Here is a 56,422-nt window from a genome sequence, read left to right as displayed (position 1 = left end):
CCCTCAGCGCCAGGTCGAGCGCGGGCGGCAGGCCGAGTTCCACGGCTGCACCGTGGAGGGAGCGGTTGAACGGGGCCAGCTCGGTCCGGTTGCCGCCCGCCAGCAGCGGTAGGACGCCGGTGAAGAACGTGGCGCGGTCCGGCACCGTCAGCAACCCGACCGCGGTGAGCACTCCTCCGCTGACGGCGGCTGCGAGCAGGGCCCGCCCCCGCCCCAGGAGGACGAGGGCCAGCACCACCGGGGCCAGGGTGGGCTTGACCGCGCACGCGGCGCCGAGGAGCGCCCCGGCTGCGAGGTCCCGGCGCGCCAGGAGCAGGGCGATGATGCCGGACTCGGCGAGCAGCAGGACGGTGTCGACGTTGCCCTGGTCCAACAACCCGATCAGCGGCCGGCTGTGGGCGAGCACCAGCAGCACCCCCGGCAGGACGGGCGACGTCGCACGGACGCCGACCAACCGCAGCAGCAGCACCGTCGCGGCGACCGTGGCGGCCAGGCCGACGACCACGACGACGAGGACCGCGCCGCGGAACGGCAACAGGCCCAGCGGCGCGACGAGCCAGCCGGCCAGCGGCGGGTAGATGAACTCCAGGCCGGGGTCGTACAGCGGTCCGCCGGCGGCCAGGCTGGCGCCGCTGCGCCACAGGATCGCCAGGTCCGAGGCGGTCCCGGTGGCCGAGCGCACCGCCAGGTGCAGCAGGGAGCCGACGGCCAGCGGCCACAGCACCGCACGGGCCGCCCGCGTCCACGCCACCCGCTGCAGGCCCCGGGAGTGGTCAGGCACGGGACGTGGTCCTCCGGTGTCCACGACGGCACCGGGGCCGCGTCACGTGCGCAGCGCGCTCGACGGTGCGGACCCGGGACACCGATCCGCCGCCGGGTCGGTGGCACGGCGGCAGGCTCGCTCCTCGCTCCCGCACCTCTCCGGCGGAGGCCGACACCGACGTACAGGCCGCCGCAGCCCGGGTGGTCCGCCTCATCGCTGCCTCCCCCCAGCCCGAACAGCAGGCCCAGCACCAGCGCGGGCCAGGACGGGGGTTGCCCAGAAGCTCCTCGGTGAACCCGCTCCGGAACGCCCGAGGTCTCCAAGCGGACCGGGCGGCTGCTACCAGCGGTCCGTCGCGACGGGGAAGACCCACCGGCGCCCGGGCCACTCGGAGACACCCCAGAGCTCCTCGCCGGGACGTGACCAGTCGAGGTCCTCCGGACCGGGCGGCAGCACCCCGCGGTGGCGGCGCCATGCGCCCGGCGCGCCGCTGTACAGGTCCCCGGCCGACCCCTCGCCCGTGCTCGCCGTGGCGAACCACGTGGACCCGTGCACGGCCACTCCCTGCATGCGGCGCGGCTGGTCCCCGTAGACCTCGAGGGGGACGCACCACCCCTGGTCGTCCACCTCCGGGAGGCCGGTTCGGGGGTCCAGGGGATAGCGCGCGAGCCGGGGCGGCCGGTCGTCCTTCCGGCGGTACTCCCCGACGACGAGGTTCCCTCGACCCTCCACCTCCCCGACGGACAGGAACGAGTGACGCAGCCGACGGCGACCCGCGGACAGCGGGACACGGAACGCCATGAGCTGGGGGAGCACGTGATCACACCCCCGAGCACCGAAGCCGCCGAGGGCGGAGCGCCACGGCACGCCGGCCCTGCCGCGCGACGCGTCGCCTCCCGCGCCGGTGGGGCGCCGAGGAACGGCCATGACGTCCCCGAGGCGGAAGACCCGGACCCCGAAGAGCGTGTCGGCGACCAGGAGGAGGTCACCGTGGACGGCGATGCCCCCGGCGTGGACGGGGACGGTGCCCATGACCACGGTCCCGAGGGCCCGGCGCGGCACGACCAGCAGGACGTGCCGGTACCGGGGACCCTCCGGGTGCGTCCGGTCGACGACCGAGATCCGCGAGCCCGGGGTGCGGAGCAGGCGGTCCCGTCTGGCGTACCAGCTCACCAGCAGCACGGCGCCGGACCGGGTGCTCGCCACTCCCTGCGGCCACCACCTGGGGTCGTCCCGGTCGACGTCGTCCCAGGTGAAGCCCCCACCTGCGGCCCTGCCCGGGACGGGGCACCACTCGCCGGCGCGGTCGAGGTCGGCGAGGACGCCGTCGAGCGCGACCCTCCGCAGCCGCACGCCGAGGCGCTCGACGAGGTCGGCCCGGAGCCGTGTCGTCGTCAGTGCGAACGGCGGTGCGGCACCCATGCGGTCCATTCTCGACCGGCTGACCTGGACCGACACCAGTACCATCGCCCGGTGGCCTGGGTTCGAGCGCAGCCGGTGGTGCAGCCCTCTCCGCCCCACCCCTCACCTGCGTCCGTCAGGACGCGGACGCGCGGGCACTCGCCGACGGCGCCGCTGCGGACGACCCCCGAGGCGGTCCCGGCGTCCGTGGTGGCCGGACCGGACCGGCCGGCGGAGTGAGCCCGCGGACGGTGGCGCTGCGAGAGCGCGGTCGAGCCCTCGGGCGGGAGGCCTCGGGCTTCCTGGCGGCGGGCGCGATCGGCCTGGTCGTCGACGTCGGGGCCTACAACGTGCTCGTGCACCTGGGTGGGGACGGCCTGCTGGACGACCAGCCCCTCGTCGCCAAGACGCTCTCCACCGTCGCGGGTACCACCGTCGCCTACGTCGGCAACCGGTTCTGGACCTACCGGGACCGCCCCCGTGGCCGGCTCGCCCGGGAGTACACGCTGTACATGGGGCTCAGCGCCGTCGCCCTGCTGATCTCGCTCGTCTGTCTCGCGGTCTCCCGCTACGTGCTCGACCTCAGGAGCCCGGTCGCCGACAACGTCGCGGCCAACATCGTCGGCCTGGTGCTCGGCAGCCTCTTCCGCTTCCTGACCTACCGGCGTTACGTGTTCTGAGCCACCGGCTCACGTGCTCTCAGAACAGCCCGCGACCTGACCCCGGCGCGCGGGGTCGGGGGCGACCGCCACCGGCGTCAGGACGTGGACGGGGACGTCTGCGGACGACGCCGGGAGCGACGCCGCGGTCCGACCGTCCCGGGCGCCTCGGCGCTGCCCTGTGGCACGGGCGCCGGCTGCCGCCGTCCCCGCAGCTGGCCGGTGCTCCACGCGGCGAGCAGGACCGAGATCGCGCCGATCGCCAGTCCGGCGACGTCGTCGAGGAGGTAGTGCCAGCCGAAGTAGATCGTCGCCGTCACGGTCAGGAGGAAGAAGACCCACAGGCCCGCGCGCACCACGACCGACCGGAGCGTCAGCTGGGCGATGAGCGCAGCGGTGAAGATGATCGACACGTGCAGTGACGCGAAGGCGGCGATGCTGTTGAGCCGCTCGGTGCCCTGGGGGTCGCCGAGGACGATCAGCCGCGACAGCAGCAGGCTGTCCTGGAGCTGCGACGTGCCGGTCTCGGGGAGGTCCCAGAACAGCTCCGGCTGCGCGTAGATGGGGCCCCTCGACGGCAGGACGTAGTAGCTGGCGGTACCGAGCGCCCAGTTGAGGCACAGCGCCGTGACGTACCAGCTGGCCTCCCCGGCCCGCCCCCTCCGGACGAGGGCGAGCCCCAGGGAAGCCGGCACGAACACCAGGAACGCCAGGTACACCCACGACAGGACGTGCGCGGCGACACCGGTGCCGAGCAGGTCGTGCAGCACCTCGGCGGGCGCGACGCCTCCCGTGAGCGCCAGGTCGGTCTCCGCCAGCTCGTCGTCGACGAGGCCGGGCCGGAGCAGCGGCAGGTAGTGCTTGAGGTTCCGGTAGGCCACGTACGTGACGTAGAAGGCCGCGAGCCCGATCAGGACCGGACGGAGCCGGCGCCAGGGCCACCGCTCGCGGGCGACACGGACGGTCTCCCCGGCCAGCCTCCTCGGGGACCGCGCGCCGAGCACGGCGCGGGGGAGCACGTCGAGCGCGAGCAGCAGCGCAGCGATCAACGGCAGGCGCACGTAGGTCGGGCCGAGGAACCCGTCCGGGTCGCGCAGCGGCAGGCCGAGCAGCACGGCGCAGACGGCGGCCACGGCACCCGTGACGAGGGCGACGCCCACGGCCATCCCGTAGGAGTGCTGGTCGCGAGGCCTACGGGCGGCGGGTTCATCCATGGGCGGCTATCTTCTCTGGGTCGTCGGCCAGCACACGTCGTCGTCCGAATCCGCCGTCCAGGCCACCCGGAACGGAGCGCTGTGGGGACGATCAGCCTACCGGTCGAGACGCCGTCGTCTCGTCACGGGCGTCGCCGCTGGGCGTGGCCGGGCTCCGGGTGGGTCGTGGTGGGCCTGTCCGCGGTCGTCCACCTCGCGCTCTGCTGGCTGTTCCGCGGGTTCCTCACCGACGACGCCTGGATCTCGGTGCGCTACGCGGAGAACCTCGCGGCCGGCGAGGGGTTCGTCTGGAACCCGGGCGGCCCGCGGGTCGAGGGCTTCAGCAACCCGCTCCTCGTCGCCGTCGAAGCGCTCGTCTCCTGGGCCGGCGGGTCCGCTCCCGCGGCGGCCCGCGTGCTCGGCGTGGTCGGCGGCCTCGCCTGCGTGGTGGCCGTCTACGTCGCCGGACGCCCGGTCGTGGGGGAGTCCGCGGCCCGGATCGCCTCGGTGCTCACCGCCTGCAGCGCGCCCTTCGCCCTGTGGGCCGTCGGCGGTCTCGAGACGCTCCTGGTGGCCTTCGCCGTCACCGTGGGCACGCTCGAGGTCGCCCGGCGGGACGGCGGGAGGGTCCTCCGTGCCGCCGCGGCGTTCGCCGTGCTGCCCTGGCTGCGCCCGGAGGGACTCGCCGTGGCGGCGGCCGTGGTGGCGGTCGGCGAGGTCCCGGGCCTGTTCCGGGCGGCGACCCGCCGGCGTGCGCTGCGGCGGGTCCTGGTGCTGGGCGGCGTCCCGGTCTGCTCGCAGGTCGTGCTCGAGGTCGCCCGGCTGGGCATCTACGGGCACCTGCTCCCCAACTCCGTCGTCTACAAGTCCGGCGCGGGCGACGCGCTCACGGTCCTGGAGAAGTTCCTCCAGCAGGCGCTTCTGCCCACGCTGCTGGCCGTGGTGGGTGCCGTCGTCCTCAGGGGCCGGGCGCGGCTGCTCGCGGTCCCGCCCGTCCTCTACGGGCTGGGGTCGATCGGCACGCTGGACAGCGCGAACGCCTACAGCCGCTTCTTCATGCCGGTGTGGCCGCTCGTCGCGCTGCTGGCGGCGGTCGCGATCGGTGCCGGACTCCAGGCACTCGCCGGGCATCGCGGCCGGGGCCTGGTGCCGGTCCTCGGGGCCGCCGTCGCAGGACTCCTCGTCCTGGCGCTGCCCCCGGGCGACGTCCGGAGCGTGGCCGCCTGGCAGGAGCGCTACACGGACTGCCGGGTCGGTGCCCGGGAGTCGGCGCTCGACTGGCTGCGGACGACCCCGCCGGACACCTCCTTCGCCATCTCCGACGCGGGCCTCGTGCCGGCCCGTGCCGAGGGGCGGTCCGTGGTCGACAACTTCTTCCTCAACGAGTCGCTGATCCAGGAGACGGGCCGGCTGCCGTTCCGGGAGCGCGCGGACCTCGTGCACGACCGCGCTCCCGACGTCCTGGTGCTCGCCAGCCGGGACAGCGAGCGGTTCGTCGGCTACTACCCGACCGAGCAGGCGATCCACGAACACCCGGCCACGTCGGCGTACCGCCTCGCGCACGTGGCCACCGGACCCCGCGCCTCCTGCGGGTACCACCTCATGGTCTTCCAGCGGTGACCCGCGGGATGTGGACGCTCCCCAACGCCCTCACCGGACTGCGCCTGCTCGCGGTTCCCTTCCTCGGCGCGGTCCTCGCCGTCGCGGGGGACACGCCCGGGGGCCGGTGGGTCGCCCTCGCCCTGTTCGCGGCCGCGTCGCTCACCGACCTCGCGGACGGCTGGCTGGCACGCCGGTGGGGCCAGTGCACGGACTTCGGCGCCCTGGTCGACCCGATCGCCGACAAGGCGCTGGTCGCCACGGCGCTGGTCTGCCTGTCCGCTCGCGACCTCGTCCCCTGGTGGGCGACCGTGGTGGTCCTCGCGCGCGAGGTGGCGGTCACGGTCCTCCGGCTCACCGTGCTGCAGCACGGCGTCATCCCGGCGAGCCGCGGCGGCAAGCTGAAGACGGCAGCACAGACGACGATGATCGTGCTGGCGCTCGCGGCGCCGGAGTGGACGGCGGTGCTGACCGCCGTGGTCGTGCTGACCGTCGCCTGGACGGTGCTCACCGGGCTGGACTACGGCGCCAAGGCGGCGGCGCTGACGCGGGCCCGGCGGCCGGCCCTGCAGCCGCCGGCCGTCTCCCCGCCGCACGCGCCCGGCTGACCGTCGGCACGGTGGTGGGCGGCCTCCGGGTCGTCAGCAGGGCGGGGGTGGCGCGAGTTCCCGGGTCAGGTCCTGGCGCAGCCACACCGGGTGGCCGCAGACCTCGGCGACGACCCGGTAGCGCTGGTGCAGCAGGTCCCGCAGCCGCGAGTCCTCGTCGATGCCCCACGCGTTCAGGCCGTTGACCTGGACGACCCACGACGGCGCACCGGGCCCGGCCAGGGTGGCCCGCAGGCGGGTCTGGTCGGGGTCGAGCGTGCGCATCGCCGCGCTCCACAGGTGGGGGTAGGGCGACGGCACGTCCGCGGTCTCCAGGACGGAGGGGAGCCCGTACGCCACGAACCCCGTGTCGCCCACCGCCTTCGAGTCGGCCAGCCACTCGCCGGTCCGCTGGCTGGACCAGGCCGACGGGACGGTGGCGTAGACCGCGCCCGAGACCAGGGTGCCGACGACGGCAGCGGCGGCCACCAGCCGGCAGCAGCCCCGCATCCAGGCGCCGGGGCGGGAGGTCGACGGAGCCAGCGCACCCGCGGCGAGGACGGCCGCCGGCGCGAGCTGCAGCAGGTAGGGAGGCCAGTAGGCGCCACCCGACGCGATGCCCACGACCCCGCACACGAGGAGCAGGGTGAGGACCCTCCCCTCGGCCGACCCCTGCCGCGGGCCGCGGCGCGCGGTGAGCAGCCAGGTGGCCACGATCGGCAGGAGGCCCGTGACCGTGCCCAGGACCAGCAGCAGCCCCACCCTGCGGAGCGAGTCGTCGGGACCGGTCGACCAGAGGACGTCGAACGCGACACCACGCGAACCGACGAGGTCGTGCCACGCGTCGGCCGGTTCGATCCGGGCGGCCCTCAGCCACAGCCAGGACAGCGCACAGGGGAACAGCGCGCCCAGGAGGCTCCCCCCTCCGACGAGGAGGGCGCGGCGGCGGTCCGCGCCCCGACCCCACCACCCGGACACCACCAGGCCGGCGAGCAGGAGCAGGCCCTCCAGCAGGTTCTGCTTGACCAGCGGTGCGGCCGCGGCGACCGCGCCGGCGGCGACGGCCCACCCGAACCGGTGGGGGGCGGAGTCGGCGTGCCACGCGGACAGGGCCAGCGCGAGTGCCACCATCACCAGTGCGGCCCCGAACAGCTCGCCGTCCGCCTGCTCCGCCGCCAGCGCCGGGGAGCACGTGATCCCGGCGGCCACCACGGCGGCCCACCGCCCGCCGGCCGGGCCGGCCAGCAGCGTGCCGGCACGCCAGCCGGCGAGGACGAACAGGAGGACGAACGGGATGGCGAGGACGCGGATCGCCTGGTCCCACTCGGTGAGCGCGGCGATCCTGAAGACCAGCATGAGCAGCGGCGGGCGGTCGACGAAGTAGTCGCCGTACAGGAACTCGCCGCCGGTGTGCCACTGCCGGGCCGCCAGCAGGTAGCCGCCCTCGTCGTTCCGCAGCGGCCTGAGCACGTACGTCGCGCGGGCGAGCACCACGGCCAGGCACAGCGGGACGAGGAACCGCCGGGTGGAGCGCCGGGGGGAGGGGGCGGGCTCGACGTCCCGGACCGCAGGCGAGGCCACGGCCCCATCCAACCGCGGACCGCCGCGCCGCACCGCCCCGCCCACCGCCCGGTCGCGGCAGTCCCGGTGCGGCAGGTCGCCCGAGTCCTATGCTCGCCACGTGGCGAGCGGGCTGGCTGTGGTGGCCGCGGTGCTGGTCGCCGTGGGGCACCTGGGCTTCCTGGCCTACATCGTGTTCGGCGGGTTCCTGGCGCTGCGCAGACTTGCCTGGCTGTGGCCGAGCATCGCGACGACCCTCTACTCGGCCTACGTGACGCTGGCCGGCTTCACCTGCCCCCTCACCACCCTGGAGAAGTGGCTGCTCGAGGTCGGCGGCCGGGTGCCGTACGAGGGGAGCTTCATCGCGCACTACCTGCACGACGTCCTCTACCCGGCCGAGTACGAGAGGGCGGCCTGGCTGGTCGCGACGGGCATCGCCCTCCTGTCCTACGCCGTCGTGCTGACGCGCTGGCGGCGGCGGTCCCCCGTCCCCTGACCGGCGGGTCCCCGCCGTCTCACTACGCTGTCCTGGTGACGGCGCTCGCGGGGTGGGGACGGACCGCGCCCTCCGTGGCCGTCGTCCGGGCCGCGGGCGAGGACGACCAGCTGGCCGAGGCAGTGGCCGGCGCTCCGGTCCGCGGGGTCATCGCGCGCGGCCTCGGCCGTTCCTACGGCGACCCCGCCCAGAACGGCGGCGGGGCCGTGCTCGACATGACGTCGCGCTCCCGGGTCCTGTCGGTCGACGTCCCCAGCGGACGGGTGCTCGTCGAGGCCGGCGCCTCGCTGGACCACCTGATGCAGCACCTGCTCCCCCTGGGCCTGATGGTCCCGGTGTCACCCGGTACGCGTCAGGTCACCGTGGGTGGGGCCGTCGCCGCCGACATCCACGGCAAGAACCACCACGCCGCGGGGAGCTTCTGCGACCACGTCGAGTCGCTCGACCTGCTGACCGCCGATGGCGTGGTCCGCTCCGTCTCACGGGAGTCGGACCCGCAGCTGTTCTGGGCGACGGCCGGGGGCATGGGCCTCACGGGGCTCGTCCTGCGCGTGCTGCTCCGGATGTCCCACGTGGAGAGCGCTCACTACGTCGTCGACACCGAGCGGGCACGCGACCTGGACGACCTCATGGCCCGCCTGGAGGCCGACGACCACCGCTATCCGCACTCGGTGGCGTGGATCGACTGCCTCGCGCGCGGGAGCGCGCTGGGCCGGTCGGTCATCACCCGTGGACGCTCGGCGCGCGTGGCGGAGCTCCCGCGGTCCCTGCAGCGAGCACCGCTGGTGTTCCGGCCCAGCACCCGGTTGACCGTCCCCGACGTCTGCCCGCCCCGCCTGCTCAACGGCCTGACGGTGCGCGCCTTCAACGAGCTGTGGTTCCGCAAGGCGCCGCGCCGGGTCCGCCGGGACGTCCAGGGCCTCGGCCAGTTCTTCCACCCGCTGGACGCTGTCGAGGACTGGAACAGGATCTACGGGCCGCGTGGCTTCCTGCAGTACCAGTTCGTGGTGCCCTTCGGCGAGGAACAGGCGTTGCGGGACGTCGTGCGGCGGCTGTCGGACGCCGGCACCGCCTCCTTCCTCGCCGTCCTCAAGCGCTTCGGCACGGGCAACCCGGGACCGCTGTCCTTCCCCGCGCCGGGCTGGACGCTCGCCCTCGACATCCCCGTGGGCGGTGGCCTCGGGGAGCTGCTGGACGACCTGGACCGCAGCGTCCTGGACGCCGGCGGGCGGCTCTACCTCGCCAAGGACTCGCGGGCCACGGCCCGGACGGTGCACGCCATGTACCCGCGGGTGGCGGAGTTCCGGGCCGTGCGTGACAGGGTGGACCCGCACCGCCACTTCCGTTCCGACCTGGCCAGGAGGCTGGACCTGTGATCGACGCGGTGGGGAACGTCCAGCGGGTCCTGCTGCTCGGTGGCACGTCGGAGATCGGGCTCGCGGTGCTGCGCGAGCTGGCCGGGGGGCGCCCGGTCCACGCCGTGCTCGCCGGGCGGCCGGGCCCGCGGCTCGACGCCGCCGGAAGCGGGTTGCGCGCCGCCGGCCACGACGTCACCGTGCTGCCGTTCGACGCGGAGGACCCCGCGTCCCACCCGCAGGTGCTCGAGCGGGCCTTCGCCGACGGGGACGTCGACGTCGCCGTCGTGGCCTTCGGGGTGCTCGGGGACCAGGAACGGGCGTGGCAGGACCACGAGGCGGCGGTACGCCTGACACAGGTGAACTTCACGGCTTCGGTCTCGGTCGGGGTCGAGCTGGCCCGGCACCTGTCCGCCCAGGGACGAGGGGGGATCATCGCGCTGAGCAGCGTCGCGGGGCAGCGTCCGCGACGGTCCAACTTCGTCTACGGGGCGACCAAGGCCGGCATGGACGACTTCTACACCGGCCTGCGGGAGGCGCTCCGGCCGGCGGGGGTCTCGGTGCTCGTCGCCCGGCCCGGGTTCGTGCGGACCAGGATGACCGAGGGGTTGCCGGCCGCCCCGCTCGCCGTCGACCAGGACGCCGTCGCCCGGGTGGTCGTCAGGGCCTGGCGGGCGCACCGGGACGTGGTCTACGCACCCGCCGTGCTGCGGCTGGTGATGGTCGTGTTGCGGTCGTTGCCGTCCCCGCTGTTCCGGCGGCTCCCCGTCTGACGCCTCGTCAGCCGGCTGACGAGGCCGCTCAGGTGTAGACGGCCGCCGCCAGGGTCGCGACCCAGACCCCGCCGAGCAGGAACAGGACGCGGTCCCGGACCACCATCCGGTCCGGCGCCTCGGCGACACCCGCGTCGACGTCGATGGCGAACCGCAGGATCGCCAGCACGAACGGGACGAGGGAGGCCACGGGCCACGTCGAGTTCGTGCGCTGACCGACCTCGAACGCCCACAGTGAGTAGGTCACCACCACGGCGGTGCCCGACAGCGTCCACACGAACCGCAGGTAACTGGAGGTGTACCGCTCGACCACCCGGCGCACGGGCATCCCCGTGCGCTCGCCGAGCCGGCTCTCGGCGTAGCGTTTGCCGGCCGCCATGAACAGCGACCCGAAGGCCGCGGTCATGAGGAACCACTGCGACAGCGGGATGCCCCCGGCCACGCCACCCGCCAGCGCGCGGAGCAGGAACCCGCTGGCGACACTCGCCAGCTCGAGCACCGGCTCGTGCTTCATCCCCAGGCAGTAGGCGACCTGGATGGCCTCGTAGACGGCGACGACGAGGACCAGTTCGGGCCGCGCGGCCACCGCCATGAGCAGGGCCGCCACCAGGAAGAGCACCGCGGAGGCGACTGCCGTGCGCGGCGAGAGGTCACCGGACGCGACCGGCCGTCCCCGCTTGACGGGATGCGCGCGGTCGGCCTCGGCGTCGAGGACGTCGTTGAGGACGTAGACGCCCGATGCGGCGAGGCAGAAGGAGACGAAGGCGATCCCCGCTCCGGCCACGGCCGACCAGCTCAGCAACTGGCCGCCGGGGAGCAGCGGCGCGAGGACGAGGACGTTCTTGGTCCACTGGTGCGGCCGCGCCGTCCGTCCCAGGGCAGCGAGCGGGCTCACCGTGCGTCCGTCCGGCGGCTGATCCGTGTCGGGGCGGCCACGGCACCGCCGAGCGCCGTGCCCGACAGGACGTCGGAGGGGAGGTGCACGCCCAGGACCGCCTCGCCCCGCCGGCGCCGGCGCCGGGCGTCCAGTGCCGCACCGACGAGGCCGATCACGACCCAGGCGGCGGCGTGCTCTCCCGCTCGGCTGAGCAGCGTGGCTGCCGGGCGGGTCCTGGGGCCGATGGTCCGTCGCTGCACGGCGAGCACCCTCCGCCTCTCCCGGGACGTGCGACGGTCGCCTCCCGAGCCGTCCGCGGACCTCACGTCCGCACCGGCAGGGCCCGGTCGACGCGGGGGGCGCCCCACGGGTGGACGCTGACGTCCCGGAGGGCGACACCGGCGGCCGCCGTTGCCAGCGCGGCGACGATCGCCGTTCGGGACACCGGCTCGGCAGGTCGTGGTGGGTCCAGGAGGACGAGGGTGGCGAGCAGACCCGTGAGCGCCAGCCCCCACCAGCGGCGGAAGTCGACCCCCGCCGTGGACAGGACGGTGGCGACGAGGGCGTGGACGGTGGCCGCCCGGCGGTGCCGGCCGTCGGCCCCCGCGCCGAGCAGCCTCCCGAGCACGCCCGCGGTGAGGAGGTGGCACCCGGCCCACAGTCCCCACGACAGCCCCACCGCGGCGGGCCGGAACAGCCGGAAGAAGGCGAGGTTCTCGACGTAGCCGCGCTCCAGCGCGCTCAGCGCGTCCCCCAGGGCCCCGGGCGGTCCCACCCCGGCCCGGGCCGCCTGCGCCCGCGCGGCGGCGACGGCCCCCCGTGGCGCCGGCACGAGGAGACTGGCGCCGGCCACGAGGGCGCCGGGCGCGAGGACGCCCCCGAGGAGCCACCGCCGCGCGGTCCGGCTCGCCTGCCGCTCGCGGGCGAGACGGCTGACGGCGGCGACGGCCGTCGGCGCCAGCACGGCGAGCAGGAACTCCTCACTGGCCACGGCACCGGCGACGGTCCCGGCGAGCAGGGCGGCGCTCACCGGCAGCGGCAGCCGGAGCCAGACCACCCGGCCGGTCGACAGCAGGGCCAGCGCCAGCACACCGACGGCGTCGTACCGACCCACGTCGCCCAGGGCGAGGCTGCACGTCAGCGGGGAGGAGACGAGGAGCCCGGCCGCCACCGCGCGCGGGAGCCTCTCCGGCGCGCGGAGGGCCACCTCCACCGCCACGGGCACGATCGACAGGGCCGACGCGCGCGCCAGGGCGGCCGCCGCCCGCTCCACGTCGTGGTGGGTGGGTGGTCCCCCGGCGACTCGTCTCAGGACCTCGCCCGGCAGCCCGCGGCGCACGAACCCGCAGCGGTAGTCGAGCCAGTAGCAGGGTGCCTTGTACTCGCTCACCGGCCGGGTGGGGGCACCCCGGGCGACCGGCGGGAGCAGCGCGGCGACGAGTCGCACCCGGCGTCTGACGGTGGCTCCGGCCCGTGCCACGCCCGCCGGTAGCCGCACCTCCACCGTGCGAGCGAGCCGGGTGACGGTCACCATCCGTCGGCCCGCCCGCCGGACGTCGGTACCCGGGCCGTCGCTCCGGGAGCGCGGCGTGCACCGGTGCGGGCACGGAGGCCTGACACGAGGTGACTCCTTCGGCGTCTGCAGGGGTGGATCCGGGCAGGCGCAGCGTATGGCGGGGCCACCGTGGCGGCCCGTCGGCGGGTGACGACCGGTGGCGCACGGAGTCCTCCGCCCGGTCGCCTGGCGCGGGGCGCCGGCCCCGGCGGGACGGGCGCGCCGGTGGGAGCGGGGCCCGCGCGAGCTGCTCGCGGCACGCCGTCGCGGCGCGGGTCGTTCCAGGTCAGCAGCACTCCTCGGCACACCTCCACGCTCGGACCGGGTCGAACTGGTCGACATGTGGGTGTTTCCGGAGGCGGGTCAGCGGCCCGGCGGAGCGGCTGCACAACGATACGAACACGTGCCGTACCAGCGTGTGCCGGGACGCGTCCCCCGGCCCCCGCCGGACCCCACACTTCCCTCACTCGCGCCGCCCTCACCGGCGGTGGCGGGCGCCGCCGCACTTCCCCTGCGGCGGCCCCAAGGACGGGATGAACGGTGGATCACGTGGCACTCCGCAGCAGTGGACTGCGCCTCGACAACGAGGTGCGCCTGGGCTGGTGGCTGGTGGTCGAGGGCCAGGAGGGCCCCGACCGCCTCGTCGCCGGCCCCTTCCCCGACCGCTCCGGCGCCGGCTGGGCCGCCGCCGTGCGCGGCGACGACGACGAGCCGGTGCGGCCGGTGTACGGCGTGCGCCGCGCCGACGGCGGCCTGCACCGCCGGCCCTCGCCGGAGGACCTGGCGTGGCTGGCGCACCTCGGCGACCAGCTCGACCGGCTGCCCGAGGACCGGGCCGGCGTCCTGGCCGAGGACGACCCCCTGACGACGCTCCTGGTCGAGGTGACCGCGGCACTCGCCGAGTCCGGCCTGCCGCTGTGGGACGCGTCCGGCGCCGGGGCCGCCCTGGGCGGGGCCTGCCCGGCCGTGGAGCCCGCGCTGGACGGCGTCGTGGTGAGCTGGCGCCAGCACGACCGGATGAGCGTCGACCAGGTGCACGGCGCCGAGACCGACGCCGTCGTGCAGCGGGTCATGAACTGCGCGCTGGGCGACGTCCTGCTGGTGCGGGGCTTCGACGTCGAGACCCTGGGCGGCGTGGCCGGCGGCTGCGTCGTCCGCTGCGGGGCGTGACCGCCGTGGGCGCCACCCCCTCCCTCCTGGCGCGTCGCCCGGCCGCCCCGGCCGAGGACGGCCTGGGCCTGGCCGACCTGCTCGACCTGCTCGGCCTCGACCCCGCCGGTGACCCGCCGGCACCCGACCGCCGCCCCGCCGACCCGCTCGGCCGGGTGCGGACCTGGGTGCACCGGGCCGCCGACTGGGGTGCCGGCCCGCAGCGCTCCTGGTGCGCGTGGTGACCCCGGTGGTGCCGGTGGGCCTCGTCGAGCTGGTCGTGTGGCCGGTGGTCGCCGTCGCCGGCTTCCTGCTCATGGCCGGGCTCGTCGTCGTCCTGGGCCGCAGCTCGACGGCCCGCTACGAGTTCGAGCGCAACGCCGTGCGGCCGGCCGCGGTCGCCCGGCCCGCCTCCGGTCCGGGCCCCGTGGGCGACGCGGGTCTGCCGGCCCCCGCCGGCCCGGCGGCTCCCGGCGGCACGGGCGCCGGGCCGGCCGGCGGTGGCGAGCTGCGGGCCGACCTCGGTGCCGAGGTGCGTCCCGCGGGCCGGACCGCCGTGGGCGTGGCCGCCCACCCGGCCGGCCGGCGCGTCGCCGGCGCCGAGGGCGCGACGGCGTGGTGGCTGGTCGACGGGTCGGAGGACCGGCCGGGGCACCACGCGGTCGCCGGGCCGTTCGACGCCCGCACCGACGCCCTGTGCACCGCGCTGGTCGCCGGGCTCGACGGGTCCGCCCGCGCCGTCCACGGCACCCTGCGCGCCGACGGCACGGTGGTCCGGCGGGTCTCCGCACAGGACTCCGCGTGGCTGACCCACCTGGGCGAGCAGCTCGACCGGCTGCCCGAGGAGTGGGACGCCGACGTCGACGACGACGACCCGCTGGTCACCCTGCTGGTCGAGGTCACCGCCGCGCTCGCCGAGACCGGCCTGCCGCTGTGGGACGCCACCGGCCCGCGCGGCGCCCACGGCGGGGTCTGCGTCTCGGTCGAGCCGGGCCTGGGCGGTGTGGTGGTCGGCTGGCGGCAGCACGACCGGATGAGCGTCGAGCAGGTGCACGGCGCCGACGCCGACGTCGACGTCCAGCAGGTCGTCAACGCGGCCCTCGCCGACGTGCTGCGGGTGCGCGGGTTCGCCGTCGACGCCCTCGGCGGGGCGGCCAGCGGCTGCGTCGTCCACGCCGGGGCGTGACGCCGGCCCGCGCGGCCTGAGCGGGGCCGCCGGACGCGTCCCCGTTGACCGGGCGGGCGGCGCCGGGGCAGCCTCCGGTCCTCCGAACCGGACGCCGACCGGGCCGTCCACGCGAACCGAGGGGGCACCGTGCGCGTCCGTCCCCCCGCCGTCGCGGCGCTGCTCGCCCTGGCGCTGGCCGCCACCGGCTGCAGCACCGTGGTCGCCGGCGTGGCCAGCCCACCACCCGGGGGCCTGCGCACCGACGCCACCGACGCCACCGACGCCGACCTGACCGTCCACCTGGCCGAGGCGGGCGACGAGACCGACCGCATCGCGCGCAACGCCCTCGCCGACGTCCTCACCTACTGGGACCGCACCTACCCGGAGGTGTTCGGCGGCGGGTTCGGCCCGGTCGACGGCGGCTTCTGGTCCATCGACCCCGACGAGACCGACCCCGCCGACCTGCCGGACGGCCCGTGCTTCCCCGACGACGTCGAGGACCTGGCCGACAACGCCTACTACTGCCCCGACGAGGACCTGGTCGTCTACGACCGCGCGTGGATGGCGGAGCTGGCGGGGGACTACGGGCCGTTCGTGGTCGCCGAGATCATGGCGCACGAGATCGCCCACGCCGTCCAGGCGCACGCCGGCCTCGACGACCCGTCGATCGTCGCCGAGACGCAGGCCGAGTGCTTCGCCGGCGCGTGGACGCGGTGGGTGGTACGGGGCAACGCGGCGCACTTCTCCGTCCGCCCCAAGGAGCTCGACCCCTACCTGCTGGGCTACCTGTACTTCGGCGACGAGGTGGGCTCCTCGCCCGACGCCGAGGACGCGCACGGCTCGGTCTTCGACCAGCTCTCCGCGTTCCAGGAGGGCTACGCCGACGGCCCGGTGGCGTGCGCGGCCTTCGACTCCTCGCGGCTGTTCACCGAGGAGGAGTTCGACGGCGACGAGGCGGCCACCGGCGGCGACCTGTCCTACGAGGCGGTCGTCGCGGGCACCGGCGACCTGCTCACCGCGTTCTGGGACCAGGCGCTCACCCGCGGCTTCCCCGGCACCGACCCGCTCGGCGGCCTGCTCGACGCCCCCGACCTGCGCGCCGCCGACGGCACCGGCACGGTCTGCGGCGGCGGGGGCGAGCTGGACCTGCAGTACTGCCCGGTGGACGACTCGGTGCGCTACGACGGCGCCGACCTGCTCGAGCCGGCCTACGCCGAGGTCGGGGACTTCGCCGTCCCCACGCTGCTCGGGCTGCCCTACGCGATGGCCGTGCGCGAGCAGCGCGGCCTGTCGGTCGACGACGCCGCGGCCGTGACCGGCTCGGTGTGCGCCACGGGCTGGCTGGTCCGCGAGGTGCACCGGGGATCGGTCGACGGGCTGGACCTCGCCCTGTCCCCGGGCGACGTCGACGAGGCCGCCGTCGTGCTGCTGCGCTACGCCACCGAGGAGACCGTCGTCCCGGTGCCGGGGCTGTCGGGCTTCGAGCTGGTCGACGACTTCCGGCGGGGCTTCGTCGACGGCGGGGCCGCCTGCGGCTTCTAGGCCGGCCCGTCGAGGAAGTCCTCGACCACCGGCGCGAGCTCCCGCGCCTCGGTGACCAGCGCCAGGTGCCCGCCGTGGTGCAGGTGCAGCCGGGCCCGCGGGATGCCGCGGGCCAGGATGCGCGCGTTGACCGTCGGGATGATCGGGTCGTCGTCACCGGCGACCACCAGCGTGGGCTGCCGGATCAGCGACAGGAACGGCAGGCTGCTCCAGCCCGCGCTCGCGGCCAGCTGGTAGTAGTAGCCGCGCCGCGGGCCCAGCCGGCTGGCCGAGTGCAGCACGCGGGCGGCCATCCCCGGGTCGCTGCGCACCGTGCCGCCGTAGAGCATCGCGGCGACCTCCTCGGCGTACCGGGGGTCGCGGTGCCGCCGCGGCGTGAGCATGTGGGCCAGCACCCGCGGGTGCGCGGGCACCATCAGGCTGCCGGTGCCGGTGGCCGCCAGCACCAGCCGGCGGCAGCGGCGGCGGTGCTGCACGGCGAAGTGCTGCGCCAGCCCGCCGCCCCAGGACAGGCCGAGCACGTCGACCGGCTCGTCGTGGCCGAGCTCGTGGAGCAGGCCGGCCACCACCGGAGTCAGCGTCGCGAGCACGTAGGGGACGACGGGCCTGGGGGAGCCGCCGACGCCGGGGACGTCGAAGCGGATCACCGTCCGCCGCGGGTGGACGGCGTCGACGAAGGGCTGCAGCACCTCGAGGCTGGCGCCGATGCCGTTCATCAGCAGCAGCGGCGGGACCGACCCGTCCCCTCGGCGCACCGCCACCCGCAGCGTGCGGCCCCCGACGGTCAGCGAGCGGACCGACTCGGCGCCGGCCCGCGTCCGATCGCCCGCCGGGTCGCCCGCCGGGTCACTTGTCGAAGACATACGTCCCCGGCGCGTCCCCCAGGACCGGGTGCGCGGCGCTGCCCAGCTCCTCCGGTGCCGGCTTCTCCTCACCGGCCCGCTCGGCCAGCCAGTCGGTGAAGTCCGGCCACCACGAGCCCTTCTCCTTGTGCGCCGAGGCCAGCCAGCGCTCCGGGTCCTCCGGCGTCTCCGGCGCCACCTGGAAGGACGCCTTCGGGTTGGCGGGCGGGTTGACCAGCGAGGCGATGTGCCCGGCGGTGGACAGCACGAACCGGCTGCGCCCGCCGAGCATCTGGGTCGTGCGGTAGCAGGACTGCCACGGGCACAGGTGGTCGGCGATGCCGGCGGTGACGTAGGTGTCGACGGTGACGGTGGAGAGGTCCACCGGCGTCCCGAGCATGCTGGCCGCCCCGGGCGTGCTGAGCTGGTTGCCGACGGCGAGCTCGATGAAGTCGCGGTGCAGGCCGGCGCTCATCCGCGTGGTGTCGGCGTTCCAGTAGAGGATGTCGAAGGCCGGCGGCGGGTTGCCCTGCAGGTAGTTGTTGACCCAGTAGTTCCACACCAGGTCGTTGGGCCGCAGCCACGCGAAGACCTCGGCCAGCATCGCGCCGTCGAGGTAGCCCTTCTTGCGCGACTTCTCGGTGGCCTCGCGGACCGCCTCCTCGTCCATGAGCGCGCCGATGGTGCCGGCGCGGGCCCAGTCCAGGACGGTGACGGCGAAGCTGGCCGCCGCGACCCGGTCGAGCCGGCCGGTGGCGGCCAGGTGGGCCAGCACCATGGCGGCGATGATCCCGCCGGAGCAGAAGCCCTGGAGGGCCACCTGGTCGCTGCCGGTGATCTCCTGGGCGGCGTCGGCGGCGTCGAGCACCGCCTGGCCGTAGGCGTCCAGGCCCCAGTCGGCGTGCCGCTCGTCGGGGTTGCGCCAGCTGATCATGAAGACCTGGTGTCCGGCGGAGACGTAGTGCTCGACGATGCTGCGGCCCGGCGCCAGGTCGGTGACGTAGAACTTGTTGATCGTCGGCGGCACGATCACCAGCGGGACGCTGCGCACGGTCCCGGTCGTCGGCCGGTACTGCAGCAGCTCGAACACCGGCGTCCGCAGCACCACCGCGCCCGGGGTGACGGCGAGGTCCTCGCCCACGGTGAAGGCGTCGGGCTCCACCATCGAGGGCACCCGCGGCGCCGAGGCCAGGTCGGACACCAGCCGGCGCACGCCCGTGACGGCGTTGCGGCCGCCGGTGTCGACGACCGCCTTGAGGGCCAGCGGGTTGAGGAACGGCACGTTGCTGGGCGCGAGCGCGTCGACGACGTTGGTCAGCGCGAAGCGGATCCGCTCGTCGTCCTGCCAGTCGAGGTCGACGTCGTCGATCAGCCGCGCCGCGGCCTGGGCGGCGGCCATGTGGGCCTGCATCGTGCGCCGGAGGAGCCAGTTGTCCTTCCAGGCGCGGTCGGAGAAGCGCCGGTCCTTGGGCGAGGGCGCGATCTCCGAGCGGCCGGCCACGATCCGGCCCAGCTCGCTGACCAGCTCACCGCCGTGGCGGGTGACGGCCTGGGGCCGGCGGACCAGCGCGCCGCCCAGGTGGGCGAGGGTGCGGGCCGGGGGCACCATCCGGCGCAGTGGGCCGCGGGCGGCGTCGACGAGGACCATGTCCAGGCCGAGGACGGCGTCGCCGGCCTGCTCGGTGGCCTCGTCGGTCGACCCGGCGACGGCGGAGGGCCGGCTGTTCGGCTGGTCCGGCGTCGGACGGCTGGCGGTGGTGGTCATCCCGGGACTCCTCGGGGACGGATGCCTGACCTGAGCAACTCAAGCACAGGTCCCCGGACCCGGCAGGGGGACGGCCGGGCCCGCGTCCGGGAGCCGCCGTCCTCAGGGGGAGGGGCGGGCCGCCCGCCCACGGCGGTCGCGCAGCGCCGTCACCACCGCCGGCCAGCCCAGCGCCAGGCCCGCGCCGAGCAGCGCGCCGGCCACGGTGTCCGACAGCCAGTGCGCGCGCAGGTAGACCCGCGACAGCGCCATGACCGCGGCGAAGACCACGGCCCGCACCTCCCAGCGCCAGCGCGCCGGGCCCGGCGGCACGAGCACCAGCACCAGCCCGACCGCGGTCACCGCGCCGGCGATGGCGTGCCCGGACGGGAAGGCCGCCGCCGAGGTCTCGATGAGCGCGCCCGGCGGCCGCGGCCGGTCGAACGCGGCCTTCACCGGGCCGATCGCCGCCTCGCTGGTGACCACCGCCAGTACGAAGGCGAGCAGGCGGGCCCAGTGCCGCCGCCCGGCCAGCAGCAGCACCGCCAGCGCCCGCAGCGGCCAGTTCACCCAGACGCTGCCCAGCCACGACAGCGCGACCGCGGCCCACGTCGCCGGCTCGTTGCGCACCGCGCCGGCCCACTCCCACACCGCGTCGTCGACCGCCTGCACCGCCGGTCGGGTCGCCGGCAGGGCGACCAGCAGGCCGATGCCGACGGCACCGCCGAGCAGGACGGCGCTCACCCGCAGGCCGCGGCGGGCGTCGACGAGCATCAGGCCGGCCGCCCGACGGCGAGCCGCACCAGCACCCCGACCAGCAGGCCGAGCCCCACCCCGCCGACCACGTCCAGCGGCAGGTGCGCCGCCACGTGCACCCGCGCCAGGCACACGGCGGCGGCCAGCAGCACCCCGGCGACGCGGGCGGGACGCCGCAGCCACGGCCAGGCCACGGTGAGCACGGTGACCACGACGGCGGCGTGCCCGGAGAGGAAGCCGCGCCCGCGGGCGGCGGTGCCGCGGACCACCACGCCGTCCAGGAGCCCGTCGGGGCGGCCGCGCACCACCACGTCCTTGATCCCCTTGGCGGCCAGGTAGGTGCCGACGCCGGCCAGGAGCAGCCCCGCCGCCAGGCGCCAGTGCCGCAGCGCGGCGGCGACCAGCGCGCTCGCCGGCACCACCAGCACGTTGCCCAGCTGCATGACCGGCCAGACCAGCACGAACGGCAGCACGTCGACGCCGTTCACCGCGCGGAACACGGCCGCCTCGGTGGCGGGCACCCGCGCCGGCTCGACCGGGAGCGCCGCGAGCACCAGCACGAGGGCACCGCAGCCGGCCAGCACCGCCTCGGCGCCCCACGGCCGCACGACCGGGCGCGGGCGGGTGCCCGCGCGGCCGCTCACGCCGTCTCCGGCACCAGCTCCGTGCGCGGAGCGGAGTTCGGCTCCCGCCGCCACGAGCGGTTGTGCCGCCAGAACAGGTACGTGCCGACGCCGAGGGGGATCGGCAGCAGGTAGGTCAGCCCCCGGAAGAGCAGGACCGCGGCCGCCACCAGCGGCCGGTCGCCGCCGGAGGCCGAGAGCCCGGTGAGCAGCGCCAGCTCGACGACGCCCAGCCCGCCCGGGGTGAAGGGGACGGCGGTCAGCAGCCGGGCGAAGGCGAAGACCGCCAGCGCCTCCACCGCGCCGACCTGCTCCGCGGTCACGCCCACCGCGCGCAGCGCCAGCAGCAGGACCGCGAACAGTGACAGGTGGCTGACCAGGGTGGCCAGGGTCAGCCAGTGCCAGCGGGCGCGCAGCAGCACCACGGTGCGGTCGCGGAACCGCGTCGTCGCCCGGTCCCAGCCCTGCACCGGTGGGCGGCCCAGCGGCCGCAGCAGCGCCGAGACGACCCGGCCGGTGCCGGTGCCGATGCGGGCGGCGCCCTCCCGGCTGCGCAGCAGCAGCGCCAGCACGGCCACCGCCGCGACCAGCCCGCCCACCCCGGCCAGCCCCGCGGCCAGCCGGCCCGCGCCCGGCGCGGACGACGTCAGCGCGAGCAGGGCCAGGGCGAGCACCGGCAGGCCCAGCTTGGCGAAGTTGTTCCACAGCCCCGACAGCAGCAGCGACACCGACGTCCGGGACCGGGAGAAGCCCCACGAGGAGTTCATCCCGTAGGTCAGCCCGAGGGCGAGCGCCGCCCCGCCGACCACCGTGTTCGACACCGCGGTCGTGGTGAGGGTGGAGACCGTCGCCTCCCGCAGCCGCAGCCCGGGCATGGTCGAGACCATGACGAACTGGTAGGTGGCCAGGTTCCACACGGCGGCGACCGCGAGCGCGGCCACCGCCGCCCACGACAGGCCGCGCACCGCCGACCACACCTCGGCGAGGCTGGTGAACCGGGGCAGGAACCACACGAAGACCGCGGCCACCAGGGCGAGGGAGAGCACCGGCGGGAGCACCCGGCGCCACAGCGGGGTCGTGCGCGGCGGCCGGTCGGGAGGTGCCTTCGGCGCGACGGCGGTCATGACGGGTCCCCCTCGTCGGAGGGCGGGTCCAGGTGCAGCCGGCCCCCGCTCTCGGTGTGCACCTGGGCGGCCAGGTCCTCGCGGCTCACCACCCCGAGGCCCTGGGTGGCCAGGGCCAGCGGCTCGCCTCGGTTCTCCCCCGAGAGGGTGAACACCACCGTGGTGCAGCCGCCCGGGAAGACGTAGTAGCGCCGGCCGAGGTACTGCGGGCTGACCTGGGTGACCCGCTCGAAGCGGCGGAGGTCCTCCCGCTCGCTGGGGATCTCCGTGGCGCCGGCGGTGTCGCACTCCGCGGTCAGCCGCACCTCGATGGCGTGCACCCCGTCCCGGTCGGAGTCCAGCCAGAACCGGGCCGAGCCGGAGCGGGCGTCCAGGCCGGCGAAGGTCCAGCCCACCGGGACGCTCTCGACGCACGGCACCCAGGTCGCCGTCGGCACCGCCTGCGCCATGAGGACGACGCCGTTGGCCGCGCTGCCCTCGTCCCCGCTCGCGCAGGCCGGCACCTCGACGCTGACGCTCGTGCCGCCCCCGCACGCGGTCAGCAGGGGGGCGGCGGCCAGGACGGCCACCGCGGCGGCGCGGCGGGCGCCGGTCACAGCGGGGACCTCAGCAGGTCGACCGCGATGGTCACGGCCAGCGCCAGCGCCAGGCCGGTGACCAGGGTCAGCCCGGCGCGGCGCCAGGTCCACCGCTGGATCCGCACCGGCGGCAGCCGGTAGGGCAGCAGCCGGAGGAACTCCGCGTGCAGGTCGCGGCCCTGCGCCCGCAGCATCCGGCGCAGCTGCGAGGGCATGGTCAGGCCGCGGGTGGCCGCGAACGCCTCGGCGATCTCCTCGTCGGAGAAGAACAGCCGCGCCCGGGCGTACACCCGCGCGGGGTCGGTGCGCAGCGCCAGGACCAGCATCGTGTTCGCCAGGTCCACGGCCTCCCGCCACGGGCTGGGGCGCACCTCGGCGAAGGCGGAGTCGATGAGGTACAGCGTCCCGTCGCGCACCATCACGTTGGCCGGCTTGATGTCACGGTGGGCGATGCCGACCTCCCACATCCGCCGGACGACGGCCAGGCCCTGGTCGATCACCGCGTCGTCCACGACGGTCTCCGGGTCGCCGATCTCGCGGGCGCCGGCGAGGAACTCCGCGACCAGCAGGTACTCGCGCTCCGGGGTGATCTCCACGATGCCCAGCGGGTGCGGCACCGGCAGGCCGGCGTCGGACATCAGGCGCAGCACGTAGTCCTCGTACTGCACCAGCCGGCGCACGCTGTGGTACGGCTTCTCGTCCTCCAGCCGGCCGTAGAGCAGCGTGCGGCCCAGCTTGAACCAGCGGTCGGAGCGCACGTGCGTGGCGGCGTAGAGCTTGCCGAAGACGCAGCTCTCGTCCTCCTCCACCGCGTCGTCGGCCTTGACGGTGATCCGCAGCGGGGTGGAGCCGCCCGACCCGGCCAGGCCGAAGGGCGTCACCGCGGTGGCCACCAGGCCGAGCTGGTCCTGCAGGGCCCGGACGATCGCCTCGCCCCGGGCCCCGGAGACGTCGAGGTGTGCCGGGCTGCCCCGGCGGTAGACGACGGGGTAGACCTCGTTGGGCGTGAGCAGCCGGAAGGCGGCCAGCGGCGCCGCGACGCCGAGCACCACGCCGGCGAGGACGTCGGTCGGGTGGTCCTGGGCGAGGTAGAGCCGGGAGGCGGCGGTCACCAGCAGCAGCCCGCACACCACCCACTTGCCCGTGTCGCGCCGGCGGCCCGCGGGCACCAGCGAGTAGAGGGTGCTGACCAGGAAGGTGGCCAGCACGGTCACCGGCACCGAGGGCATGGAGAACCCCGACCAGGGGCCCAGCAGCTCGACCTCGTAGGGCCGCGGGCGCTGCAGCGTCGCGGCGAGCGTGGCCGCGGTGTTGATCACCAGCAGGCCGACGCCGATCCACACGAACAGGTGCCGCCAGCGCCGGAACACCGCCAGGACGGCGAGGTTGGCCAGCCACAGCGCGTGGATCGCCGGACCGGTGGCGAGCACCCCGGCCACCTCGGCGACGTCGGTCAGGGTGGGCGAGCGGACCGCGGCGAGGGCCTGCAGGACGCGGGTGTCGACGAGGTCGAAGACGGCCACGCTGCCGGTGGCGACCACGACGACCCAGCTGGCCAGGACGGCGCCGCTGAGGCCCAGCCACCACTTGCCCGAGGCGTTGAGGTGGCGCGGCAGCGGTGGCGGCTCGCCGGAGGGCCGGCGGCGGCGGTGCACGCGCTGCACCGGCGGGGGGCCCGGACGCCGGACCGCTTCTCCCGCGGGTGCCCGGGGCGCGGGTGCCGTCGCCGGTGCCGCCGCCGGTGCCGTCCCCGGTGCCGTCCCCGGTGGCGTCGCGGGGGCCCGTGTGGTGGCCGCCATGCCGGCCGATGCTGCCCCCGATGCGCGCCCGTGACCATCGACCTTGGTCCCGCGCGGGGCTAGCGTGGCGCTGCCCCACCCCGGGAGGGTCCGTGACCCGTCGCCGCCCGCTCGCCCGCCCGCTGCTCGCCATCCTGCTGGCGGTGGCGGTGGCGGTGGCGGTGCTGTGCGGCTGCGGCGGGCCGTCCGCGGAGCCCGCGCCCGCGGGGGAGGACGCCGTCCGCGTCGCCTCCTACGACTTCCCGGAGAACCAGGCACTCGCCGAGGTCTACGCCGAGGCGCTGCGCCGGGCCGGGTTCGGGGTGACCGTGCAGCACGGCATCGGCACCCGGGAGGTGGTGCTGCCGGCGCTCGAGCAGGGCGTCGTCGACGTCGTCGTCGATTACCTCGGGACCGCCTCGGAGTTCCTCGAGCCCGGCGCGGGGTCGGTGCACGACGACCCGGTGCCGCTGCGGGAGGCGCTGGCGGCCGCGCTGGCGCCGCGGGGGATGACCGTGCTGGCCGCCGCCGCGGCCGAGGACCAGAACGGGTTCGTCGTCCGGACCGACCTCGCCGTGCAGCACGGGATGACCACGCTCTCCGACCTCGCCGCGCTGGCGCCCGGGCTGGTCTTCGGCGGTCCGCCGGAGTGCGTGCAGCGGCCCTTCTGCCTGCCCGGCCTGCGCGAGGTCTACGGCGTGGAGTTCGCCGGCGTCCGCAGCATGCCCTCGCGCGCGGCCACGGTGGAGGCGCTGCTCACCGGGCAGGTCCACGTCGGGATGCTGGAGACGACCGACCCCCACCTCGTCGACACCGCGCTGCTGCTGCTCCGCGACGACCGGTCGCTGCAGCCCCGCGAGAACGTCGTGCCGATCGTGCGGACGGCGCTGGCCGACGAGGCCGGCGAGCGGTTGCGCGGTGCGCTGGACGCGGTCAGCGCGCAGCTGACCACCATCGACCTGGTCACGCTCAACCGGGCCGTCGCCGAGGGGCACACGCCCCGCGAGGCCGCCGCCCGCTGGTGGGACGGGAGGTGAACGCGGTCCTCCGGTCAGCCGGCCCCCTGCAGGGTCCCGCCACGAGCGCGCGAGTGGTGGGGGGCAGGGGGTCCTTCACGCGATGGCGCTGGTGCCGGTGATCGCCCGGCCGACGATCAGGCTGTTGACCTCGCGGGTGCCCTCGTAGGAGTAGATGGCCTCGGCGTCGGCCACGAACCGCCCCACGTGGTTCTCCAGCAGGATGCCGTTGCCGCCCATGAGCTCGCGGGCCCAGCCGACCGTCTCGCGCATGCGCATCGTCGAGTAGCCCTTGGCCATGGAGGCGTGCTCGTCGCGCAGCATCCCGCAGTCCTGCAGCTGCGAGGCGCGGGCGCAGAGCGCGGCGGAGGCGGTGATGTTGCCGAGCATCCGGAACAGCAGGTCCTGCACCAGCTGGAAGGAGGTGATCGAGCGGCCGAACTGGTCGCGCCCCATCGCGTACCGCAGGGCGTGCTCGTAGGCGCCGCGGGAGCAGCCCACCGCCGACCAGGCCACGCTCACCCGCGTCGCCCGCAGCACGTTGGCCGTGTCGCGGAAGCTGTTCGCGTTCTGCAGCCGGTTCTCCTCGGGCACCCGGACGCCGTCGAGGGTGATCTGCGCGTTCTGCACCGCGCGCAGCGCGATCTTGTCCTCGAGGTCGACCGCGCTGAACCCGGGCGCCGGGGTCTCGACGACGAAGCCGAGCACCCGGTCGGTGTCCACGTCCCGCGCCCAGATGATCACCAGGTCGGCGAAGCTGCCGTTGCCGATCCACTTCTTCTGCCCGTCGAGGACCCACTCGTCGCCGTCCCGCCGTGCGGTGGTCTGGATGCCGCGGGCGACGTCGGAGCCGTGCTCGGGCTCGGTCAGGCCGAAGGCGCCGATGAGCTGCATCCGGGCCATGGCCGGCAGCCAGCGCTCCTTCTGCTCGTCGGAGGCACAGAGCTGCAGGGTGCCCATGGCCAGACCGCCGTGGACGCCCATGAAGGTGGCCACCGAGGGGTCGCCGCGGCCGAGCTCCATGGACACCATGCCGTCGAACAGCGACGAGCGGCCCGGGCAGCCGTAGCCGGAGTACTGGGCGCCGGCGATGCCCAGCTCGGCCAGGCGGGGGATGAGCTGGCGGGGGAACTCCGCGCGCGTCCAGTAGTGGTTGATGATCGGCTCGACCTCCTCGTCCATGAACGCGCGGACGCGGTGCAGCGTCTCCCGGTCCTGGTCGTCGAGCAGCGCCTCGAGCTCGTAGAAGTCCGACGTGACGGTGGGCCGGTCGGCCATGGGTGCCTCCTCGCAGGGGACCGCGGTGTCCCGTGCGCCCGCCCTACCCGCGGACCCCGGCCGCAACCCGGCCGGGCCGCGCGACACCGGGCGCCCGCGGCGGCATGGCGACCGCCCTCCGGGGGCAGGGACCAGGGGTTGCGTCCGTCCGAGTTCCGAGGAGGGCCCCGTGCCCCGAACCATCGCCGACCAGACCGAGGACGAGCTCGGCGGGCCCGGCAGCGTCCTGGTGCGCCAGCGCGAGGACCACGAGGAGCTCGACCACCTGCTGCAGGAGCTCGACCGCACCACCGGTCACGCCCAGGAGGACGTGCTCACCCGCATCGACCGGCTCGTCTTCAGCCACGCCTTCGCCGAGGAGACCGTGCTGTGGCCGGTCATCCGCCGGGTGCTGCCCGACGGGGACGCGCTGACCCGGCGCATCGAGACCGAGCACCAGGAGGTCAACGAGCTCGTCGCCGCCCTCGAGGAGGGCGGGCCCGACTCCCCGGAGCGGCCGGCGCGGCTGGCCCGGCTGGTCGAGGTGCTGCAGGAGGACGTCCGCGACGAGGAGGACCTGCTGCTCCCGCGGCTGCAGGAGCGGCTCGACCCCGCCGAGCTGCGCCGGCTCGGTCGCCGCTGGGAGCTCGTGCGCCGGGTCGCGCCGACCCGCCCCCACCCGACCGTGTCGCGCCGGCCCCCGGGCAACGTGCTCTCGGGCCTGCCGCTGTCGCTGCTCGACCGCAGCCGCGACCTCGTCGACACCGTCGTCCGGCGGGTGCCGGCGGCGGCCTCGGCCGGCCGGACGGTCAGCCGGGGACTGGCCGCGGTGGCCGCCGTGGTGGAGCGCACCCCGCCGGCCCGCCGCGGCGACGGCCCGCCCACCGCGCGCTGACCACACGCCAGAGGCCCCCTCCCGCTCGGGGAGGGGGCCTCTGGCGGGTGTCCGGTGCGGCTAGTTCGTGTTGCGGGGCTTGGGCTCGGCGCGGGCGTCGAGCTGGATCTCCTTGTCGGCCCCCGGGATGCCGTCCTTGAGCTCCTTGGTCCGCTCCTTCTCGGCGTCGAACTCGATGCCGAACAGGAGCGCCAGGTTGATCAGCCAGAACCAGATGAGGAACACGACCACGCCGGCCAGTGCCCCGTAGGTCTTGTTGTAGCTGCCGAAGTTGGCCACGTAGAAGGCGAAGGCGGCCGAGGCCACGACCGCGACGAGGATCGCCACGCCGGCGCCGGGGCTGACGAACCGGAACCCGCGCAGCTTCACGTTCGGCGTCGAGTAGTAGAGGACGGCGATCATCAGCGCCAGGATCACGAGGATCACCGGCCACTTGACGACGTTCCACACGGTCAGCGCGGTCGGGCCCACGTTGACCGCGGAGCCGATCGCCTCGACCACCGGGCCACTGAGCACCAGCATCGCCACGATGACGGCGGCGAACAGGATGCCGATCAGGGTGACCAGCAGCTGCAGCGGCTTGAGCTTCCAGATCTTGCGGCCCTCGGGCGTCTCGTAGACGACGTTCGAGGCGCGGGTGAAGGCACCCACGTAGCCCGACGCCGACCAGACGGCGCCGACCAGACCGAGGACCAGGCCGAAGCCGGCGGTGCTCTGGCTGCCGGCGACCTGCTCGATGACCGGGCCCAGCGTGCTCGCGGCGCTGGCCGGGACGACGGTGGTCAGCGCCTCGGTGAGCTGCTGCGGCGTGGTGAGCAGCCCGACGATGGACGTCAGCGCGATGAGCGCCGGGAAGAGCGCGAGGACGCCGTAGTAGGTGAGCGACGCCGCCCAGTCGGTGAGGTTGTCCTCGCTGAACTCCGTCACGGTCCGCTTGACCGTGCCGAAGAAGGTGGGCTTGGTGTCGGTCCCCCGGGGGGCGTTGTCGAACCGGGTCGAGTTGACCTTGTCGTCGTGCGGCGCCGGGTCTCCGGTGGTGTTGCCGGTGAACCGTGTCTGCGCCTTCTCGCTCGCGGCACGGGAGCCAGTGGGGCGGGCCATCGTCGTCCTCCGGGACTGGGCGGGTTCGATCGGGCCTGTGGTGCCCCGGACGGTGCCGTTCCATGCGCTCCGGTGATCACCCGGGCGCGTCGCGGACCGGGTCAGCGGATGCCGGAGACCGGCGACCACTCGCCGGCGCAGGCGGTCGCGCGCTCGACGTCGGCGGCGTCGCCGTCGGGCTCGCCGGGGCCGCGGCGCCGGGCCTGGACCATCCCCACGACACTGACCAGCGCGACCGCGACGGCGGACGCGGCGCCCAGCAGCGCCACCGCGGTGAACGCCGAGGCGCGCGGGAAGCCCGTGGCCGGGTCCACGGCGGCGCCCAGCAGCGCCACGGTCAGCGTGCTGCCCACCGCCTGGCCCACCGCCCGGGCGATGGAGTTGACCGCGTTGGCCACCCCGGTCTCGCTGCGCCGCACGGCCTGCACGACCAGCGTCGGCAGTGCCGCGTAGACCACCGTCACCCACACCTGGGCGAGCAGGCCGGCCGTGACGACCAGCCAGGGCTCGGCGCGGGCCACCGCGAACACGGCGAAGCCGGCGATGCCCGCGGCCGCCCCGGCGAGCAGGGTCGGCAGCGCGCCGAGCCGGTCGACGATCGTCCCGGCCACCGGCGCCAGCAGGATGCCGACCACGCCCCCGGGCAGCAGGTAGACCACCGCGGCCTCGAGCACCCCGGCGCCGAAGCCGTAGCCGGCCTCCGGCGGCGTCTGCACGTACTGCATGACGACGAGGAAGGAGACGAACAGCCCGACGCCGGTCGTGAGCCCGGCCAGGTTGGGCACCAGCATGCGCGGGTCGGTGAGCAGCGCCGGTCGCACCAGCGGCTGGGCACGTCGCCGCTGCAGCAGCACCCAGCCGGTCAGGACGACGGCCGCGCCGGCGGCGCAGCCCAGCGTGCCCGGCGAGGTCCAGCCCCAGGCGTTGCCCTGGGAGACCGGCAGGAGCAGCAGCACCAGCCCCACGCCGAGCACCGCGGCGCCGGCCCAGTCGACCCGCCCGGTGGCCGTCGCAGGACGGCGGGGCAGCAGGACGGCGGCCAGCACCAGCGACACCAGGGTCACGCCCAGGCCGATCCAGAACGGCCGTCGGTAGTCGCCGCCGTCACCGGTGAGCAGACCGGCGGCGACCAGGCCGACCACACCACCGACGCCGAGCGTGCTGCTCACCACCGACATCGCCACGCTCAGCCGTCCGGGCGGCAGCTCCCGGCGCAGCACGCTGATCGACAGGGGGAACAGGCCGTAGGACGCGCCCTGCAGCACGCGGGCCACCAGCAGCAGCGGCAGCGACCGGGTGACGACGGCCAGCAGGGTGCCCAGCGCCACCGCCGCCAGGATGCCGAGGATGACCGGCCGCTCGCCGTGGGTGTCGCCGAGGCGGCCGAGCACCGGCGTGAGGACGGCGGCGGCCAGCAGGTTCGCGGTGAGCACCCACCCGGCGGCAGCCGTGGAGACGCCGAGCTGCTCGCCGATGGGCCCGAGCACCGGTACGACCAGGCTCTGCAGCAGCGACAGCGTGGTCACGCCCAGTGACAGGGCGAGGACGAGCAGCGCAGGACGCGTCGGGGCGGGCGACGACACGGCGCCGGCTCGCCCGGCCTGCGGACCGGCGGACACGACCCGATGACACCATGCGCCGACGACCCGGGCCGAGGCGGGCACGGGTGACCCGGCGGAGTGAGGGCTCTCACCCCGTCCATCAGGTGAACAGTGCGAGACGACGATTGAGAGGGCGATCGGCGGGGGACAACAGTTCCCGACGACGTGCTGCGGGAACTCGGTCCCGACAGCGGGGGATTACGAGCAGGGGGACGTTCTGCGATGGTGCTGTGGCCTGTTGTCGCTCTCGTCGGTTTCCTGGTCCTGACCGGACTGGTCATCGCGATGGGCACCTCGACGACGGCGCGTTACGAGCGCGAGCAGCGGGCTGCGGCCCCCTCGACCACGCGTGCCTCCGCCGGCGAGCCCGTGGGGGCCCGCGCCGTCTAGGACCCCTCCGGCTCCGCCTGAGCCACCCCTACCCGACGCGCCCCGCCGCTCCTGTCGCAGGAGCAGCGGGGCGCGGGTGCGTCGTGGGCGGCCTCTCGCTAGAGGTGGGCCTCCGGGGTGTCGAGCACCGTCCGGTCCAGCGACTCGAGCAGGTCCAGCCAGGTGTGCACCTTCGGCAGCTCCCAGCGCTGGAAGAACCGAGCGGCCGCGCGCTTGCCCTCGTGGAAGTCGCTGGTCTCGTCGCGGGTGGCCAGCGCCTGCTCCAGCCACAGCCACGCGACGACGGTGTGGCCGGCCGCGTCGAGGTAGGCGCTGGCGTTGGCCAGGGCCAGCGCCGGGTCGCCGGTGCCCCACAGCGTCGCGGTGACCGACGTCAGCCGGGTGGCGGCGGCGTCGACGTCGGCGGCGAGGTCGGCGAACGGGGTGCCGGCCGCGCGCGCCGTCGTCGCCGCGATGGTCTCCGTCAGCAGCCGCAGGCCGGCACCGCCGTGCACCGTCACCTTGCGGCCGAGCAGGTCGAGGGCCTGGATGCCGTTGGTGCCCTCGTGGATCGGGTTGAGCCGGTTGTCCCGGTAGAACTGCTCGACCGGGTAGTCGCGGGTGTAGCCGTACCCGCCGTGGACCTGGATGGCCAGGTCGTCGGCGACCGGTCCCCACTGCGAGGGCCAGGCCTTCGCGATCGGCGTGAGGGTGTCGAGCAGCAGGTGGGCGCGGTCGCGCTCCTCCTGGGTCTCCGCCGTCCTCTCCTCGTCGACCAGCCGCGCGCAGTACAGGCCGAGGGCCAGCCCGCCCTGCGCGTAGCTCTTGGCGGCCAGCAGCATGCGGCGGACGTCGGCGTGGTCGACCAGCCGCACCATCGGGGAGGAGGCGTCCCGGTTGGTCGCGGGGCGGCCCTGCGTGCGGGTGCGCGCGTACTCCAGGGCGTGCAGGTAGCCGGTGTAGCCGAGGACGGTCGCGCCCATCCCGACGCCGATCCGGGCCTCGTTCATCATGTGGAACATGTAGGAGAGCCCCTTGTGCGGCTCGCCGACCAGGTACCCCATGGCGCCGGCCCGGCCGCCCGGGGTGTGCACGCCCTCGCCGAAGTTGAGCAGCGTGTTCGTCGTCCCGCGGTAACCCATCTTGTGGTTCAGGCCGGCCAGCACGACGTCGTTGCGCTCGCCCAGCGACCCGTCCTCGCCCACCAGGACCTTCGGGACGACGAACAGCGAGATGCCCTTCACGCCGGGCGGCCCGCCGGGGATCTTGGCCAGGACCAGGTGGACGATGTTCTCGGTCAGCTCGTGGTCGCCGGCCGAGATCCACATCTTGTTGCCGGTGAGCCGGTACGTGCCGTCGTCCTGCGGCTCGGCGCGGGTGGTGATGTCGGCCAGCGACGACCCGGCCTGCGGCTCCGACAGCGCCATCGTGCCGAACCAGCGGCCCTCGAGCATGGGCCGGACCCAGGTGTCCTTCTGCTCCTGCGAGCCGTGCGCCAGCAGCAGGCGGGCGTTGCCCATGGTCAGGAACGGGTAGCTCGACGTCCCGACGTTGGCCGCCTTGAACCAGGCGAACGCCGCCTGCCCGACGGTCTGCGGCAGCTGCATGCCGCCGTACTCCTCGTCGAAGGTGCCGGCCATGATCCCGGACTCGCGGAACACGTCCAGTGCGCGCGCCACCTCCGGGATCATCTCGACCCGGCCGTCGACGAACCGCGGCTCGTTCTCGTCGGCCTTCCGGTTGTGCGGCGCGAAGTGCTCGGTCGCGATCTGCTGGGCGAGGTCCATCACCGCGTCGAAGGTCTCGCGCGAGTGCTCGGCGTAGCGCGGCCGCTTGGTCAGCGTCTCGACATCCAGCCACTCGTGCAGGAGGAAGTCCAGGTCGCGGCGGGACAGGATCAGCGAGGACACGGGGCCTCCACGGACGACGACGGCGGGAGAGCGGGCGCGCTGCCCGACCGGCCCACGATAGGCCCGCGGACGGCCCCGTCCGGTTGGGGACCGGCGGGTCCCGGGTAGCCGGGTACCCGAGGGCGCCGGACGGCCCCCAGGGGAGGACCCATGGACCTGACGCAGGTGATCGGCCGGGCGACCGGCCTGGCCGGCGGGGCGGGCGCGGCGCTGCTGCAGCGGCTGCAGCACGTGCGGCTGCCCGGGGTCGGCCAGGCCTCGGCCACCGACGACCCCGAGCGCGCCGCCCGGCGCTGGCGGGCGGTGACCGTGCTGCGCGACCCGGCCGACGTCGACCCGGCGGCCGGGCTGCCCACCCCGCTGGCCGCGCTCGGCGACCGCATCGAGGTGCGGGTGACGCCGGCACCCGGTGACCGCGGTACCGAGCTGGCCGCCCGATACCGCCACACGCCCGGCCCGGAGGAGATCGGCGACCTGCGCGCGGCGCTGCGCGAGGCCAAGGCGCTGCTGGAGGTCGGCGAGGTGCTGCGGGTCGACCCGCAGCCGCACGGTCGTCGCGCGGCCACGCCGCAGGGCGCCGCGCTGGAGGGGGCCGCGAAGGCGGCGCCGAGGGAGGGCGTGCTGTGAGGGCGGTGACCTGGCAGGGCGTCAACGAGGTCGGCGTGGAGACCGTGCCCGACCCGACGATCCTCAACGACCGCGACGTCGTCCTGAAGGTGACCCGGACGACGACCTGCGGCTCGGACCTGCACCTGATCGGCGGCTACATCCCGGCGATGCGGACCGGCGACGTCATCGGGCACGAGTTCATGGGCGAGGTCGTCGAGGTCGGCGCGGAGGTGCGCGACCGGCGCGTGGGCGACCGCGTCGTCGTCAACTCCTTCATCGCCTGCGGCACCTGCTGGTACTGCCGCCAGGAGCTGTACTCGCTGTGCGACAACGGCAACCCGAACCCGGGCATCACCGAGGGGCTGTGGGGCCAGAGTCCCGGCGGGTGCTTCGGCTACTCGCACGCGGTGGGCGGCTTCGCCGGTTCGCACGCGGAGTACGTCCGGGTGCCCTACGCCGACGTCGGCACCTTCGTCGTGCCCGAGGAGGTGAGCGACGACCGGGCGCTGTTCGCCTCCGACGCCGTCTCCACCGGCTGGATGGGCGCCGACCTGGCGGGGACGAAGCCGGGGGACACCGTGGCCGTCTGGGGCGCCGGCGGCGTCGGGCAGATGGCGGCGCGGGCGGCGATGCTGCTGGGCGCCGAGCAGGTGGTCGTCATCGACCGGCTGCCCGAGCGGCTCGCGCAGGTCCGGCGGCACGTGGGTGCCGAGGTGGTCGACTACTCGACCACCGACGTCATGGCCGAGCTGCGCGAGCGCACCGGCGGACGCGGGCCCGACGTCTGCATCGAGGCCGTGGGCATGGAGGCGCACAGCCCCGGCGTCCACGGGGTGTACGACCAGGTCAAGCAGCAGCTGCGGCTGCAGACCGACCGGCCCTCGGCTGTCCGGGAGGCGATCCTGGCCTGCCGCAAGGGCGGCAGCGTCTTCGTGCTGGGCGTCTTCGCGGGGCCGGTGGACAAGTTCCCGCTCGGTGCGGCGATGAACAAGGGGCTCACCCTGCGGGGCGCGCAGGTTCACGGCCAGCGCTACACGCCGCGGATCCTCGAGCACATGGCCCGCGGCGAGCTGACCACCGAGCACCTGGCCACGCACGTGATGCCGCTGGAGGACGCGGCACGCGGCTACGAGCTGTTCAAGAGCAAGGAGGACGGCTGCGTGCGGGCGGTCTTCCTGCCCTGACACGGTCGGCCTGCCGGCCCGGCCCAGGACGACGGAGGTCCCTCCCCGCGGGGTGCGGGGAGGGACCTCCGTCGTGGTGCGGTGCTCAGCCGCGCGGGCGGGCGGCGCCGTCGTCCAGGTGGTCGGCGGGGATGGACGCCAGGCCGGTCGACGCCCTGCCGGCGGCCTCGTGCCGGCCCGGGTGCCGCCGCCGGTGCCCGGTGTCCGCGTGCACGTCCCCCGGGCGTCCGGCGGGCGGCGCGGTCGACGTCGGGGCCGCCGCGCCCGCCGCCTGCGCCGCCGTCTCGCCGGCGTCCTCGGCCTCCGGGTCGCCGGCCGTCTGGGCGGCCGCCTGACGCGCCTGGATGCCGGACTTGTCGCTCAGGGCCAGCTGCGGCAGGAACAGGAACACGAGGAACCCGACCGCGGCCACGCAGGCCGCGATGAGGAAGACCAGGTCCATCGTGTTCGCGAAGCCCACCTTGAACGGCAGCCCCAGGAACGCGGGCAGGTCCTGGATGAACGAGGTGTCCGAGAGGTCGGACCCCGCCTGCAGCTGACCGCTCTGCAGTGCCTCGGCCACCCGCGGGTCGGTCGCCGCGGCCGAGGTCAGCGAGCCCTCGATCTCCACCGGGAGGCGGCTGAACAGCACGGAGAGGAAGGCGGCGGTGCCGACCGTCGCGCCCATCTGGCGGAAGAACGTGACCGAGGAGGTGGCCACGCCCATCTGGCTCGGCGGCACGGCGTTCTGCACCGCGAGGACGGCCGGCTGGAAGTTGAAGCCCAGCCCCACGCCCAGCAGGACCATGAACGGCACGAGGACCCAGATCGACGTCTCGGCGCCCACGACGAACGAGAGCGACAGCAGCGCAGCGGTGATGAGCGTGGTGCCGGCCAGCGGGAACACCTTGTACCTGCCGGTCCTGGAGATGGTGATGCCCGAGCTCATCGCGCCGATCATGATCCCGAGGACGAGGGGGATCATCTGCAGGCCGGCGACGGTGGCGCTGGAGCCGTGCACGATCTGCAGGTACTGGGGGAGCAGCAGCAGGCCGCCGAACATGGCCGCGCCCACCACCACGCTGCCGAGGCTGGCGATGGTGAAGCTGCGGTTGCGGAACAGCCGCAGCGGCAGCAGCGCCTCGTCGCCGTAGGCCCGCTCGGCCAGCAGGAAGAGGACGAGGCCGACGGCGCCGATCGCGTAGCAGATCAGGGCGCGGGTCGACGTCCAGCCCCAGAGGCGGCCCTGCTCGGCGACGACCAGCAGCGGCACGATGAAGGTGATCAGGGCCAGGGCGCCGGGCCAGTCGATGCGGTGGTCCTGGCGGTCGTGCGGCAGGTGCAGCACCCGGAAGACGGCGGCGAAGGCGAGGATCCCGAGCGGCACGTTGACGAAGAAGATCCAGCGCCAGCCGTCGACGCCGAACAGGGAGGTCTGGCCGGCGAAGAAGCCGCCGATGACCGGGCCGAGCACGCTCGAGGTGCCGAAGACGGCCATGAAGTAGCCCTGGTACCGCGAGCGCTCCCGCGGCGGCACGATGTCGCCGATGATCGCCAGCGCCAGCGACATGAGACCGCCGGCGCCGATGCCCTGGACGGCACGGTAGGCGGCGAGCTGGTACATCGAGTCGGCGATGCCGCAGAGCACCGAGCCGACGACGAAGACGGCGATGGCGAACAGGTAGAAGGGCCGCCGGCCGTAGATGTCGGAGAGCTTGCCGTAGAGCGGCGTGGAGATCGTCGAGGTGATCAGGAACGCCGTGGTCGCCCACACCTGCAGGTCGTAGCCCTGCAGGTCGTCGGCGATGGTGCGGATCGCGGTGGAGACGACGGTCTGGTCGAGAGCGGCCAGGAACATCGCGACCATCAGCCCGGCGATGATCGTGAGGATCTGCCGGTGGGTGAACGCGCCGTCCTCGCCCGGTGCGGCGGCGGCCGCGCGCGTCTCCCGGCGCTCGGCCGCGGTGGTGCGGGTGGTCTGGGTCATGGCTTCTCTCTGGGGGCGGGGAAGGCGGGGCGGGAGTCGGCCGGCAGGGCCGCGGTGAGGTCGTCGAGCAGGCGCCCGAACAGCTCGGTGAGGACGGCGAGGTCGTCGTCGGACCAGCCGGCGGTGACGGCGGCGAGGTGGGCCGTGCGCTCCTCGCGCAGCCGCTCCGCGGCGGCCCGGCCGGCGTCGGTGACCAGCAGGCGGGTGGCGCGGCCGTCGGTCTCGTCGGCGACCCGCTGCACCAGCCCCTGCTCGACCAGTGCGGCGACGTGCCGGCTGACCGTCGAGGGGTCGGCGTGGACCAGCTCGGCCAGCGCGCTCTGCCGCAGCGGGCCGACCCGCACCAGCGGGAAGAGCAGCACCAGGGCGGCGCGGTCGCGGCCGTCGACCCCGGCGGCCTGCTTGAGCGCCTGCACCAGCCGGAAGAAGCGGGGCAGGTGGTCCGACAGCGCGCGGACGTCGGCGACCCGGTCGGCCGACGGCGTCGCGGAGGGGCCGGCCGCGGGCGCGGCGACAGGGGACACGAGGGCCTCCGGAGGACGGCGGACGGGATGAGTGCACGGTACAAGCCGTTGCGCGATACAAGCAACAACGTGCAAGGCGCACGGATGTGGTGTCTGCAACGGTTCGGGGGTGCCGTACCCCGGCGGCGGCACGGCATGCCGGGAAGAGGACCCACCCGGCCGGCGTTGTGCGCTGTGGCCCGGGCGCCCGGACGGCGTCGGCCTCCCCGGTGCGATCCTGAGGACGACGGCGTCGTGCCGTCCCCACCTGCGAGAGGAAGCCGAGCGCGACCGTGACCGCCACCCTCCCGGACCTCCGGTCCCGGCTGGCCGCGCTGACCCTCGAGGACGAGCACCGGCTCGGCCGCCGGCTGGAGGGGCTGCGCCGCACCCGCGACGAGGTGGCCCGCGAACGCGCGCTGGAGGAGATCGCCGGCGACGTCGCCGCCGCCGAGGAGCGGGTCGCCCGCCGGCGGGCCGCCGTCCCCGCGGTGACCTACCCCGAGCAGCTGCCGGTGAGCGCCCGCCGCGACGACATCGCCGCGGCGCTGCGCGAGCACCAGGTGGTGGTCGTCGCCGGTGAGACCGGCTCCGGCAAGACCACCCAGCTGCCCAAGATCGCCCTTGAGCTGGGCCGGGGGGTGCGCGGCCGGATCGGGCACACCCAGCCGCGGCGGATCGCCGCGCGGACGGTGGCCGAGCGCATCGCCGAGGAGCTCGGCGCGCCGCTCGGTGGCGCGGTGGGCTGGAAGGTCCGCTTCACCGACCAGGTCGGCGACGGGACGCTGGTCAAGCTGATGACCGACGGCGTCCTGCTGGCGGAGATCGCGCACGACCGGCTGCTGCGCCAGTACGACACGATCATCGTCGACGAGGCGCACGAGCGGAGCCTCACCATCGACTTCCTGCTGGGTTACCTCGCCCAGCTGCTGCCCCAGCGGCCCGACCTCAAGGTCGTCATCACCTCGGCCACCATCGACGTCGACCGGATCGCCAAGCACTTCGGTGTCGACGGCGCCGACGTCCCGGTGGTCGAGGTCAGCGGCCGCACCTACCCGGTGGAGGTGCGCTACCGGCCCGTCGTCGACCCCGACGGGCGGGTGGGCGACGGCGCAGCCGACCCCGACCGCGACCAGGTCACCGCCATCGGCGACGCGGTCGAGGAGCTGGCCGCCGAGGGGCCCGGCGACGTACTGGTGTTCCTGGCCGGCGAGCGGGAGATCCGCGACACCGCCGACGCGCTCACCGAGCGCTTCCCCGGCGTCGAGGTGCTGCCCCTATACTCGCGGCTGTCGGCCGCCGACCAGCACCGGGTCTTCCAGCCGCACACCGGACGGCGGGTCGTGCTCGCCACCAACGTCGCCGAGACCTCGCTGACCGTGCCCGGGATCCGCTACGTCGTCGACCCCGGGACCGCCCGCATCTCCCGCTACAGCGCCCGGACCAAGGTGCAGCGGCTGCCCATCGAGCCGATCAGCCAGGCCTCGGCGCGGCAGCGCTCGGGCCGCTGCGGGCGGGTGGCCGACGGCATCGCGATCCGGCTCTACACCGCGGACGACTTCGACGGCCGCCCGGAGTACACCGACCCGGAGATCCTGCGCACCGGCCTGGCCGCGGTGCTGCTGCAGATGGCCGCCCTCGACCTGGGCGCGGTGGAGGACTTCCCGTTCATCGACCCGCCGGACCGCCGCGCCGTCGCCGACGGCCGGGCGCTGCTCGAGGAGCTCGGGGCGTTCGACGAGCGCAGCCGGCTCACCCCGATCGGCCGCGCGCTCGCCCAGCTGCCGCTCGACCCGCGGCTGGGCCGCATGGTGGTCGAGGCCGACCGGCGGGGCGTGCTCGACGAGGTCCTGGTCATCGCCGCCGGGCTGACCGTCCAGGACCCCCGCGAGCGGCCCGCCGAGCACCAGCAGGCCGCCGACCAGGCGCACGCCCGCTTCGCCGACGAGCACTCCGACTTCCTCACCCTGCTCAACCTCTGGCGGTACCTCGCCGAGCAGGCCGAGGCGCTGTCGGGCAGCGCCTTCCGCCGCACGATCAAGCGGGAGTTCCTGCACTACCTGCGCATCCGCGAGTGGCAGGACCTCTACGGCCAGCTGCGCGGCACCGCCCGCCGGCTCGGCATGACCCTCGCCCCGCCCGCCGCCGAGCCCGACGAGCGCGGCATCACCACCGCCCTGCTGTCCGGCCTGCTGTCGCAGGTGGGACTGCAGGCCGAGGACGCCAAGGGCGGCGGCGGCGGCAAGGAGGCGTCGCGGCGACGCGGCAGCCGGGAGTACCTGGGTGCCCGCGGTGCCCGGTTCGTCATCGCCCCCGGCACCCCGCTGGCGAAGAAGCCGCCGCGGTGGGTCGTGGCCGCCGAGCTGGTGGAGACCAGCCGGCTGTTCGCCCGCACGGTGGCCCGCGTCGACCCCGACGACGTCGAGCGGCTGGCCGGCCACCTGGTGAAGCGGGAGCACTCCGAGCCGCGGTGGGACGCCAAGCGCGGCTCCGTCGTGGCCACCGAGCGGGTGACCCTGTACGGACTGCCGCTGGTGGTGGGCCGCCGGGTGCAGTACGGCTCGATCGACCCGGTGGTCTCCCGCGAGCTGTTCATCCGGCACGCCCTCGTGCAGGGCGAGTGGACGACGCACCACCGGTTCTGGGCCGACAACCAGCGGGCGCTGGAGCGGGTCGCGGAACTCGAGGAGCGGGCCCGTCGCCGCGACATCCGCGTCGACGACGAGACGGTCTTCGAGCTCTACGACGCGCGCGTCCCGGCTGACGTCGTCTCCACCCGGCACTTCGACCGGTGGTGGAAGCAGGCCCGTCGGGAGACCCCCGACCTGCTCACGTTCACCCCCGAGATGCTCACCAACGCGGCGACGGCCGGGCAGGTGCGCGTCGAGGACTTCCCCGACGAGGTGCCGCTGACGCAGGGCCTGACCCTGCCGCTGTCCTACGCGTTCGCGCCGGGCACCCCGACCGACGGCGTCACCGTCGACGTCCCGCTGGCGGTGCTCGACACCGTCGCCGAGCAGACGTCCGGCGAGTCCCTGGCCTTCACGGTGCCCGGTCTGCGCGCGGAGCTGGTGACCGCGCTGCTGCGGACGCTGCCCAAGCAGCTGCGGCGCGCCCTGGTGCCGATCCCCGACCGGGTGCGCGAGGTGCTGCCCCGCATCGCGCCGACCGAGCCGCTGCTGCCGGCGCTGGAGCGCGAGCTGCGCCGGGCCGCCGCGATCGTCGTCCCGCCGGACGCCTGGCGTCCCGAGCAGGTGCCCGGCCACCTGCGGGCGACCTTCCGGGTCGTCGACGAGCGCAACCGCACCCTGGCGCAGGGCAAGGAGCTGGCCGCGCTGCGCGCCGAGGTGGCGCCGCAGGCCCGCGCGAGCCTGGCCGCGGCGGCCTCCGACGTCGAGCGCACCGGGCTGACCACCTGGTCCGTCGGGGACCTGCCGCGCACCGTCGACGTCCGCCGCGGCGGGCACGTCGTCACCGCGTACCCGGCGCTGGTCGACGAGGGCACGACGGTCGGCGTCCGGGTGGTGGCCACCGAGGCCGAGGCCACCCGGCTGACCTGGCGGGGTGCGCGCCGGCTGCTCCTGCTGGTCGCCGGCTCACCCACGGGCAAGGTGGTGAAGGGCCTGTCGCCGAGGACCAGGCTCGCGCTGCAGTTCAACCCCGACGGCGAGATCCCCGCGCTGGTCGACGACTGCGTCGAGGCCGCGGCCGACGAGCTGATCGCGGCCGCCGGCGGGCCACCGCGGGACGAGGCCGCGTTCACCGGCCTCGTGGCCACGGCCCGCCAGCAGCTGCTGCCCCTCACCCAGGACACCGTGCGGCGGGTCGAGGCGGTGCTCACCCAGGCCCGCGAGGTCGCCGTGGCGATCGGCGCCGCGCCGGGCCGGCGGGTGCCCGAGGCGGCGGTCGCCGACCTGCGCCGGCAGATGGGCGGGCTGCTGCACCGCGGGTTCGTGGCCGGCGCGGGGCGCCGACGGCTGCCCGACCTCGTCCGCTACCTGCGCGCGATGGCGCACCGGCTGGAGAAGCTCCCGGCCAACGCGGCGCGCGACGCGCTGTGGACGCAGCAGGTGGCGGCCGTGACCGCCGAGTACGAGCAGCTGCGGCGCGAGGTGCCCTCGACCGGCGCGCCCGACGACCCGGTGGTGCGGGTGCGCTGGATGGTCGAGGAGCTGCGGGTCAGCCTGTTCGCCCAGGCCGTCGGCACGCCGCGGCCGGTGTCGGAGCAGCGGGTCTACAAGGCCATCGACGCGCTCACGGCCTAGCGCGGCGGCCGCCGGGGGAGCCGGCCGGTCAGCCGGCGTCGGACCGTTCGGCGGGGGCGCCCTCGCGGAGCAGGGCGGAGATCCGCTGACGGGTGACGCCGTACATCGCCGCGATGCGGTTGATGCTCACCCGTTCCTCCTGCAGTGCCCGGGCCTGCGCCCGCCGCCAGGCCGAGCCTGCGCCGGAGAGGGCCGACAGCACCGTGGTGATCCGCTCGACGACCAGGGGGCGGCTCTCCTGGGTGACGAGCTCCAGCCAGCTGTGCCCGGCGCGCCGGTCGGCCAGCAGGACCTCCGCCCGCGCCCGGGCGCCCTGCAGCTCCGCGGCGCACCGGTCGATCTCCCGGACCAGTTCCTCGAGCGCCTGGACGGCGGTGTCCTCGCCCGGGTCCGTCGCGGCCCGATGAGGGGCCGCCTCCGCGCTCCCCGTCCCGACGTCCTCGACCGGCCCGGCCACCGAGGCTGCCTCCACCGCTCCTCCTCCGCGCCGACGACCGCGTTCGGGCGTCACTGTGTTGTGCACGATAGGTCTGAACGACCCTTGCCTGCAACCCGTGTGACGTGCGATGGGGATTGCGTGCAAGAGGGGTTGCGTGTCGGCGCCCTCGTGCGGGATGGTCGTCCACCGTTCGATCTCACACAACGGACCGGTCGCCACCCCGACCCGTCACAGGGGGCGCTGACCGTGTCGACACTCACCGCACGCGTGGACCTGCCGCCGACGACGCGCAGCGTCCCGGCGGCCCGCCACGTCGTCCGCGAGCTCGTGCGCGCCTGGCAGGTGCCGCAGGACGACGCCGACGTCGCCCTGCTGGTCACCGAGCTGGTGGCCAACGTGGTGGACCACGTCGGCGGTGAGGCCGTGCTGTCGCTGGAGGTGGAGTTCTCCGACGGCTGGCTGCGCATCGCGGTGGCCGACGGCTCGGCCGTGCAGCCGGTGGTGGGGGAGCTGCGCGGTGACCAGCCCCGTGGCCGGGGCATGCAGATCGTCGAGGCCGTCGCCGACCGCTGGGGGGTCGAGCAGGTCGACGGCGGCAAGCGGATCTGGTTCGTCATGGGCCCCGGCGGCGACTGAGGCGCACCGCGGCGGCACCGCGTTTCACCGGCGGGGTCTCCGGGGAGGGCTGTCGGGACAGTTCCCGACGGAGGAGACGCGATGAGCGAGCCGACCAGCCACACCGAGAGCGCCGGCGAGGGCCTGAGCGACGAGGAGATGGCCCAGACCGTCGCCGACCAGACCGACAGCGCCTCCGGTCACGCCTACCAGGCCGGCAAGGACTGGGACGGCGACGCCGGCCAGGCCCCCGCGCCCCCGGACGGCGACCAGGCCTAGAGCGACCGCCGCCCCTGCCCGCCACCGGCACACCGGACGGGCGGCAGGGGCCGGTGCGCCACTGCAGCCGGACGCCTGACGACCCGGATCGGAGAACCGTGACCGTCCTCCCCCGCGCGCCGTACCCGAGGACCGGTGCCGGTGACCGGGCAGGCCCGGCACGTGCTGGTGACCGGGGGGAGCGGCAAGCTCGGTCGCGCCGTCGTCGACCTCCTGGTGCGGTGCGGCTCCCGGGTGTCCGTCGTGGACCTCGTGCACCCCGGCCGCTCCGACGTCGCCTGGACCTGCGCCGACCTCACCGACTACGGCCAGGCCGTCGGCGTGCTGACCGGCGTCGACGACCGCTGGCCCGTCCCCGACGCCGTCGTCCACCTCGCCGCCCTGCCGGCCCCCGGTCTCCGGCCCGACGCGACGCTGTTCGCCGCGAACGTCACGACCACCTACAACGTCTTCGCCGCCGCTCGCGTGGCCGGGATCGACACCGTCGTGTGGGCCTCCAGCGAGACCGTGCTGGGACTGCCCTTCGACACCCCTCCGCCGCACCTCCCCCTCGACGAGGACTGCGGGCCCGCGCCCACCACCTCCTACTCGCTGTCGAAGACGCTGGAGGAGGAGATGGCGCGGCAGTTCGCGCGGTGGCGGCCGGAGCTGTCGATCACCGGGCTGCGCTTCTCCAACGTGATGGAGCCGGCCGACTACGCGGACTTCCCCTCCTTCGACGCCGACCCGACGCTGCGGCGGTGGAACGCGTGGTCCTACATCGACGCGCGCGACGGCGCCTCGGCGGTGGTGGCCGCTCTGGACCACCTCGGCCGCGGTGCCGAGGTCTTCGTCGTCGCCAACGCCGACACCGTCATGAGCCGGCCCAGCGCCGAGCTCGCAGCCGGGTACTTCCCCGGCGTGCCGGTGCGCGGCCCGCTGGAGGGGAACCAGGCGCTCATGAGCAGCGAGCGCGCCCGCCGCGTCCTCGGGTGGGCGCCCGTGCACAGCTGGCGCGACGAGGTGGGGGCGCGGCCGGAGAGCTGACCGGCCTGGCCGGCGGGCCGTGACACGCGCGACGCGCGCACCGTGCGGCCTCCGGGGTTGGCGGAACGGCCCGCGTCCCCGATAGTGACCGGGGCCACCCGTCGTCTCCGGAAGGTTCGCGCATGAGCATCCTCGGCACCCGCGTCGTCCGGACCGAAGACCCGCTGTTCCTCACCCGCGGGGCCACCTACACCGACGACCTGGCCGACGAGCGGCTCACCGGGGCGCTGCACGCGACCTTCGTGCGGTCCACCGTCGCCCACGGCCGGCTGCTGTCGGTCGACGCCTCCGCCGCCCGGGAGGCGCCGGGCGTGGTCGCCGTGGTCACGGCCGAGGACGTCGCCGAGCTCGTCCCGATCCCCCCGCCCTTCCCGTTCGTCAACCCGGCGATGACCCGGCCCTGGCTGGCGTCGGACCGCGTCCGGTTCGTCGGCGACCCGATCGCCGTCGTCCTCACCGAGGAGCGGTACCAGGGCGAGGACGCCGCCGAGATGGTCGCCGTCGACATCGAGCCGCTGCCCGCCGTCGTCGGCACCGCCGCGGCCGCCTCCGACGAGGTGCTGCTGTTCCCCGAGGCGGGCACCAACGTCATGGCCTCCTTCGGCGAGCCCGCGCCGGCGGACTTCTTCGACGGCTGCGAGGTCGTCGTCACCCAGCCGATGGTCAACCAGCGGGTGGCGCCGGTGCCGCTGGAGGGCCGTGCCGCGGCCGCCGCCTGGGACGAGGACGGCAAGGTCACCGTCTGGTGCACCAACCAGGGCGCCCAGCAGGCCCGCGGCCAGTTCGGGGACTGGCTCAAGATGGACCCCGACCTGATCCACCTCATCACCCCCGACGTCGGCGGGGGCTTCGGCGCGAAGATCGGCGCCGACCCCGAGTACGCCTTCGTCGCCTGGCTGGCCAAGCACGTCGGGCGGCCGGTGCGCTGGTCGGAGAGCCGGTCGGAGAACATGATCGGGATGCTCCACGGCCGGGGACAGGACCAGGTGGTCACCGTCGGCGGGCGCCGGGACGGCACGATCGAGGCGTACAGCATCGTGGTCGACCAGGACTGCGGCTCCTACCCGCGCATCGGGACGGTGCTGCCCACCCTGACCATGCTCATGGCCCCCGGGGTCTACGGCTTCCCGCGCGTGCACGCCCAGGCGCGCGCCCTGGCCACCACGACGACGTCCATCGGTGCCTACCGGGGCGCCGGCCGGCCGGAGGCGACCGCGGCGCTGGAGCGGGCGGTCGACCTGTTCGCCGCCGAGATCGGCATGGACCCGGCCGACGTCCGCCGCAGGAACCTGCTGCCGGCGTTCACCGAGCCGCACACCACCCCGATGGGCGCCACCTACGACACCGGCGACTACACCGCGGCCCTGGACAAGGCGCTGGAGGTCGCCGGCTACGCCGAGCTGCGGGCCGAGCAGGCGCGGCGCCGGGAGCGCGGGGACGTCCGGCAGCTGGGCATCGGGATGTCGGTCTACGTGGAGATCACCGGGGCCGACAACGGTGCCGGCACCGGGGAGGGCGCCTCGCTGGAGGTCCACCCGGACGGGACGGCGACCGTGCTCACCGGCACCTCCCCGCACGGTCAGGGGCACGCCACGGCGTGGGCGATGATCGCCAGCGACCAGCTCGGCATCCCGATCGAGGACATCACCGTCGTCCACGGCGACACCGACCTGATCCCGCAGGGCGGCGGCACGATGGGCTCGCGCAGCCTCCAGCAGGGGGGCGCGGCGGTGCACCAGGCGGCCGTCGAGCTCGTCGAGCTGGCCAAGGAGCGCGCCGCGGAGCGGCTCGAGGTCGCCCCCGGGGACCTCGTGGTCGACCTGGGGCTGGCCGGGCTCGCCGTCCGCGGGACGCCGGGGACGGGGGTCAGCTTCGCCGACCTGGCCGGCGACGAGCCGCTGCTGGTGCGGACCCGGTTCACCGCGGCCGCCCCGACGTTCCCCTTCGGCGCCCACGTGGTGGTCGCCGAGGTCGACGTCGAGTCCGGCAAGGCCGAGGTGGCCCGCCTGATCGCCGTCGACGACGCCGGCACGATCCTCAACCCGCTGCTGGCCGAGGGGCAGCGGCACGGCGGCTACGCCCAGGGCGTGGCGCAGGCGCTGCTGGAGGAGGTCCTCTACGACGAGGACGGCAACCCGACGACGTCGACGCTGGCCGACTACCCGTTCGTCTCGGCCACCGAGCTGCCGAACTTCGAGCTGGTCGAGATGGCCACGCCGACGCCGATGAACGCGCTCGGTGCGAAGGGCATCGGCGAGGCCGGGACGATCGGCGCCACCCCGGCCGTGCAGAACGCGGTCATCGACGCGGTGGCCCACCTCGGCGTCCGGCACATCGACATGCCCACCACCCCGATGCGGGTGTTCCGGGCCATCCAGCAGGCACGGGGGGAGCACTGATGCAGGTCTCGATCACCGTCAACGGGCAGCAGCGGACCGACGAGGTCGAACCGCGGCTGCTGCTGGCGCACTACCTGCGCGAGGTGCGCGGGCTGAAGGCGACCAACATCGGCTGCGACACCACCTCGTGCGGCGCGTGCACCGTCATCGTCGACGGGCTGTCGGTGAAGTCGTGCACGGTGCTCGCGGTCCAGACCGACGGCGCGCAGGTCACCACGCTCGAGGGCCTGGCCGGGCCGGACGGCGAGATGCACCCCGTGCAGCAGGCCTTCCGCGAGGAGCACGGCCTGCAGTGCGGGTTCTGCACCCCGGGCATGGTCATGGCGGCGGTGGGCCTGCTGGCCGACAACCCCGACCCCACCGACCGCGAGGTCCGGGAGGGGCTGGAGGGCAACCTCTGCCGGTGCACCGGCTACCACAACATCGTCCGGGCGGTGCGGGCCGCGGCCCAGGCCGGCCCGGCCGCCGGCCAGGTGCCGCAGGCGCAGGAGGTGGACGCATGACCGAGCTCGCGAGGTCATGGGAGGACCGGGCATCCCGGGTCACGAGCCCGGCGAGCGCCAGCGAGGTGGGGTCGTGATCCCCTCGCAGTTCGACTACGTGCGGGTGCAGTCGGTGGACGAGGCCGTGGCCGCGCTCACCGAGCACGGCGAGGACGCCAAGCTGCTCGCCGGCGGGCACTCGCTGCTGCCGATCATGAAGCTGCGGCTGGCCGTCCCGTCGGTGCTCATCGACATCAGCGGCATCCGCGACCTGTCCTACGTGCGCGTGGAGGGGGACGAGGTCGCCGTCGGCGCGGGCACCCGGCACCACGAGCTCGAGCGGGACGCCGTCGCCGCCGCCGAGGTGCCGATCCTGCCGTACGTGGCCGCCCAGGTCGGCGACCCGCAGGTGCGCCACCGGGGCACCATCGGCGGGACGGTCGCGCACAGCGACCCGGCGTCGGACCTGCCCACGGCGCTGCTCGCCCTGGGCGGCACCGTGGTCGTGCAGGGTCCGGGCGGGCGCCGGGAGATCCCGATCCCCGAGTTCTGGCTCGGCTTCTTCGAGACCGCCCTGGAGCCCGACGAGCTCATCGTCGAGGTGCGGGTGCCGCGGACCGGCACGGCCGGCTGGGCCTACGAGAAGTTCACCCGCCGGGCCAACGACTGGCCGATCGTCGCCGTCGCCGCCGTCGAGGGCCGGGTCGCGCTGGCCAACATGGCCGGCTCGGTCGTGCGGGCCACCGCCACCGAGGAGGCCCTCGCCCGGGGCGCGTCGATCGAGGAGGCCGCCGCGCTGGCCGACCAGGGCACCAGCCCCGGCGCCGACATGCACGCCGACCAGGAGTACCGCCGTCACCTGGCCCGGCTGCTCACCCGCCGGGCGCTGCAGCGGGTGGCGGGAGGAGCCGCCGCCGCGGCCTGAGGGGGGGCCTAGCCGCGGTGCGGCGGGAGCATCGCGGCGCCCACGGTGGCGTTCGTGGCCTCGTCGACGAGGATGAACCGGCCGGTGACCCGGTTGCGGTTGTAGTCGTCGACGAACAGCGGCTGGGTGGTGCGCAGCCGGACCCGGCCGATGTCGTTGAGGCCGAGCTCGGTGGCCTCCTGGTCGCGGTGCAGCGTGTTGACGTCGAGCCGGTACACCAGCTCCTTGACCACCGCCCGCACCGAACGGGTGGTGTGCTTGACCGCCAGCCGCTGGCGCGGCCGTAGCGGCTCCTCGGCCATCCAGCAGACCAGTGCGTCGAGGTCCTGGGTGGTCTGGGGCGCGTTGGCCGGGCGGCAGACGAGGTCGCCGCGGGAGACGTCGAGGTCGTCGGCCAGCCGCAGGGTCACCGCCATCGGCGGGAAGGCCTCCTGCACCGGGCCGCGCGGGCCGTCGATCGCCGTGACCGACGTCGTCAGGCCGCTGGGCAGCACCTGCACCTCGTCCCCGACCCGCAGCACGCCGCTGGCCACGGTGCCCGCGTAGCCGCGGTAGTCGTGGTGCGCGTCGGACTGCGGCCGGACGACGTACTGCACCGGGAAGCGGACGTCGACGAGGTTGCGGTCGCCGGCCACGTGCACGTGCTCGAGGTGGTGCAGCAGCGAGGGCCCCTGGTACCAGGGCGCGCGGTCGGACCGGGTGACCACGTTGTCGCCGTGCAGCGCCGAGATCGGGACGACGGTCAGGTCGGGGACGTCGAGGCGGGCGGCGAAGGCGCTGAACTCGTCGGCGATGGCCTCGAAGGTCTCCTGCGACCAGTCGACGAGGTCCATCTTGTTCACCGCGACCACCAGGTGCGGCACACGCAGCAGCGAGGCCAGGAAGGCGTGCCGCCGGCTCTGCTCGAGCATCCCCTTGCGCGCGTCGACCAGCACGATCGCCAGGTCGGCGGTCGAGGCGCCGGTGACCATGTTGCGCGTGTACTGCACGTGGCCGGGGGTGTCGGCCAGGATGAACGTCCGCCGGGGGGTGGAGAAGTACCGGTAGGCGACGTCGATGGTGATGCCCTGCTCCCGCTCGGCGCGCAGGCCGTCGGTGAGCAGCGCCAGGTCGACGAAGTCGCCTTTGCTGGCCCGCTCGATCGCCTCGTACTGGTCCTCGAAGACGGCCTTGCTGTCGTAGAGCAGCCGGCCGATCAGCGTGCTCTTGCCGTCGTCGACCGAGCCGGCGGTGGCGATGCGGAGGATGTCCTTGCGCGCGGTCGCGATCTCGGCCGCCTGCTCGGCAGCGGGCGAGTGGACGTCGACGACTGGCTCGGACATGTCCCCATCATCCCCAGCCGGAGCGGACGGCAGCGTCCGGGGCCGGATGGGGGGACGCTGGTGTGAGCAGGGCCACCAGGGGCCCGCGGGAGGAGCGCGCGTGGGTGGGCTGGTGTTCCTCGTCCCGGTGCTGCTGGTCGTGTCGCTGGGGTACGCCGTCGCCTACGTGGCCGCCGAGGCCCTGGGCGTCGGCGCCCCGGAGGCCGTCGCCTGGCCGGCCGGGCTCCTCCTGTTCGCCGTCACCGCCTGGGCGCTGCTGCGCCACCTCCGCCGGCGGAGGAGGCGGCCGCCGGCCGGGGACCGCCGCCCGTCCCGCGCGGGTCGGCCCCGGTGAGGCCGGCCGTCACCGGTGCCGCCACACCTCCACCGCCGACAGCAGCAGCAGGCCCACCAGCAGCGGCAGCAGCACGCCCTCGGGCACCACGCCGACCAGCAGGCCGCCGGCGACCGTGCCGGTGACCGACCCGAGCGTCATCGCGACGGCGAACCGCCAGTCGGCCCGGAGCACCGCGAAGCCCCGGTCCCGGCTGTGGCGCGCGAAGGCCACCAGCACGGTGGGCAGGGAGAGACCAGCAGGACAGGTTCCCGGCCTGCTCGAGGCCGATGCCGAACAGCAGGACCAGGGTCGGGATCAGCAGCTCGCCGCCGGCGACCCCATGACCGCGGCGACGACGCCGATCCCGAAGCCGGCGACGGCACCGGCGACCCAGGTGGCCGGTCTCGGCAGCGACACCGTCCCGACCGTGCCGAGGTGGGTGCCCAGCAGCGCCACGGTGATCAGCACCAGCAGGGCGGCCAGCACGCGGTACAGCGTCGCCGAGCGCATCCGCGTGGCCCAGGACGCGCCGAGCTCCGCCCCCAGCAGGCTGCCCGCCAGCAGGTCGACCGCGGCCGTCCAGTACCCGGCCAGCTCAGGGAGGGGGCACCGCGACCAGCCGCGCCGCCAGCGCGGTCAGGACGACGTCCTGGAACGGCCTCGGTGCAGGGCCCCGCGCCGAGCGGAACGAGGCGTGGGGGCACCGAGCCCCTCCTAGAAGTAGCCCTCCTTCTTCCGGTCCTCCATCGCGGCGTCGCTGACCTTGTCGTCGCCACGGGTGGCGCCGCGCTCGGTCATCCGGGTCACCGCGACCTCGGCGATGACCTCCTCGACCGTCGTCGCCCGGGAGCGCACCGCGGCGGTGAGGTTGGCGTCGCCGACGGTCCGGTAGCGCACCGACTCGCGGGAGACCCGCTCGCCCTCGCGCGGCGGGACGAACTCGTTGACGGCGTAGAGCATCCCCTGCCGCTCGACCACCTCCCGCTCCTGGGCGAGGTAGAGCGGCGGGATGGCGATGCCCTCGCGGGCGATGTACTGCCAGACGTCGAGCTCGGTCCAGTTCGACAGCGGGAACACCCGGATCGACTCGCCGAGGTGGATCCGGCCGTTGTAGAGGTCCCAGAGCTCCGGCCGCTGGTTCTTCGGGTCCCACTGGCCGAACTCGTCGCGGAAGGAGAACACCCGCTCCTTGGCGCGGGCCTTGTCCTCGTCGCGCCGCGCGCCGCCGAACAGCGCGGTGAAGCCGTGCTCCTCCACCGCGTCGAGCAGCACCGGCGTCTGGATGCGGTTGCGGGAGCCGTTGGGCTCCTCCTTGACCAGGCCCCGGGCGATCGCGTCGGGCACCGAGGCCACCACGAGCTGCACGCCGAGCTCGGCGACCCGCTTGTCGCGGAACTCCAGGACGTCGGGGAAGTTCAGCCCGGTGTCCACGTGCATCACCGGGAACGGGATGCGCGCCGGCGCGAAGGCCTTGCGGGCCAGCTCCAGCATGACGATGGAGTCCTTGCCGCCGGAGAACAGCAGCACGGGGCGCTCGAGCTCGGCGGCCACCTCGCGGATGACGTGGATCGACTCGGCCTCGAGCGTCTCCAGCTGGGTGAGCCGGTAGTCGGGGGTCGTCACCCCTCCAGTGTCCGTCACGCGGGTCCGCGCACCGCGGCCAGGAGGCCAGCGGTCAGCTCGGGGCGGCAGACCAGCAGGTCGGGCAGGGAGGAGTCGGGCTCGTTGTAGCGCAGCGGCGAGCCGTCCAGCCGCAGCGCGGTGAGCCCGGCGGCGAGGGCGACGGCGACCGGCGCGGCGGAGTCCCACTGGTACATGCCGCCGGCGTGCACGTAGGCGTCCACCTCGCCGCGCACCACGGCCGTGACCTTCCAGCCGGCCGAGCCCAGGGGCACCAGCTCGCCGCCGACCGCGGTGGCGGCCGCGGCGGCCTGCGCCGGCGGGCGGGTGCGGCTGACCGCGATGCGCGGCGGCCGGGCGAGGGCGGGCGGGGGCGCCGGTGCGGGGTCGGTGACGAGCACCTCGCCGAGGGCGGGCAGCGCCACCGCGGCCGGGCCGAGCCCGCCGCGCACCCACAGCGCCACGTGGACGGCGAAGTCGGACCGGTCCGTCTCGCCGTACTCGCGGGTGCCGTCGAGCGGGTCGACGATCCACACCCGGCCGGCCCCGAGCCGGCTGCGGTCGTCGGCGGCCTCCTCGCTGAAGACGACGTCGTCGGGCCGGTGCGCGGCCAGCACGGCGGCGATCGCCTCCTGCGCCGCGGCGTCGCCGGCGTCGCCGAGCGGGCGGCCGGTCAGCCCGCCGGCGCGCAGCTCCACCAGCACGTCGGCGGCCGCCCGCGCGGCGGCGGCCGCGACCTCGACGTCCCTCACGCCGCACCGCCCGCCGGCGCGGTGGCGTCGGTGGGCCGCGAGGGCGGGGTGTGCCGGCCCGACGCGTCGGTGATGCGCGCGAAGTAGGCGGCGCGCAGCTCCTCGCGCGGCAGCACGAAGACGCCGCGGGCCTCGACGAGGGGCGTCGCCGGCGTCGCGGCGAGGGCGATGGTGCCGGCTAGCACGACCTTGCGGCCCGCGCTCTCGGCCACCGCGGCGCGGAGGACGACGGGGGTCTCCAGCGGCACCGGGCGGCGGTAGTCCAGCTCCAACCGGGCCGTCATGCCCCAGAGTCCCGCGCGGATGGCCGCGGCGCCCAGCGCCTGGTCCATCACCAGGCCGCTCACCCCGCCGTGCAGGAGCCCCGGCGGGCCCTCGTAGGCCGGTCCGAACGAGGTCTCGGCGACGACGCCGTCGACGTCCTGCCGGAACCGGACCGGCGGGGCCAGCGCGCTGCCCACGCCGGTCACCGGGTTGTGGACGCGGCGGAAGGCGACCAGGTCGTCCAGCTCGGGCAGCTGCGTGGCCGGGCGGGTGCTCGCGGCCAGCCGCTCGCGCGCGGCGCGGGCCACGGTGGCCACCGCGCGCAGCTCGGCCGGGGGCACGGTGGTGCGCACCGAGGCGTCGACCAGGCCGCGCAGCGCGTCCCCGAGGTCGGTGACCGCGGCCATCAGCTCCCGGTCGTACGGGGCACCCTCGGCGTCAGGAGTCACCTGCGGACGGTAGCCCGGCGGCCCCGGGCGGCTGCCCGGCGGGCTGCCCGGGCAGCGGCGCCGTCCCGTCCGCGGCCGGACCGGAGCGGGGCAGCCGGACGGTGAACGCGGCCCCACGGCCGGGCGCGGTGTCCAGCGCGACGTCACCGCCGTGCGCGGCCACCAGCGCCGCCACGATGGACAGGCCCAGCCCGGTGCCGCCGGCGACGCGGCTGCGCGAGGCGTCGGCGCGGTAGAAGCGCTCGAAGACCCGGGCGGCGTCCTCCGGTGCCATGCCGGGGCCCTCGTCGGCGACCCGCAGCACCACCCGGTCGCCCCCGTCGCTGGTGTCCTCGCCGATCGAGACGGTCACCGGGGTGGTGGGCGGGGTGTGCACCAGCGCGTTGGTGACCAGGTTGCCGACCACCTGGCGCAGCCGGGCCTCGTCGCCGAGCACGACCGGCACCTCGGTGAGCGAGTCGTCCAGGCGCAGCGTGACGGGCCGGTCGGGCTGCAGGACGCGGGCGTCGTGGACGGCGTCCCCGGCGACCTCGGCGAGGTCCACCGGGGTGACGGTCAGCGGGCGCTGCTGGTCGAGGCGGGCCAGCTGCAGCAGGTCCTCGACGAGCAGGCCCATCCGGGCGCCCTCGCTCTCGATGCGCTGCATGAGCCGGGCGGTCTCCTCCGGGCTGCCCACCGCGCCCTGGCGGTAGAGCTCGGCGAAGCCGCGGATCGAGGTCAGCGGGGTGCGCAGCTCGTGGCTGGCGTCTGCGACGAACCGGCGCATCCGCTCCTCCGAGGCGCGGGCCTGCCCCTCGGAGGCCTGCTGGGCGCGGAAGGCACCCTCGATGCGGGCGAGCATGCCGTTGATCGCCTGCGACAGCCGGCCGACCTCCGTCCGGCCGTCGCCCGGGGGCACCCGCTGCGAGAGGTCGCCGGCGGCGATCGCCCGGGCGGTCCGCTCGACGGCGTCGAGCGGGCGCAGGCTGGTGCGCACCAGCCAGTAGCCGGCCAGCCCGAGGACGGCGAGCACGACGAGCCCGACCCCGACCTCGATGAGCACCAGCTGGCCGATCACGCCGTCGTCGCGGTCGAGGGGGAAGGCGACGACGACGACCGGTCCGCCCTGCAGCTGCTGAGCGGCGACCCGCCAGGCCCCGTCGCCCTCCGTGGCCCCCACGACGGCGACGTCGGTACCCCCGAGCCCGCCCCCGCGCGGTCCGCGGTCGTCCGTGTCGCCGGAGAGGAGGGTGTCGAGGACCTCGGTGTCGACGTCGGGCAGCTGGCCCGACGGCGGCCCGAAGACGACGACGAGCTCGCCGCTGTCGGGCCGCACGCAGGCCACGTAGGTGCCCGAGACGACGTAGCGCGGCGGGGGCGGGCTCTGCCAGCAGGCGGCCATGACGGCCTGGCTCTGGCGCGCCTCACCCAGCGCGGCGCCCAGCTCGGCGTCCTGCTGCTGGCCGAGGTAGCGGGACAGCAGCGAGGTGGCGGTCACGCCGGTGGCGGTGAGCGCGACGGCCACCAGCACCAGGAGCAGGGCGACCAGCGTGACGCGCAGCGGCACCCGCGGGAGGCGGGTGCCGCTGCGCGGGTCGGGCCGGGGTGCGCTCACGTGCCGCGCGGCAGCCGCAGGGTGTAGCCGACGCCGCGGATGGTGTGCAGCAGGCGCGGTTCGGTGGTGTCCACCTTGCGGCGCAGGTAGGAGATGTAGGACTCGACGACGTTGGCCTCGCCGTTGAAGTCGTAGTTCCACACGTGGTCGAGGATCTGCGCCTTGGACAGCACCCGCCCGGCGTTGGCCATCAGGTAGCGCAGCAGCTTGAACTCCGTGGGGGAGAGGCTGACTACGCTGCCGGCCTTGACCACCTCGTGCGACTCCTCGTCGAGCTCGATGTCGGCGAAGGTCAGCCGCGGGCTCTCGGCGGCGCGCTGCTGTGAGGTGCTGCGCCGCAGCACCGCCCGGATGCGCGCCAGCACCTCGTCGAGGCTGAACGGCTTGGTCACGTAGTCGTCGCCGCCCAGGGTGAGCCCGGAGACCTTGTCCTCGGCCGCGTCCCGGGCGGTGAGGAACAGCACGGGGGTGTGCCGGCCGCTCTCGCGCAGCCGCCGCACGACGCCGAAGCCGTCCAGACCGGGCATCATCACGTCGAGCACCAGCAGGTCGGGACGGAACGACGACGCCAGCGCCAGGGCCTGCTGGCCGTCGGCCGCGGTGGCCACCTCGAACCCGGCGTAGCGCAGGCTGGCGGAGAGCAGCTCGCGGATGTTCGGCTCGTCGTCCACCACCAGGAGGCGTGCCTCCGGGGTGGTGCCTCGCGCACTGCGGCTCCCGGTCACGATCTCTCCCGTGGGACGCCTGGCTGCCGTGGTCATGCCCCGAGGGTGCCGCCGCGGCCTGCGCCCGCGCTGGACGCTACCTGTGAGCTCCCTGGACGACCGGGGTCGCTACCCGGCGGGGGCCATCGCGCGGCCGCGGCGCCAGTAGCCGATCGCGTGGTGCTGCGCGCGGGACAGCCCCCAGCGGGCACGCAGGTCGGCGCGGACCGCCCGGACGGCGGCGGACTCGGCGGCCACCCAGGCGAAGACGTCGTCGCCCGCCGGCCGGTCGAGTGCGGCGACGGCGTCGGCGAGCAGCGTGCTCGCACCGGGCGCGGTGCCGCCGCGGTGCAGCCAGCGCACCTCCACCCCCGCCGGTGCGGCCAGCGGTTGCTCCTCCCGGCCGTCGGCCACCTCGACCAGCGCGAGGCCGCGGGTGGCCGGGTCGGCGGCGGCCAGGATGCGGCTGATCGCCGGCAGCGCCGTCTCGTCGCCGACCAGGAGCACGGTGCCGGCCGGGCGGTCGCCGAGCGGGCCGCTGCCGGCCACCCCGAGCAGCGCGCCGGGGACCGCCGCGCCGGCCCAGGAGGCCGCCGGGCCGTCGCCGTGCAGCACGAAGTCGATCTCCACCTCGCCGCGGTCGACGTCCTGGCGGCGGGCTGTGTAGCTGCGCAGGCTCACGCCGTGGGCGCCGGCCGGCCAGACGATGCGGCCGTCGCGGGCCACCGACGGCCACCGGGGAGCGGCGTCGCCGACGCGCGGCACCAGCAGGTTCACCGTCGGCCCCGCCGCCGCGACGGCGTCCGCGGTGCCCGAGAGGACCACCCGGCGCACCGACGGCGTCACGTCCGCGACCGAGACGGCGGTGAGGACGTCGACCGGCCGGGGGTCTCCGGGCAGCGGCACGCCGGCGGGGGATGTCACGCCGGCGAGCGTAGGGACCGGGGTCGGCGTGGGCCGACCCGGCCGACCCCGGGGGAATGAGGTCGACCGGGCCGGCGATCGAGGACGGGGACCAGTCACCGTGAGTGACGTCCGCTGCGCTCTCAGCAGCAGGTTCGTCCGGTGCCTCCCCGTCGACGTGAACGCTACGTGACGACGGCGGAAGTTGTACTGCCCGACCGGGTGATGGTCGGTCCTGACGGGGTGACGTGGGTCTCCGGTCCACCGGGCGGTGCACCGCCCTCCGGGGGATGTGTGCCCCCTCCCCGTGGCGGGCACGGCAGGGCCACGCGACCGAGACGAGGAGACCGGGATGGCTGACGACTTCCAGAAGGGCGACCACGTCGCCTGGAAGAGCCACGGCAGCGAGGCCGTGGGCACCGTGAAGAAGAAGATCACCAAGGACACCGAGGCCGGTGGCCGGAAGGTCAAGGCCAGCTCCGACGAGCCGCAGTACGAGGTCGAGAGCGAGAAGAGCGGCAACACCGCGGTGCACAAGCCGTCGGCACTGAAGAAGAAGTAGGAGGCCACCGTGAGCGAGACCGACGACCAGTTCGCCGGCGTGTCGTCGCGCAGCGACAAGCACAGTCCGCGAGTCGACGAGGAACTCGAGCACGAGATCCAGGGGATGCTCAAGGCGGGGCGCGCCACGCGCTCCGAGGAGTTCCGCGAGGTGGAGCCGGTCGTCGAGGGCGAGCCGGACGTGGGCAGCAGTCCGGACAGCACCCTGGTCGGTGGCGTGCCGGTCGGGATGACCGAGGACGCCGTGGTGGCCCGCGCGGAGCTCGCGCGCTGGCTGGTGCGGGCCGACTTCCCGGCCGACGGCCCCGGTCTGGTGGAGGCGGCGCTCGACCACCGGGCGCCCGATGCCGTGGTGGCCGAGCTCGAGCGGCTGCCGGAGGGGCAGACGTTCGAGCGGATCGGCGACGTCGCCCGGGCGCTGGGCTACCCGACCGAGACCTGACCGGCCCGACCGTCGGCGAGGGGGCTCAGGAGCCGGTGCGCTCCTGGGCCCCCTCGTCGTCCTCGTCGGCGATCTCGTCCCGGCCGCGCCGGCGGAAGAGCCTCGAGCCCGGGAAGCCCTTCACCACCTCGCGGATGTCCCGCATGGTGTCGACGAGGTCGTGCACGTCGGTGCCGACGTCGCCGAGGGACTCCAGCACCGGCAGCACGGCCTCGTCCAGGTGCGTCACCAGCGTGGGCAGTCGGTCGACGAGGCCGACCAGCGCCTCGACCTCGTGCGGGTCCAGCGTCTCCGCCAGCCGCTGCACCGACGGGGCCAGCTGGGTGAGCGGCTGCTCGTAGCGGCCGAGCAGCGGGTCGATCCGGGTCACCAGTCCCTCGGCGCCCCCGATGGTGCCGTCGGCGCGCTGCTGGGTGCCCTCGACGGCGCCGATCGCGGTGTCGGCGCGCTGCTGGGTGCTCTGCACGGCGCTGATGGCGTCGTCGGCGCGCTGCTGGGTGCTCTGCACGGCGCTGATGGCGTCGTCGGCGCG

The 56,422-nt window shown here is 75.2% G+C and carries 55 protein-coding genes and 1 pseudogene (1 of these 56 cut by a window edge); 25 read left to right on the top strand and 31 right to left on the bottom strand.

Annotated elements, in window-relative coordinates; all coding sequences use genetic code 11:
- Positions 1-781 carry the 5' portion of a glycosyltransferase family 87 protein gene (locus tag BMZ33_RS07215; RefSeq protein ID WP_169064008.1) on the bottom strand. It extends 482 nt beyond the left edge of the window, so only the first 781 of its 1,263 coding nucleotides appear in the window; its start codon is at positions 779-781; its stop codon lies beyond the left edge, outside the window.
- A 321-nt stretch (positions 782-1,102) separates the two neighbouring features.
- Positions 1,103-2,185: a hypothetical protein gene (locus BMZ33_RS07210; protein WP_136697216.1), complete on the bottom strand. Its 1,083-nt coding sequence runs from the start codon at positions 2,183-2,185 to the stop codon at positions 1,103-1,105.
- A gap of 230 nt (positions 2,186-2,415) precedes the next feature.
- On the opposite strand from BMZ33_RS07210, the gene BMZ33_RS07205 reads away from it, so the two are divergent.
- Positions 2,416-2,844: a GtrA family protein gene (locus BMZ33_RS07205; RefSeq protein ID WP_169064007.1), complete on the top strand. Its 429-nt coding sequence runs from the start codon at positions 2,416-2,418 to the stop codon at positions 2,842-2,844.
- Positions 2,845-2,921: 77 nt separating this feature from the next.
- On the opposite strand, the gene BMZ33_RS07200 is transcribed toward BMZ33_RS07205, so the two are convergent.
- Positions 2,922-4,037 carry a phosphatase PAP2 family protein gene (locus BMZ33_RS07200; RefSeq protein ID WP_091108820.1) on the bottom strand — a complete coding sequence of 372 codons (1,116 nt, stop codon included), beginning with the start codon at positions 4,035-4,037 and terminating at the stop codon, positions 2,922-2,924.
- Positions 4,038-4,202: 165 nt separating this feature from the next.
- Here BMZ33_RS07200 and BMZ33_RS07195 point away from each other — a divergent pair, with 165 nt between their 5' ends.
- Entirely contained in the window at positions 4,203-5,636 is a 1,434-nt protein-coding gene (locus BMZ33_RS07195) for a BtaA family protein (RefSeq protein ID WP_091108819.1), read from the top strand.
- Positions 5,633-6,223: a CDP-diacylglycerol--glycerol-3-phosphate 3-phosphatidyltransferase gene (gene pgsA, locus BMZ33_RS07190; protein WP_169064006.1), complete on the top strand. Its 591-nt coding sequence runs from the start codon at positions 5,633-5,635 to the stop codon at positions 6,221-6,223. The genes BMZ33_RS07195 and pgsA overlap by 4 nt, the downstream gene beginning before the upstream one ends.
- A gap of 33 nt (positions 6,224-6,256) precedes the next feature.
- On the opposite strand, the gene BMZ33_RS07185 is transcribed toward pgsA, so the two are convergent.
- Positions 6,257-7,783, bottom strand: a complete 1,527-nt coding sequence (locus BMZ33_RS07185) for a hypothetical protein (protein WP_091108817.1) — start codon at positions 7,781-7,783, stop codon at positions 6,257-6,259.
- A 100-nt stretch (positions 7,784-7,883) separates the two neighbouring features.
- On the opposite strand from BMZ33_RS07185, the gene BMZ33_RS07180 reads away from it, so the two are divergent.
- From BMZ33_RS07180 to dprE2, 3 genes are read left to right on the top strand one after another with little or no spacing between them, the layout of a single operon-like run.
- Entirely contained in the window at positions 7,884-8,258 is a 375-nt protein-coding gene (locus tag BMZ33_RS07180; protein WP_169064005.1) for a DUF2784 domain-containing protein, read from the top strand.
- A 35-nt stretch (positions 8,259-8,293) separates the two neighbouring features.
- Entirely contained in the window at positions 8,294-9,634 is a 1,341-nt protein-coding gene (dprE1, locus tag BMZ33_RS07175) for a decaprenylphosphoryl-beta-D-ribose oxidase (protein ID WP_169064004.1), read from the top strand.
- Positions 9,631-10,386: a decaprenylphospho-beta-D-erythro-pentofuranosid-2-ulose 2-reductase gene (dprE2, locus tag BMZ33_RS07170; protein WP_091108816.1), complete on the top strand. Its 756-nt coding sequence runs from the start codon at positions 9,631-9,633 to the stop codon at positions 10,384-10,386. The genes dprE1 and dprE2 overlap by 4 nt, the downstream gene beginning before the upstream one ends.
- Before the next feature lie 28 nt (positions 10,387-10,414).
- Here the strand turns inward: dprE2 and BMZ33_RS07165 are convergent, their stop codons facing one another.
- The 3 genes from BMZ33_RS07165 to BMZ33_RS07160 form a co-directional block, all read right to left on the bottom strand.
- Complete coding sequence (locus tag BMZ33_RS07165) at positions 10,415-11,281, bottom strand: decaprenyl-phosphate phosphoribosyltransferase (protein ID WP_136697214.1); 867 nt, start codon at positions 11,279-11,281, stop codon at positions 10,415-10,417.
- Positions 11,278-11,523 (bottom strand): hypothetical protein, encoded by a 246-nt coding sequence (locus BMZ33_RS23980; protein WP_136697213.1) that lies wholly within the window; start codon positions 11,521-11,523, stop codon positions 11,278-11,280. Before BMZ33_RS23980 ends, BMZ33_RS07165 begins: the two co-directional genes overlap by 4 nt.
- 62 nt (positions 11,524-11,585) lie before the next feature.
- A complete protein-coding gene (locus tag BMZ33_RS07160; RefSeq protein ID WP_136697212.1) occupies positions 11,586-12,710 on the bottom strand; it encodes a hypothetical protein in 1,125 nt (374 codons plus the stop codon).
- 657 nt (positions 12,711-13,367) lie between these two features.
- Between BMZ33_RS07160 and BMZ33_RS07155 the strand changes: the two genes are divergently transcribed.
- From BMZ33_RS07155 to BMZ33_RS07140, 4 genes are all read left to right on the top strand, one after another.
- Positions 13,368-13,988 (top strand): hypothetical protein, encoded by a 621-nt coding sequence (locus tag BMZ33_RS07155; protein ID WP_091108814.1) that lies wholly within the window; start codon positions 13,368-13,370, stop codon positions 13,986-13,988.
- On the top strand, positions 13,985-14,212 hold the full coding sequence (locus BMZ33_RS07150; RefSeq protein WP_091108813.1) for a hypothetical protein: 228 nt from the start codon (positions 13,985-13,987) through the stop codon (positions 14,210-14,212). Before BMZ33_RS07155 ends, BMZ33_RS07150 begins: the two co-directional genes overlap by 4 nt.
- Positions 14,209-15,153 (top strand): hypothetical protein, encoded by a 945-nt coding sequence (locus BMZ33_RS07145; protein ID WP_136697211.1) that lies wholly within the window; start codon positions 14,209-14,211, stop codon positions 15,151-15,153. Before BMZ33_RS07150 ends, BMZ33_RS07145 begins: the two co-directional genes overlap by 4 nt.
- A gap of 129 nt (positions 15,154-15,282) precedes the next feature.
- On the top strand, positions 15,283-16,677 hold the full coding sequence (locus BMZ33_RS07140) for a neutral zinc metallopeptidase (RefSeq protein ID WP_091108811.1): 1,395 nt from the start codon (positions 15,283-15,285) through the stop codon (positions 16,675-16,677).
- Here the strand turns inward: BMZ33_RS07140 and phaZ are convergent.
- The 7 genes from phaZ to BMZ33_RS07105 form a co-directional block, all read right to left on the bottom strand.
- On the bottom strand, positions 16,674-17,540 hold the full coding sequence (gene phaZ / locus BMZ33_RS07135) for a poly(3-hydroxyalkanoate) depolymerase (protein WP_091108810.1): 867 nt from the start codon (positions 17,538-17,540) through the stop codon (positions 16,674-16,676). The genes BMZ33_RS07140 and phaZ overlap by 4 nt on opposite strands.
- Positions 17,524-19,284, bottom strand: coding sequence for a PHA/PHB synthase family protein (locus tag BMZ33_RS07130; protein ID WP_091108809.1), 1,761 nt, complete (start codon positions 19,282-19,284; stop codon positions 17,524-17,526). The genes phaZ and BMZ33_RS07130 overlap by 17 nt, the downstream gene beginning before the upstream one ends.
- 102 nt (positions 19,285-19,386) lie before the next feature.
- Positions 19,387-20,037: a phosphatase PAP2 family protein gene (locus BMZ33_RS07125; protein ID WP_091108932.1), complete on the bottom strand. Its 651-nt coding sequence runs from the start codon at positions 20,035-20,037 to the stop codon at positions 19,387-19,389.
- On the bottom strand, positions 20,037-20,663 hold the full coding sequence (locus BMZ33_RS07120) for a phosphatase PAP2 family protein (RefSeq protein WP_091108808.1): 627 nt from the start codon (positions 20,661-20,663) through the stop codon (positions 20,037-20,039). The genes BMZ33_RS07125 and BMZ33_RS07120 overlap by 1 nt, the downstream gene beginning before the upstream one ends.
- The gene (locus tag BMZ33_RS07115) at positions 20,660-21,766 is read right to left on the bottom strand and encodes a lysylphosphatidylglycerol synthase transmembrane domain-containing protein (RefSeq protein WP_091108807.1); all 1,107 of its coding nucleotides are present in this window, start codon (positions 21,764-21,766) and stop codon (positions 20,660-20,662) included. The genes BMZ33_RS07120 and BMZ33_RS07115 overlap by 4 nt, the downstream gene beginning before the upstream one ends.
- Positions 21,763-22,362, bottom strand: a complete 600-nt coding sequence (locus tag BMZ33_RS07110) for a hypothetical protein (protein WP_091108806.1) — start codon at positions 22,360-22,362, stop codon at positions 21,763-21,765. The genes BMZ33_RS07115 and BMZ33_RS07110 overlap by 4 nt, the downstream gene beginning before the upstream one ends.
- Positions 22,359-23,999 (bottom strand): phosphatase PAP2 family protein, encoded by a 1,641-nt coding sequence (locus BMZ33_RS07105; protein WP_169064002.1) that lies wholly within the window; start codon positions 23,997-23,999, stop codon positions 22,359-22,361. The genes BMZ33_RS07110 and BMZ33_RS07105 overlap by 4 nt, the downstream gene beginning before the upstream one ends.
- Positions 24,000-24,235: 236 nt before the next feature.
- Between BMZ33_RS07105 and BMZ33_RS07100 the strand changes: the two genes are divergently transcribed.
- Entirely contained in the window at positions 24,236-25,159 is a 924-nt protein-coding gene (locus tag BMZ33_RS07100) for an ABC transporter substrate-binding protein (protein WP_169064001.1), read from the top strand.
- A 75-nt stretch (positions 25,160-25,234) separates the two neighbouring features.
- Here BMZ33_RS07100 and BMZ33_RS07095 read toward each other — a convergent pair whose 3' ends face one another.
- A complete protein-coding gene (locus tag BMZ33_RS07095; RefSeq protein WP_091108804.1) occupies positions 25,235-26,416 on the bottom strand; it encodes an acyl-CoA dehydrogenase family protein in 1,182 nt (393 codons plus the stop codon).
- A 169-nt stretch (positions 26,417-26,585) separates the two neighbouring features.
- Here BMZ33_RS07095 and BMZ33_RS07090 point away from each other — a divergent pair, with 169 nt between their 5' ends.
- Positions 26,586-27,290, top strand: a complete 705-nt coding sequence (locus BMZ33_RS07090) for a hemerythrin domain-containing protein (protein WP_091108803.1) — start codon at positions 26,586-26,588, stop codon at positions 27,288-27,290.
- Positions 27,291-27,350: 60 nt separating this feature from the next.
- Here the strand turns inward: BMZ33_RS07090 and BMZ33_RS07085 are convergent, their stop codons facing one another.
- Positions 27,351-28,391, bottom strand: coding sequence for a YihY/virulence factor BrkB family protein (locus BMZ33_RS07085; RefSeq protein ID WP_091108802.1), 1,041 nt, complete (start codon positions 28,389-28,391; stop codon positions 27,351-27,353).
- 101 nt (positions 28,392-28,492) lie between these two features.
- The gene (locus BMZ33_RS07080) at positions 28,493-30,010 is read right to left on the bottom strand and encodes an MFS transporter (RefSeq protein ID WP_169064000.1); all 1,518 of its coding nucleotides are present in this window, start codon (positions 30,008-30,010) and stop codon (positions 28,493-28,495) included.
- Positions 30,011-30,214: 204 nt separating this feature from the next.
- Here BMZ33_RS07080 and BMZ33_RS23155 point away from each other — a divergent pair, with 204 nt between their 5' ends.
- On the top strand, positions 30,215-30,382 hold the full coding sequence (locus BMZ33_RS23155; protein WP_169063999.1) for a hypothetical protein: 168 nt from the start codon (positions 30,215-30,217) through the stop codon (positions 30,380-30,382).
- A gap of 98 nt (positions 30,383-30,480) precedes the next feature.
- On the opposite strand, the gene BMZ33_RS07075 is transcribed toward BMZ33_RS23155, so the two are convergent.
- On the bottom strand, positions 30,481-32,271 hold the full coding sequence (locus BMZ33_RS07075; protein WP_091108801.1) for an acyl-CoA dehydrogenase: 1,791 nt from the start codon (positions 32,269-32,271) through the stop codon (positions 30,481-30,483).
- 150 nt (positions 32,272-32,421) lie between these two features.
- Between BMZ33_RS07075 and BMZ33_RS07070 the strand changes: the two genes are divergently transcribed.
- Both BMZ33_RS07070 and BMZ33_RS07065 read left to right on the top strand, forming a co-directional pair.
- On the top strand, positions 32,422-32,898 hold the full coding sequence (locus tag BMZ33_RS07070) for a hypothetical protein (RefSeq protein WP_091108800.1): 477 nt from the start codon (positions 32,422-32,424) through the stop codon (positions 32,896-32,898).
- Entirely contained in the window at positions 32,895-34,064 is a 1,170-nt protein-coding gene (locus BMZ33_RS07065) for a zinc-dependent alcohol dehydrogenase (protein ID WP_091108799.1), read from the top strand. The genes BMZ33_RS07070 and BMZ33_RS07065 overlap by 4 nt, the downstream gene beginning before the upstream one ends.
- A gap of 85 nt (positions 34,065-34,149) precedes the next feature.
- On the opposite strand, the gene BMZ33_RS07060 is transcribed toward BMZ33_RS07065, so the two are convergent.
- Together BMZ33_RS07060 and BMZ33_RS07055 are read right to left on the bottom strand one after the other, a co-directional pair.
- Complete coding sequence (locus BMZ33_RS07060) at positions 34,150-36,030, bottom strand: MDR family MFS transporter (RefSeq protein WP_091108798.1); 1,881 nt, start codon at positions 36,028-36,030, stop codon at positions 34,150-34,152.
- Positions 36,027-36,554 carry a MarR family winged helix-turn-helix transcriptional regulator gene (locus tag BMZ33_RS07055; RefSeq protein WP_091108797.1) on the bottom strand — a complete coding sequence of 176 codons (528 nt, stop codon included), beginning with the start codon at positions 36,552-36,554 and terminating at the stop codon, positions 36,027-36,029. The genes BMZ33_RS07060 and BMZ33_RS07055 overlap by 4 nt, the downstream gene beginning before the upstream one ends.
- Before the next feature lie 272 nt (positions 36,555-36,826).
- Between BMZ33_RS07055 and hrpA the strand changes: the two genes are divergently transcribed.
- Complete coding sequence (gene hrpA, locus BMZ33_RS07050; protein WP_091108796.1) at positions 36,827-40,798, top strand: ATP-dependent RNA helicase HrpA; 3,972 nt, start codon at positions 36,827-36,829, stop codon at positions 40,796-40,798.
- A gap of 28 nt (positions 40,799-40,826) precedes the next feature.
- Here the strand turns inward: hrpA and BMZ33_RS07045 are convergent, their stop codons facing one another.
- Entirely contained in the window at positions 40,827-41,270 is a 444-nt protein-coding gene (locus BMZ33_RS07045) for a hypothetical protein (RefSeq protein WP_169063998.1), read from the bottom strand.
- Positions 41,271-41,504: 234 nt separating this feature from the next.
- Between BMZ33_RS07045 and BMZ33_RS07040 the strand changes: the two genes are divergently transcribed.
- The 6 genes from BMZ33_RS07040 (at position 41,505) to BMZ33_RS07020 (ending at position 46,963) form a co-directional block, all read left to right on the top strand.
- Positions 41,505-41,873 (top strand): ATP-binding protein, encoded by a 369-nt coding sequence (locus tag BMZ33_RS07040; RefSeq protein WP_169063997.1) that lies wholly within the window; start codon positions 41,505-41,507, stop codon positions 41,871-41,873.
- A gap of 81 nt (positions 41,874-41,954) precedes the next feature.
- Positions 41,955-42,131 (top strand): hypothetical protein, encoded by a 177-nt coding sequence (locus BMZ33_RS23150; RefSeq protein WP_169063996.1) that lies wholly within the window; start codon positions 41,955-41,957, stop codon positions 42,129-42,131.
- A gap of 141 nt (positions 42,132-42,272) precedes the next feature.
- On the top strand, positions 42,273-43,157 hold the full coding sequence (locus BMZ33_RS07035) for an NAD-dependent epimerase/dehydratase family protein (RefSeq protein WP_169063995.1): 885 nt from the start codon (positions 42,273-42,275) through the stop codon (positions 43,155-43,157).
- A gap of 122 nt (positions 43,158-43,279) precedes the next feature.
- Entirely contained in the window at positions 43,280-45,556 is a 2,277-nt protein-coding gene (locus tag BMZ33_RS07030) for a xanthine dehydrogenase family protein molybdopterin-binding subunit (RefSeq protein ID WP_091108794.1), read from the top strand.
- Positions 45,556-46,059 (top strand): (2Fe-2S)-binding protein, encoded by a 504-nt coding sequence (locus tag BMZ33_RS07025; RefSeq protein WP_091108793.1) that lies wholly within the window; start codon positions 45,556-45,558, stop codon positions 46,057-46,059. The genes BMZ33_RS07030 and BMZ33_RS07025 overlap by 1 nt, the downstream gene beginning before the upstream one ends.
- A gap of 73 nt (positions 46,060-46,132) precedes the next feature.
- The gene (locus tag BMZ33_RS07020; RefSeq protein WP_091108792.1) at positions 46,133-46,963 is read left to right on the top strand and encodes an FAD binding domain-containing protein; all 831 of its coding nucleotides are present in this window, start codon (positions 46,133-46,135) and stop codon (positions 46,961-46,963) included.
- Between the two features lie 8 nt (positions 46,964-46,971).
- Here the strand turns inward: BMZ33_RS07020 and BMZ33_RS07015 are convergent, their stop codons facing one another.
- Entirely contained in the window at positions 46,972-48,285 is a 1,314-nt protein-coding gene (locus BMZ33_RS07015; protein WP_091108791.1) for a sulfate adenylyltransferase subunit 1, read from the bottom strand.
- A 100-nt stretch (positions 48,286-48,385) separates the two neighbouring features.
- Here BMZ33_RS07015 and BMZ33_RS07010 point away from each other — a divergent pair, with 100 nt between their 5' ends.
- Positions 48,386-48,619: a hypothetical protein gene (locus BMZ33_RS07010; RefSeq protein ID WP_091108790.1), complete on the top strand. Its 234-nt coding sequence runs from the start codon at positions 48,386-48,388 to the stop codon at positions 48,617-48,619.
- Between the two features lie 9 nt (positions 48,620-48,628).
- On the opposite strand, the gene BMZ33_RS23145 is transcribed toward BMZ33_RS07010, so the two are convergent.
- The 8 genes from BMZ33_RS23145 to BMZ33_RS06970 all read right to left on the bottom strand — a co-directional run bounded on the left by BMZ33_RS23145 (position 48,629) and on the right by BMZ33_RS06970 (position 54,908).
- Complete coding sequence (locus BMZ33_RS23145; protein ID WP_169063994.1) at positions 48,629-48,832, bottom strand: hypothetical protein; 204 nt, start codon at positions 48,830-48,832, stop codon at positions 48,629-48,631.
- Between the two features lie 84 nt (positions 48,833-48,916).
- Entirely contained in the window at positions 48,917-49,111 is a 195-nt protein-coding gene (locus BMZ33_RS23140) for a hypothetical protein (protein ID WP_091108788.1), read from the bottom strand.
- Between the two features lie 204 nt (positions 49,112-49,315).
- On the bottom strand, positions 49,316-50,224 hold the full coding sequence (gene cysD / locus BMZ33_RS06995) for a sulfate adenylyltransferase subunit CysD (protein WP_091108787.1): 909 nt from the start codon (positions 50,222-50,224) through the stop codon (positions 49,316-49,318).
- A gap of 14 nt (positions 50,225-50,238) precedes the next feature.
- Positions 50,239-50,973: an inositol monophosphatase family protein gene (locus BMZ33_RS06990; protein ID WP_091108786.1), complete on the bottom strand. Its 735-nt coding sequence runs from the start codon at positions 50,971-50,973 to the stop codon at positions 50,239-50,241.
- On the bottom strand, positions 50,970-51,686 hold the full coding sequence (locus tag BMZ33_RS06985; RefSeq protein ID WP_091108785.1) for a PaaI family thioesterase: 717 nt from the start codon (positions 51,684-51,686) through the stop codon (positions 50,970-50,972). Before BMZ33_RS06985 ends, BMZ33_RS06990 begins: the two co-directional genes overlap by 4 nt.
- Positions 51,676-53,280, bottom strand: coding sequence for a sensor histidine kinase (locus tag BMZ33_RS06980; protein ID WP_091108784.1), 1,605 nt, complete (start codon positions 53,278-53,280; stop codon positions 51,676-51,678). Before BMZ33_RS06980 ends, BMZ33_RS06985 begins: the two co-directional genes overlap by 11 nt.
- The gene (locus tag BMZ33_RS06975) at positions 53,277-54,041 is read right to left on the bottom strand and encodes a response regulator transcription factor (protein WP_169063992.1); all 765 of its coding nucleotides are present in this window, start codon (positions 54,039-54,041) and stop codon (positions 53,277-53,279) included. Before BMZ33_RS06975 ends, BMZ33_RS06980 begins: the two co-directional genes overlap by 4 nt.
- Before the next feature lie 72 nt (positions 54,042-54,113).
- The gene (locus tag BMZ33_RS06970) at positions 54,114-54,908 is read right to left on the bottom strand and encodes a siderophore-interacting protein (protein WP_091108782.1); all 795 of its coding nucleotides are present in this window, start codon (positions 54,906-54,908) and stop codon (positions 54,114-54,116) included.
- Positions 54,909-55,239: 331 nt separating this feature from the next.
- On the opposite strand from BMZ33_RS06970, the gene BMZ33_RS06965 reads away from it, so the two are divergent.
- Both BMZ33_RS06965 and BMZ33_RS06960 read left to right on the top strand, forming a co-directional pair.
- Positions 55,240-55,449, top strand: coding sequence for a hypervirulence associated TUDOR domain-containing protein (locus BMZ33_RS06965; protein ID WP_091108781.1), 210 nt, complete (start codon positions 55,240-55,242; stop codon positions 55,447-55,449).
- A 9-nt stretch (positions 55,450-55,458) separates the two neighbouring features.
- A complete protein-coding gene (locus BMZ33_RS06960) occupies positions 55,459-55,890 on the top strand; it encodes a DUF2795 domain-containing protein (protein WP_091108780.1) in 432 nt (143 codons plus the stop codon).
- 25 nt (positions 55,891-55,915) lie between these two features.
- On the opposite strand, the pseudogene BMZ33_RS06955 reads toward BMZ33_RS06960, so the two are convergent.
- Positions 55,916-56,422 (bottom strand): annotated as a pseudogene (locus BMZ33_RS06955) (hypothetical protein); the annotation flags it as partial.

Origin of the sequence: Geodermatophilus dictyosporus, from assembly GCF_900115505.1 — a bacterium.
Lineage (GTDB): Bacteria > Actinomycetota > Actinomycetes > Mycobacteriales > Geodermatophilaceae > Geodermatophilus > Geodermatophilus dictyosporus.
Note: the sequence above shows the minus strand (reverse complement) of the source record. Positions and strands in the feature narration are given on the sequence as shown.

Bases quoted from the DNA above. Each gene is read 5' to 3' on its own strand.
- BMZ33_RS07210 (WP_136697216.1), bottom strand. From the start codon at position 2,185: ATGGGTGCCGCACCGCCGTTCGCACTGACGACGACACGGCTCCGGGCC.
- BMZ33_RS07200 (WP_091108820.1), bottom strand. From the start codon at position 4,037: ATGGATGAACCCGCCGCCCGTAGGCCTCGCGACCAGCACTCCTACGGG.
- phaZ (WP_091108810.1), bottom strand. From the start codon at position 17,540: ATGTCTTCGACAAGTGACCCGGCGGGCGACCCGGCGGGCGATCGGACG.
- BMZ33_RS07130 (WP_091108809.1), bottom strand. From the start codon at position 19,284: ATGACCACCACCGCCAGCCGTCCGACGCCGGACCAGCCGAACAGCCGG.
- BMZ33_RS07125 (WP_091108932.1), bottom strand. From the start codon at position 20,037: ATGCTCGTCGACGCCCGCCGCGGCCTGCGGGTGAGCGCCGTCCTGCTC.
- BMZ33_RS07115 (WP_091108807.1), bottom strand. From the start codon at position 21,766: ATGACCGCCGTCGCGCCGAAGGCACCTCCCGACCGGCCGCCGCGCACG.
- BMZ33_RS07095 (WP_091108804.1), bottom strand. From the start codon at position 26,416: ATGGCCGACCGGCCCACCGTCACGTCGGACTTCTACGAGCTCGAGGCG.
- BMZ33_RS07085 (WP_091108802.1), bottom strand. From the start codon at position 28,391: ATGGCCCGCCCCACTGGCTCCCGTGCCGCGAGCGAGAAGGCGCAGACA.
- BMZ33_RS23155 (WP_169063999.1), top strand. From the start codon at position 30,215: ATGGTGCTGTGGCCTGTTGTCGCTCTCGTCGGTTTCCTGGTCCTGACC.
- BMZ33_RS07070 (WP_091108800.1), top strand. From the start codon at position 32,422: ATGGACCTGACGCAGGTGATCGGCCGGGCGACCGGCCTGGCCGGCGGG.
- BMZ33_RS07060 (WP_091108798.1), bottom strand. From the start codon at position 36,030: ATGACCCAGACCACCCGCACCACCGCGGCCGAGCGCCGGGAGACGCGC.
- BMZ33_RS23150 (WP_169063996.1), top strand. From the start codon at position 41,955: ATGAGCGAGCCGACCAGCCACACCGAGAGCGCCGGCGAGGGCCTGAGC.
- BMZ33_RS07030 (WP_091108794.1), top strand. From the start codon at position 43,280: ATGAGCATCCTCGGCACCCGCGTCGTCCGGACCGAAGACCCGCTGTTC.
- BMZ33_RS07025 (WP_091108793.1), top strand. From the start codon at position 45,556: ATGCAGGTCTCGATCACCGTCAACGGGCAGCAGCGGACCGACGAGGTC.
- BMZ33_RS07015 (WP_091108791.1), bottom strand. From the start codon at position 48,285: ATGTCCGAGCCAGTCGTCGACGTCCACTCGCCCGCTGCCGAGCAGGCG.
- BMZ33_RS23140 (WP_091108788.1), bottom strand. From the start codon at position 49,111: ATGCGCTCGGCGACGCTGTACCGCGTGCTGGCCGCCCTGCTGGTGCTG.
- BMZ33_RS06975 (WP_169063992.1), bottom strand. From the start codon at position 54,041: ATGACCACGGCAGCCAGGCGTCCCACGGGAGAGATCGTGACCGGGAGC.
- BMZ33_RS06965 (WP_091108781.1), top strand. From the start codon at position 55,240: ATGGCTGACGACTTCCAGAAGGGCGACCACGTCGCCTGGAAGAGCCAC.